Source organism: Saccharibacillus sacchari DSM 19268 (genome assembly GCF_000585395.1).
Taxonomy (GTDB): Bacteria; Bacillota; Bacilli; order Paenibacillales; family Paenibacillaceae; genus Saccharibacillus; species Saccharibacillus sacchari.
Map to the genome: position 1 here is coordinate 57,672 of NZ_KK073875.1, position 57,671 is coordinate 115,342.

Sequence of the window (57,671 nt, forward strand, 5' to 3'; positions counted from 1 at the left end):
AGCGATCGTGAACGGCTCTTGCCCCAGATTGATCAGCAGCACTTTGATCTCTCCGCGGTAATCCGCATCAATCGTTCCCGGCGAATTCAAACAAGTAATCCCATGCTTGAATGCCAGGCCGCTGCGCGGACGAATTTGGGCTTCGAGTCCGCCCGGCATGGCAATCGCGATACCGGTAGGCACGAGCGCGCGCTGCATCGGCGCCAGTACCATCGGCTCCAGAACAGCGGCTTGCAGGTCGTAACCCGCAGCAAGTTCCGTCATTTTACGCGGCAAAGCCAGATCTTCATTACCGGGAAATCGTTTAATTTGTACTAGATGGGACAAGTTCATCTCTCCTTAAAGCGTTAATCGCGCGATCGGAATTTCCGACCATGGCTACAGCGAACGGTTGGGCAAACAAATGATCAAGCGCAAGACGGACGTCTTTTTCCGTAACGGCTTCGACCTTGGCGATCGTCTCGTCGATACTCTCGTGACGTCCGAGCATCAGCTCGTTTTTGCCTAAGCGATTCATGCGGCTTCCGCTGCCTTCGAGTCCCATGATCAAGCTGCCTTTAAGCTGCTGTTTGCCTTTGAAAATCTCGGATTCGCTCAGCCCGTTACTTTGTATATCTTGCAGCACTTCACGCGTTAATTGCAGGACCTCCGCGGTTTGTTTCGGTGCGGTTCCCGCATAGATCGTGAAGTATCCGCTGTCGATATGGGCACTGTGGTACGAGTAAACGGAATACGCAAGCCCACGTTTCTCCCGAATCTCCTGGAACAGCTTCGAGCTCATGCCGCCGCCGATCGAGTTGTTAAGCAAAGCCATCGCATATTGACGCGGATCGTCATAACCGAACCCTTGGAAAGCCAAGCAAATATGATTTTGCTCGGTCTTCTTTTTCCGGTAAACAAGTCCGCCGTCGAAGGACGGAACCGTAATCGACTGCTCCTCGCCATGACGCTGAAATGATCCGAAATGCCGCTCGAGAAGCTCTCGAATATCGTCTCCGAGATTGCCTGCAATCGCTAAGATCGTATTGTTTATCGTGTAGCGCTCATTCATGAACCCCATTAAATCATCCGAAGACATAGCCTCCAGATGTTCCTGCGTACCCAGAATCGGCATCGCCAACGGATGGCCTTCGTATGCGGCTTCCACGATCAAATCATGCACCAGATCGTCAGGATCATCCAGATACATCGAGATTTCTTCGAAGATTACGTTCTTTTCGCGCGCCAGTTCTTCCGGATCGAACTTGGAATTGAAGAACATATCCGCCAATGTATCCATAGCGATCGGAAGATGCTCATCCAATACCTTGGCGTAATAGCTCGTATATTCTTTTGATGTAAAGGCATTGACATTGCCTCCGATCGCATCGAATTGCTCCGCGATCTCTCTTGCATTGTAACGGTCCGTGCCTTTGAACAACATGTGCTCGATAAAGTGCGAGATACCGTTATCGGCTTGCGTCTCGTTTCGAGATCCGTTCTTGACCCAGATGCCGAACGACACCGAGCGCGAACCCGGGATATGCTCGGCTACCACTCGCAGCCCGTTGCTCAACGTATATTTTTCCAAAGCGTTATTCCCTCCCGTACACTCGACCAATAGATATCGGTTCAAATAAACGTGCAAACTCTATCCTAGCAAATTTTCGCGTTGTACTCAACAAAGTTTGGACATCGGTATTTCCGTCGGTCGAAGTCATGTCCGCAAGACGAAGTATGCATAAAAAAAGAGCCAGAACATGATTCTGCCTCTTTTTTCGTTCATTTATAAAATGTTGTTGATTTAGGATTTAGCAGGAGCGTTGTTGCTCAGCAGAATCTTATGCGAAAGGTTAACGCGTCCTTGCGCATCGATCTCCGTAACTTTCACTTGAAGCTTGTCGCCAACGGCCACAACATCTTCGACTTTCGCTACGCGTTCCGCAGCAAGCTGCGAAATATGCACGAGGCCGTCTTTGCCAGGGATCAGTTCGACGAATGCGCCGAATTTTTCGATCCGGCGAACGGTACCTTCGTACACTTCGCCGACTACGACTTCGCGCACGATGTTCTGAATGATCTCGGAAGCTTTGTTGATCATGTCTTCGTCGTTGGAAGCAATAAATACGCGACCATCCTGCTCGATATCGATCTTGACGCCGGTTTCTTCAATGATCTTGTTGATGATCTTGCCGCCTGCACCGATTACATCGCGGATCTTATCCGGCTTGATGTTGATGATCGTGATCTTCGGTGCGTATTTCGACATTTTTTCTCTAGGCGTTTGAATGGCTTGAAGCATTTGCTCCAGGATGTGCATGCGGCCTTCGCGAGCTTGCGTCAGCGCTTCAGCCAGAATCTCGCGGCTGATGCCGTCGATTTTGATATCCATTTGGATCGCGGTTACGCCGGCTTTTGTCCCCGCAACTTTGAAGTCCATGTCGCCGAGGTGATCTTCCATGCCTTGGATGTCGGACAGGATCGACACATGGTCGCCATCCTTGATCAGACCCATCGCCACACCCGCAACCGGTGCTTTAAGCGGCACGCCTGCATCCATCATCGCCAGTGTGCTGGCACAGATGCTGGCTTGCGACGTGGAGCCGTTCGATTCCAGCACTTCGGAAACGAGACGGATTGTATATGGGAATTCGGTTTCCGAAGGAATAACTTTCATCAGTGCACGCTCGCCGAGCGCTCCGTGTCCGATTTCGCGGCGACCCGGCGCTCTGAGCGGACGAGCTTCGCCGACGCTGAACGGAGGGAAGTTGTAATGGTGCATAAAACGCTTGGTATCTTCCGGAGAAACGCCGTCAAGCGTTTGCGAATCGCCCAATACGCCCAGCGTACAGATGCTCAGCGCTTGCGTTTGTCCGCGCGTGAACAGACCCGAACCGTGAACGCGCGGCAGCAGCGCGACGTCGGAGCTGATCGGACGAATTTCGGCCAGACCGCGTCCGTCCGGGCGCACCTTGTCATGCGTAATCAGGCGGCGAACTTCTTCTTTTACGATATCGTGCAGAATTTCTTTGACGTCGTCCAATTTGTCCGGTGTTTCCAAATACAATTCGGAGAAGTGCGTGATTGCTTCTTCGCTTACCGCGTCGATCGCATCTTGACGTGCATGCTTTTCGGCAATGCGTACAGCTTCAACCAGACGCGATGCGGCAAAAGCACGTACCGCTTCGTTGACTTCAGCGTCTACGGCATGCAACTTCACTGCCATTTTCGGCTTGCCCGCTTTTTCGACGAGCTGCTCGATGCTGGCTACGATTTCTTTGACCGCGTCGTGGCCGAACATAATCGCTTCGAGCATGACTTCTTCCGGAACTTCGTTGCCTTCCGCCTCAACCATCATGATCGCGTCTTTTGTACCTGCAACCACGAGGTACAGATCGCTTGCTTCTTGCTGAGCCTGCGTCGGATTCACGACAAATTGACCGTCTACGCGTCCAACGGCTACGCCGCCGATCGGTCCGTCAAACGGAACATCGGAAATACTAAGCGCTGCGGAAGTTCCGATCATTGCCGCGATTTGCGGCTCGTTATCATGATCCACGCTCATTACGATATTTTGAATTTGCACGTCGTTACGGAAACCTTCCGGGAACAACGGACGAATCGGACGGTCAGTCAAACGGCTTGCCAAAATCGCTTTTTCGCTTGGACGTCCTTCACGTTTAATAAATCCGCCTGGAATTTTACCTACCGCGTACATTCTTTCTTCATAGTTCACGGTTAAAGGGAAAAAGTCGAGATCTTTAGGCTGGTTGGAGGCAGTCACGGTGCAGAGTACGACAGTTTCGCCGTAATGAACCATTACCGCTGCATTTGCTTGTTTGGCCAAACGACCGGTTTTCAGCGTAAGGGTACGTCCCCCAAGCTGCATTTCTACTTGCTGTTCCATGAAACTCCTCCTCGGATCGTCTTCGCTCATTCATTAAGTATAAAAAACAACCTGGCTGCTGCCGTCGGCTCCAAAAAAGACCATACGGTTCACAACCAGGCTGCTTGTGCAAAACTTTTTAATTTTAGCGACGCAGGCCGAGTTTTTCGATCAGTGCGCTATAACGTCTAACATCATTGTTTTTCAGGTAAGCCAACAGTCTGCGACGTTGTCCGACCATTTTCAGAAGACCGCGACGCGAGTGGTGATCTTTCTTGTGCGTACGCAGGTGATCCGTCAGGTTAACGATGTTTTCCGTCAGGATCGCAACTTGAACTTCAGGAGATCCTGTATCGGATTCGTGAGTTCTGTGCTCTTCGATCAGTTGGTTCTTACGTTCTTGTGTCAATGCCATCCAATTCACCTCCAAATAATTTAGAAAATCTGATCCCCAAAAGCCTCGTATCGGCCGGTGAAAGCCAGAAACCAAGCCATGGTTAAGTTACTTACGTGAACGCAAGCAACGTAAATCAGTATAACAAACGTTTACTGAAAAGTAAACCATCATGCTATAAAAATCGAACGCTTACTGGTTAAGAATGCCGCGCGCTTCATCGGCATCTTTGGCAATCTGCGCCACAAGCTCGTCAATTCCCGAAAACTTTCGTTCAGGACGGATGTACTGCACCAGGTCAATCCAAACGTCTTCACCGTAAATACTACGATCAAAGTCGAACAGATGGGTCTCGAACGTAGGCTTGATACTGCCATCCGTGAACGTCGGCTTAACACCCACGTTCATGACGCCTCCGTAGACTTCCCCCTCAAGGCCGAAACGCACCGCGTACACGCCTTTTGCAGGGGTTACATAATGTCCTGAAGGGTCGACGTTGGCTGTAGGGAAGCCAATCGTGCGACCGCGTTTATCTCCGCCTACCACAGTGCCGCGCACCCGATAAGGACGACCGAGCAAGCGATGGGCTTTCTCCGCATCACCGAGCTTCAGCGCAGCGCGAATCCCGGAACTGCCGACTTTCTCTTCCTCCAGTAAAAACGGAGCAACCGTCTCGACGTCGATCTTCCCGCCGCTAAGCGGGTGGATGGCTTCCGCAGTACCTTCACCCATAAACCCGAACCGGAAATCGAAGCCAACGACTGCCGTTGCCACTTGGAGCGGAAGAAGCACTTTGGTCACGAAATCAGACGGAGGAACTTTTGAAAATTCTGGCGTAAATTCGCCCACATACATATAATCCACGCCAAGCTCTTCCAGAATGCTTTCCTTGTCGCGCAGAGGCGTCAGGTAGCCTTCGTAATCGCCTTTGCCCATCACTTCTTTCGGATGGGGGTGGAACGTCAGTACCGCGACCGGCAATTGTAGGCTGCGTCCCAATTCCAGTGCACGTTGAATGACGCTCACATGCCCTAGATGAAGACCGTCGAATTGTCCGATTGCCAGAATCTGCCGCTGAACAGGGATGGTTTCTCCGACCCCGATTAAAGGATAAGTTAGCGTTATCGTCTTCACTTTTCGATCACCTGCATTTTCCGTCGCTTGGTCGTTCGGTCATTGTTATTCTTTGCCCAGTGCCGGACATTTAAGGCAAGAACACTTTAACCGGAACGACTTTGCCGACTTCTTCGTCCCATCTGTAAATCCCGATAAAGCGGTCATCCGGCGTGTAGAGTCTGAACTCTTTTTGCAGCCCTTCCGCGGAAGGCAGTACAGCCCAAGACGACAGCTTTTGTCCGCGCAACGCGTTCTCCAGCCTGCGCTCGTCTACCTTATGCTCAGGCATATGAACAGCCGCCTTGTCTGCCCGAACGAGCGTATCCGCGAGCGTGCCGGCTTCCATCCGCTCCGCAATCTCTTCAAAGGTCAGGCAACCATCCAGACCGATACCCGCGGACAGCGTGCGCTCCAGCTTCGCCATCGTCGACGGAACGCCCAATTTGGCGCCCAGATCGACGCAGAGCGTCCGAATATAAGTTCCTTTTGAACATAATACGCGCAAAGAAACCTCCGGCTGATCGCCTTCTTCAAAGCCCGTGACTTCGAGTTCGTGGATCACCACTTCGCGCGCTTTGCGTTCCACGGTCTTTCCTTCCCGAGCCAGCTCGTAAAGTCGTTTACCGTCAACTTTGATTGCCGAATACATAGGCGGAGTCTGCATGATCGGACCGATAAAGTCGGCCAACGCCTCTCTCACCTGCGCTTCGGTAATTCCTGTTTCGGGCAGTTCCTCAATGATGGTTCCCGTCAGGTCTTCCGTGTCCGTCGCGATGCCGAATTTCAATACCGCACGGTATTCCTTCGGCATTTCCTGCAAATATTCGACCATCCGGGTAGCGCGCCCCAAACAAAGCGGCAGCACGCCGGTAACGGACGGATCAAGCGTGCCCGTATGGCCGATTCGTTTCATTTGAAGCAACCGCCGACATTTCGCCACGACATCGTGAGACGTCATGCCTGCGGGCTTGTGTACCGGCAGTACGCCGTCAAAATCATTCATAGCGATTGTTTGATCCTCTCGATCACGAGCGCGGTCACTTGCTCAAGCGTACCTTCCAGTCGGCAACCGGCTGCGCGCACATGCCCGCCTCCGCCGAATTCGGCAGCAATCGCCGCCACATCCACTTTGCCTGCGGAACGCATGCTTGCTTTGACCGCATTCTCGTTAATGACTTTAAACAGCACGCCGACTTCGACGCCCTGGATATTGCGCGGGTAATTCACGATGCCTTCCAGATCCTCGTTGGATGCGCCTGCCTGAACCATATGTTCCGGCGTCACATGCACCCATGCAACCTTGCCGTTTTCCGACATTTGCAGCGTAGCCAGCGACAAGGTCAACACATCGAATTGCGGCTTGGTCAACTGCTCCAGCAGCGAATCGGCGAGATCCGGACCGTTGACGCCAAGCTCCAGCAAATGCGAAGCGATTCGCATCACTTTCGGGGATGTACTGGAATACCGGAAACCGCCCGTATCGGTCAAAATGCCCGTATACAGCATTTCAGCGATGTTGCGATCCCAACCCAAGTCGAACAGCTTGACCAGATCATACAAAATTTCAGCTGTTGCAGCCGCATCCGCTTTGATCAACGTCTGTGTGCCGTATTCGTCATTGGTCGGATGATGGTCGATATTGAGCATGTTCGATCCTTCTTCCATCCATTCCGAAACCAGACCCACCCGTTTGAAGTCCGCGCAATCGACACAAATGACATTTCCATAAGTCCGTGTGCGCTCCGTCAAGCTCATGTCCAGAATCTGCTCCGACCCTTCCATGTAGGTCATGCGTTGCGGGATCGGTCCTTCATTAATCATCGTGAAGGTTTTCCCCAAACGCGAGAGAAGCCAGCCCACCGCAAGGGTGGAACTGACTGCATCTCCGTCGGGCTGTACGTGCGCCACGACCAGGAAGTCATCGTGCTGTTCGATAAATTGCCGCGCACCGATTAAATCCTGCTCATACGTCCGCATCGCCGTCTCCTTTATTCTCTTGTTTGGCTTTCTCCGACCCGTCTTCCGACTTGATCTGCCCCAGCAGGCTTTCGATCTTGCTGCCGTATGCGATCGATTCGTCGAGATGGAAGAACAGCGTCGGCGTATGCCGCAAGCGAATTCGTTTGCCGATTTCGGTACGAAGGAAGCCCGTCGCTTTTTTGATACCCGTCAGCGACTGCTGCTTCTGATCTTCATCGCCGAAAATACTCAGATACACGTTAGCTTCGGACAGGTCGCCCGTCACCTCAACATCGGTGACGGTAACGAATCCGATACGCGGATCTTTCAATTCGCTCTGAATCATCTGGCTGAGTTCTTTTTTGATTTCTTCCCCGACTCGGCCTACTCTAATTTTTGCCATGTTTTTTCACCCCGCTTTTAGCGCTCGACAGCTTCCATCACGAAGGCTTCGATAATGTCGCCTTCTTGGATATCGTTGTAATCGAGCGTAATTCCGCATTCGTAGCCTTGAGCGACTTCTTTCGCGTCGTCTTTATAGCGTTTGAGCGAGTCGATCTTGCCTTCGTAGATGACGATGCCCCCACGGATCAAGCGAGCTTCCGCATTACGCGCAATCTTGCCTTGGATAACCATGGAGCCCGCGATTACGCCGACTTTGGTAACTTTGAACGTGCTGCGAACTTCGGCTTGGCCGATGACCGTTTCTTTGAAGATCGGATCGAGCATGCCTTTCATCGCTTGTTCGATTTCTTCGATCACGCTGTAAATAACGCGGTGCAAACGAATATCTACTTTTTCCTGTTCGGCAGTCAACGAAGCCTGGTTGTCCGGACGAACGTTAAAGCCGATCACGATGGCATTGGAAGCCGCCGCCAGAATAATATCGGATTCGTTAATTGCACCGGCGCCGCTATGAATGATCTTAACGCGAACGCCTTCGACTTCGATCTTCGCAAGCGAGCCTTTGAGGGCTTCGACCGAACCTTGAACGTCGCCTTTGATGATAACGTTGAGATCTTTGATTTCGCCGTCTTTGATATGCTTGAACAGATCGTCAAGGGTAACGCGAGTGTTCGCGCCCATATCCGATTCGCGTTGCGTAATCGAACGCTTGTCCGCGATGCTGCGAGCTTTACGCTCGTCTTCAAACACCATGAACGGATCGCCGGCTTGCGGCACTTCCGTCAGACCCGTAATTTCGACCGGAGTCGACGGACCCGCTTCCTTCAATCGACGACCTTTGTCATTGACCATCGCGCGCACGCGTCCGAAACAGTTACCGGCTACGAAAGCATCGCCCACTTTGAGCGTACCGTGCTGAACGAGAATGCGGGCAACCGGGCCCCGGCCTTTATCCAACTCGGCTTCGATAACCGTACCCCGAGCACGCTTGTCCGGATTTGCGCGGTAGTCGTTGACTTCGGCTACCAGCAGGATCATTTCTAGCAAGCCTTCAAGACCCATTCTTTGCTTCGCGGATACGTTAACAAAGATGGTATCGCCACCCCACTCTTCCGGCACAAGACCGTACTCCGTGAGTTCTTGTTTCACGCGGTCCGGATCCGAACCGGGCTTGTCGATTTTGTTCACTGCTACGATAATCGGCAGGTTTGCCGCTTTCGCGTGGTTGACCGCTTCAACAGTCTGCGGCATAACGCCGTCATCTGCTGCAACGACGATGATCGTCATGTCAGTTACCTGCGCACCGCGAGCACGCATCGCCGTGAAGGCTTCGTGACCCGGAGTATCCAGGAACGTGATTTTTTTGTTGTTGATTTCGACTTGGTAAGCACCGATATGCTGCGTGATACCACCAGCTTCGCCGCCTGTTACATTCGTCGAACGAATCGCATCAAGCAATGTCGTTTTACCATGGTCGACGTGACCCATGATCGTTACGACCGGAGGACGCTCTCTCAGATCAGCTTCTTCGTCGGTCTCTTCCAATGTTTCGAAACGATCGTCTTCAACCGGGATTTTGATCTCGACTTCAACGCCGAAATCGCCTGCGAGCAGTTGGATCGTTTCCAGATCCAGCTCTTGGTTGATTGTCGCCATTACGCCCAGCATAATCAGCTTCTTAATGACTTCCGAAGCATCCTTATGCAGAAGCTTTGCCGTTTCGCCAACCGTCATCGTACCGCGTACGATAATTTTCTTTGGCGTATTGTCGATTTTTTCTCTTGGTGGTTGGTTGTTGCGGTTGTTGCCGCCGCGTCCGCCTTTGCCACCACGTCCGCCTTGACCGCCGCGGAATCCGCCTCGGCTATCGTCGGAACGACGTTGGCCGCCTGGACGTCCGCCCGGACCGCCTGTGCGGTTGCCGCCTTGGCCTCCTTGTCCGCCTGTGCGGTTACCGCCCTGTCCGCCTTGGCCGCCGCTACGGTTACCACCGTAACTGCTGTTCGAGGAAGAAGGTCCGCGGCTTTGCGAAGAAGAAGCTCCGCCGCCCGTGCGGTTTTGCGAACCCGTGCTTGTGCCGCCTGGACGCGCGCCTTGACCGCCTTGACCGCCTTGACCGCCGCCCGTGCGATTACCGCCTTGGCCGCCGCCGCTGCTTGGACGCGCGCCTTGACCGCTGGATTGAGGACGGCTTGCGCCGCCGCTTTGCGGACGACTTTGACCGCCGCCTACGGAAGAAGAACTGCGGTTGCCCTGAGGACGGTTACCGCCTTGACTTTGCGACTGACTACTACTTGGGGTTTGGGGTTTATTATTCATACCTACCTGCTTTTCTTGTGAATTTTTTATTTGGCTATCACCGTTCGATTGCGGCTTGCTGCTTGGAGATGCCGGCTTGGAGGCATTCGACTTGATTTTCCGAAAAAATTGTTCCACTTTGCCGATTGCCTCAGGTTCCATCACACTCATGTGATTATTCACCGGCATTTCGAGTTTCTTCAAAATGGTAATGATTTCTTTACTGCTCATGTCGAGCGATTTGGCGTATTCATAGACCCGAACTTTGCTTTCTGGTTTACTCAATATACTCCACCTCCGACGTTGTCCCCAGTTTCCTGCGGATCATGTCGGCAAATCCCTGTTCGGTCAACGCGAGCACAAGGCGTTCCGGCTTACCGATACTGGCGCCTAGCCGCTCGCGGTCGAAACCGACAAGCAGGGGAATGCCGTATGAAGCGCATTTGTCGCGAAACTTTTTCTGGGTATTGGACGAGGCATCGCCGGCCAAGACGACCAACTTGGCTTCACGCGACCGGATAGCTTTGATCACCATTTCGTCTCCGGTAACCATCTTTCCGGCGCGCATGGCCAGCCCCAGTCCCGAAAGCTCATTATTCATCGTCTGTTTCTCTCTCCTGTAATTCACGGAATTGGTGTTCAACCCGAATGAAGTCCCGGGCAAGTTGTTCGTAGATTTCGGCCGGCACCGGCTGCTTGAGCGCGCGATCCAATGACTTATTCTTCTGGGCAAGCCGGAAGCAGTCTGCATCTGCGCGCAGATAAGCGCCTCTACCGGATTTTTTGCCTGTAAGGTCGATCTCGATCTGGCCTTCCGGCGTGCGGACGACCCGAATCAATTCCTTTTTAGGCAGCATTTCCTGGCTGGCTACGCATTTGCGCAGCGGCACCTTTTTCGTTTTCATGGTCGGAATCCCCGCTTTCGCCTATAACGTTAAAAATTCTAGTCGATAGACACGGAGTCTTGCGGCATTTCGCCGTCGTACGTGCGCTCTCTGCCGAATTCTTCTTCAGCCTGCGTTTCGCTCTTGATGTCGATCTTCCAACCGGTCAGCTTCGCCGCAAGACGCGCATTTTGGCCTTTGATCCCGATCGCAAGCGACAGCTGATAGTCCGGTACGATGACGCGGGCCATTTTTTCGGCTTCGAATACTTCGACTTCGATAACTTTGGAAGGACTTAGCGCATTCGCTACGTACTCTTCCACGCTCTCGGAGTAGTTCACGATGTCGATTTTCTCCCCGCGGAGTTCGTTCACGATCGTTTGCACGCGCACGCCTTTCGGACCTACGCAAGAACCGACCGGATCCACTTCCGCATTACGGGAATAAACGGCAATTTTCGAACGGAAACCGGCTTCGCGTGCTACCGATTTAATTTCGACGACGCCATCGAAAATCTCGGGCACTTCAAGTTCGAACAGGCGCTTCAACAGCCCGGGATGTGTCCGGGACAAGATGATTTGCGGACCCTTCGTGGTGTTTTCCACCTTTGTGATATAACCTTTGATCCGCTCGTTATGCGCGAATTTTTCACCGGGCATAAGCTCGGTGAGCGGCAAAGCCGCTTCGATCTTGCCCAGATCGACATACAAGTTGCGGGCATCCATGCGCTGCACGGTTCCCGTTACGATGTCTTCCGTTTTGTCAACGAACGCATTGTAGATCAGACCACGCTCAGCTTCGCGGATACGTTGCGTCACGACTTGTTTCGCCGTTTGCGCCGCGATGCGCCCGAAATCGCGAGGCGTCACTTCCAGCTCGGCGATATCGTCGATTTGCAGATGCGGATTAATTTCCCGCGCATTTTCGAGCGAGATTTCGGTTCTGTCATCCAGAACTTCCTCGGCTACCAACTTGCGCGCGTATACTTTAATTACCCCGGTATTGCGATTCATATCCACGCGTACGTTTTGAGCCGTGTTGAAATTGCGCTTGTAACTGGAGATCAGCGCTGCTTCGATCGCTTCGAAAAGAATCTCTTTGCTAATCCCCCGATCACGCTCCAGCTCGTTTAATGCTTCAATGAAATCCGTACTCATTTGCCCAACGCTCCCCCTTTCAGGACTATCTATATTAGAAAATAATGGCCAGTCTGGCGCTGGCGACCTTGTCGTAAGGCACAGCTGCCTGTTTCTTCCCGAACGCGATTACAAGTTCTCCGTTTTCAAACGAAAGCAGTTTGCCTTCGAATTCCTTCGACCCGTTGATCGGTTCGTAAGTCGTAACGAAAACATCTTTTCCGACTGCCTTCAGCACGTCTTCCGCTTTTTTTAGCGGACGTTCGGCTCCCGGCGACGACACTTCCAGGAAGTACGCCTCTTCGATCGGATCGTTTTCGTCCAGTTTCTGGCTCATGTACTCACTGATCTGCCCGCAGTCATCAATATCGATGCCGCCTTCCTTATCTACGTAAATACGCAAGAAATAGCTGCCGCCTTCCTTTACATACTCCACATCGACCAGTTCAAATCCCTGTTCAGTCAGGTACGGTTCGATCATCTCTTCTACGGTTGTTTTAATCTTCGGTGTGCTCAAGCATTCACCCTCCAAGCGTTTTCAAGTTCCGTCCGCAAGGGCGGCGCAGAAGATATCAGCCCAAAAGTAAAGAGTGGGTTGCCCCACTCTCTACACAAAGATCTATCTCCTACTGTGTCTAACTCCAAAATCCTACCTCCATTATACCATAAGCCCGTAATGGTGACAAGTATGAGGGCTTTACAAAGGCCGTCATTACGCCCTTCTTTAGAACAAAGAAAGCTGATTGCTTTCAGGCAGGCCGCGGAAGCAGCCCAGTTGCCCGAGCAGTTCGATAATCGTTTTCGAGGCCTTCGACTTCTGCTGGAAATCCTCAATGGAGAGGAATTCGCCATGATCACGCGCTGCGGCCACGCCTTTTGCCGCGTTGTCGCCGAGACCGGCGAGCGCCGCGAAAGGGAAGATCAGGCTTGTTCCGTCGACGATGAATTTTTGCGCGTCGGAACGGTACAGGTCGATCGTTTTGAATGTAAAACCGCGAGCGGTCATTTCAAGCGCCATCTCCAGAATCGGCAGCATGGCTTTTTCTTTCGGAAGCGCTTGGAAGCCTTTTTGTTCGATCTCGACGATTTTCCGCCCGATCGCTTCATATCCCTGGCAGAACAGCTCGATTTCGAAATCGGCCGCGCGGACCGAGAAATACGTCGCGTAATATTCGATCGGATGGTACAGCTTGAAGTAAGCCGTACGCACGGCCGAAATGACATAAGCCGCGGCGTGGGCTTTCGGGAACATGTATTGGATTTTCAGGCAGGAATCGATATACCAGTTCGGCACTTTGCAGCGTTTCATTTCGTCGATCCATTCCTGCGGCAGACCTTTACCTTTACGTACGCTTTCCGTAATTTTAAAGGCTAGGCTCGCATCCATTCCCGCTTTGTAAATCAGGAACAGCATGATATCGTCCCGACAGCCGATTACGGTTTTGATATTGCAAGTGCCGTTTTTGATCAGTTGATCGGCATTTCCCAGCCAAACGCCGGTTCCGTGCGACAGACCGGAAATTTGCAGCAAATCGGCAAAACTCGACGGTTTGGCTTCGATCAGCATCTGACGCACGAATTTGGTCCCCATCTCCGGTACGCCGTAAGTGGCAACGGGGGTCCGGATCTGCTCCGGCGTGACGCCGAGCGAATCCGTCGAGTTGAACATGCTCATCACCTTCGGGTCGTTCATCGGAATGGTTGTCGGATCGACGCCGGTCAAATCCTGAAGCATCCGCATCATGGTCGGATCATCGTGTCCCAGAATATCGAGTTTGAGCAGGTTCTCGTCGAATGCGTGATAGTCAAAATGGGTCGTTTTCCATTCCGCGTTCACGTCGTCGGCCGGGTACTGGACAGGCGTAATGTCTTCGATCTCCATATAGTCCGGCAGCACGACGATACCGCCCGGGTGCTGTCCGGTACTGCGCTTAACGCCGGTACAACCCGATGCCAAACGATTCAATTCGGCCGAGCGCCAACGCTTTTGGTGATGCTCTTCGTACTTTTTCGCAAAACCGAATGCGGTTTTTTCGGCGACTGTACCGATTGTGCCGGCGCGGAACACATTGTCCGGTCCGAACATGACTTTGGTGAAATTGTGCGCCTGCGGCTGGTATTCGCCCGAGAAGTTCAAGTCGATATCGGGAACTTTGTCGCCCTTGAAGCCCAGGAACGTCTCGAACGGGATATCGTGTCCTTCGCCAAGCATGGTGGAATCGCAGTTCGGGCATTGTTTGTTCGGCAGGTCGAATCCGCTTCGCACGCTGCCGTCCAAGAACCATTCGCTGTGTTTGCATTCCGGGTTGCGGCATATATAATGCGGCGGCAGCGGGTTAACTTCGGAAATACCGAGAAACATGGCCACGACGGACGAACCGACGGATCCCCGCGAACCGACCAGATAACCGTCGCTGTTCGATTTTTTAACCAAACGTTCGGAGATCAGATAGTTGGCCGAGAAACCGAATTTGATGATCGGGCCGAGTTCTTTTTCCAATCGCGCAATAATGACTTCCGGAAGTTCTTCGCCGTACATTTCCTTGGCTGTGTTGTAGCAGGTATCGCGGATCTCCTGATCGGCTCCTTCGATGACCGGCGTGTACAGTTCAGACGGGAACAGCTTGATTTCTTCAAAACGGTCTGCCAGTTCGGACGTGTTGGTCACGACCACTTCTCTTGCCTTTTCTTCGCCCAAAAATTTGAACTCTTCCAGCATCTCTTCGGTCGTGCGGAAATGAGCGTCCGGTTTGTTTTGGTCTTTGAGCGGGCTGAAGCCCGTGATGCCGTGGATGGTGATATCCCGGTACATTTTGTCCCGCGGATCCAGGTAATGCACGTTGCCCGTGGCCACGACCGGTTTGTTCAGCTTGTTGCCGATCTTGCATACTTTTTCGACCGCGATTTTGAGTTCTTCCGCGCTGCCGACCAAGCCTTTGTCCACCAAATGCATGTACATGGTCAGCGGCTGGATTTCCAAAATATCGTAGAAGCCTGCCACGTCTTCCGCTTCTTCGACCGTTTTGTTCAGCACGGCTTCGAAGAATTCGCCTTTTTCGCAGCCCGACAAAATCAGCAGGCCTTCGCGCATGTTTTCGAGCTTCGACTTCGGAATGCAAGGCACCCGTTTGAAATGCTCGGTATGCGACATGGAGATGAGTTTGTACAAATTCTTTTTGCCGACTTCGTTCAGCGCATAAATGCCGCAATGGAACGGACGGGCGTTGGAAAGGTCTTTGCCGACAAAATCGTTCAAGCGGCTCAGGTTGTTGAGATTGCGTTCTTTGACCGCGTCTTCGATCAGGCCCGTCAAAATGCCCGCCAGCGCGATCGTATCGTCGATGGCGCGGTGATGGCTTTCGAGCGCCACTTTGTATCGATTGGCCAATGTGTTCAATCGGTGGTTTTTCATCGTCGGATGCAGCAAGCGTGCCATTTCCAACGTGTCTAGCACCGGATTTTCCATCAGCGGCAGATCGAAGTTTTTGAGCGTCGCCTGGATAAAACCGATATCGAACCGCGCGTTGTGCGCGACCAGGATCGCGTCTCCCGCAAATTCCACGAATTCGCGAATAACGCTGTCGATCTCCGGCGCTCCGCGCACCATATCGTCGGTGATATTGGTCAGCTGCTGGATATGGTAAGGAATCCGTTCATGCGGATCGACGAACGTCGAGTAACGTCCCGTTTCCTGGCCGTCCCGCATTTTGACCGCCGCGATTTCGATAATTTTGTTCTGCGTGATCGACAAACCGGTGGTCTCGATATCGAATACGACGTATTCCGCCGACTTCAATTCGCCTTCACGGGGATTGAGCACCACCGCGACGGAATCGTTGACCACGTTCGCTTCGACGCCGTACATCATTTTAATACCGTTCTTTTTGGCCGCCTTCGCCGCGTCCGGGTAACATTGCACGCCGCCGTGGTCGGTGACCGCAATCGCTTTATGTCCCCATTTCGCGGCACGCTTCACGTATTCGTCGATTGAGCATACCGCATCCATCGTACTCATTTTGGTATGCAAATGAAATTCGACGCGCTTTTCTTCGGCATTGTCCATGCGAATCGGAGGCGACTTGATTTCCATCAGATCCGAAGGAATCATGACGAGTTCGGGAATCTGCATAAAACGGTCCATTTCGACGCGCCCGCGAGCTTTGACCCATTTGCCGTTCGCCAGCAAACTCATCACTTTCAGATCGTCTTTGTTTTTCGCAAACATCTTCATTTGGAGCGAGTCGCTGTAGTCGGTCAGATAGTACGTGAACAATGTACTACCGTTACGCAGCTCTTTGCTTTCCAAACCGAAGATTAAGCCTTGAATCGTCACTTTCTTTTCTTCGTCTTGCAGCGTCTGAAGCGAAATCGCTTCGTCGCGGATATCGTAGCCGATCTGAAGTTTGACGACTTCGCCGTCTTCGTTTTCTTCGCCCGCGCTGATCTCTGCGTCGATCTCCGCCATCATTTTCTCGATCGCGGCTTGTTCGTCCCGTCGGCGCATCTCGTCGAATTGCGCTTTGGCCTCTTTGGCCGCCGCTTCCCCCGTATCGACGTTCAATTTCACCTGAAGCTGAAGACCGAAATATTTGTCGTAAAAGTCGGTCAGCGCTTTATCGATGTTGCGTTTGCGTCCAAGCTCCAGCGACATCGGATCGGTAAACGAGACCGTCGTCACATTTCCCTCTGTCACGGCCTGCGCTCTCGCCATCCATCCGTTGACTGAAGGAATCTCGCGCTGCGCCCATTCGATAAACAACTTCCAATACTCGTTTACGATCTCGCTTTGTCGATTTTCCCCCGTATATTGAAACAAAAAGCGAATCTTCGCGATATGCTTAAGCCGCTCTTGAATCTGCAAACAAAACGTACGATAAATCTGTGCGGGTACCAACGTGTCTTTGACCAGCACGATTTTCCAATCCCGGTTCGACCGACTGATTTCGACCTGGTCGATATATCCATCATTAAAATAAGGGTCCGCCGCGCTAGCGGGCATCTCGGCCTGCTTCATCAGCAGTTCGAGGCGCTGCCTGCGCTCCGCCGTCTCACTCATCGTCTGTCCCCCTTTGTTTCGTAAAAAGCGAAGAGCTTCCGCGGCGGGCCTCGTTCTTCGCCTCGCCGCCGGAAGCTTCATTTCCGGTTTTGCTCTCTGTTTAAAAGATTAATACGCCTTCGCAAACACAACGGTATGCTTGGCTGCTTCTCCGCAAGCGACGCAAGTCGTCTTATGTTCTTGCGGGTCGAACGGGATATTGCGGCTTGTCGCGCCCGTCTCGGCGCGAACCGTATCCTCGCAAGCTTCGCTTCCGCACCATCCGGCCAAGAAGAATCCGCGCTTCTCTTCCATTTGAGCGCGCATTTCGTCCAAGTTATCCACCGAGTGGAAATGGCTGGCACGGAATTCGAGCGCACGCTCGTACATGCCTTTTTGCACGTCGTCGAGCAGCTGCTTCACGTCGTTCACCACGTTATCGAGCTGAACAGTCAGCTTGTCGCCGCCCAGACGGGAAGCCAACAGGCAGACTCCGTTTTCGATATCACGCGGTCCGATTTCGATCCGTACCGGCACGCCGCGCATTTCGTATTCGTTGAATTTCCAGCCCGGACGCACATCTGCACGATCATCCATACTCACGCGAATACCTGCTGCTTTAAGTTCAGCATACAGGGCGTCCGCACGCTCAATGACCATATCACGCATTTTCGGAGGTCCAATCGGAATCAAGATGACTTGCGTCGGCGCGACTTTCGGAGGGATAACCAGACCGCGGTCATCGCCGTGCGCCATGATCATCGAACCGATCAGACGCGTGCTTGTTCCCCACGAAGTCGTATGCGTGAACTCCAGCTCGTTATCGCGGTTGAGATATTGGATCTCGAACGCTTTCGCGAAGTTGGTACCCATATAGTGGGAAGTACCCGCTTGAACCGCTTTGCCGTCTTTCATCATCGCTTCGATCGAATACGTGTCCACCGCGCCCGCGAATTTCTCGGACGGCGTTTTTTGACCCATTATGACCGGCATAGCGAGGAAGTCTTCGACGAAATCGCGATACAACTCAAGCATGCGCATCGTTTCTTCGCGTGCATCTTTCTCGTCTTCGTGCGCCGTATGTCCTTCCTGCCAGAGGAACTCGCTTGTACGCAGGAACGGCATAGTGCGTTTTTCCCAACGCATGACGTTTGCCCATTGGTTAATCAGCACAGGAAGATCGCGGTACGATTTGATCCATTTGGAGTACATATGGCCGAACATCGTTTCCGAAGTCGGACGAACGGCAAGGCGCTCTTCCAAAATGTCGCCGCCCGCTTCGGTTACGAAAGGCAATTCCGGGTTAAAACCTTCGATATGCTCTTTTTCTTTTTGGAAGAAGCTTTCCGGAATCAGCATCGGGAAGTACGCGTTGCGGTGACCCGTTTCTTTGAAACGACGGTCCATTTCTTGCTGAATATTTTCCCAGATCGCATAACCTTCGGGACGGAATACGATACAACCGCGTACGGGTGCATAATCCATCAATTCCGCTTTTTTAATAACATCGATATACCAGCGCGAAAAGTCTTCGCTCTGCGGGGTAATCTCCGTAACGAACTGCTTATCCTGTTTATCGCTTGCCATGTATGTCCCTCCGTTTATCGAACAGGCCGCTTTGCCGCCAGATGACGGCAAAGTCGGTTTTTTACCTTTTGATGCCTAGCCTTTGATGATGCGCAAAATATCGTTGTACGTCACGGCGATCATGAGCAGGAAGATCAGCGCGAAGCCGATAAAGTGCACCATGCCTTCCTTGTTCGGATCGATCGGTCGTCTGCGCACCGCTTCGATACCCAGGAAGATCAATCGGCTTCCGTCCAACATCGGAATCGGCAGCAGATTGAAAATCCCCAAGTTGATGCTGACAAGCGCTGTCCACAGGATCATCTGATCGATGCCTTGACTTGCGATTTCTCCGGTCGCTTGCAAGGTGCCTACAGGACCTGCCAACTGATTGATGTCAAAGCGCTCGAAAACGAGTTTGCGCAAAGCGTCCAAAATGGCGGTACTGCCGTTCGCGAACGATTTCCCGGCAAATTCGAACGTTTCCGTAAAGGAAGCGCTCCGTTTGATTTTGCTTAGTTGGATACCGACTTGCAGCACTTGGCTGCCGTCCTGCGCATCAACCAGCTTCGGCGTCACCGGAACCTGAACGGTCTCGCTTCCGCGCTGCACGCTCATTTCGACTTCGCTGCCGCCCGACGCGTTAACCAATTCCGTAACTTTGGCCAAGTCGCCGTTCACGGCTTGTCCGTCGATCGACTGGATGATATCGCCTTTGACCAGATCCGACGAATCGGCAGGCGTTCCGGCCACGATATCGGCAACTTCGACACCTGTCGCCTTTTCATCCGGCACGCCCGAAACCTGCACGTAAATCAAGAACAATACGAAGGCCAATACAAAGTTCATCAGGGGTCCGGCAAAAATAGCCAAGGCGCGTTTACCTACGCTTTTGCTGCGGAACTGACGGTCTTTCGGCGCAACCTGAAGTTCTTGACCGCGCGTAACGATATCCGCTTTGCGATCCACTTCAAGATGCTGCGTCTCGCCGTCCACGTTCAAACGAATTTGCATCCGCTCTTCGATATCGATCCATTCGATTTCTCCGATCACGACATTGCGCCGATTATCCAATTGATCGAGGTAAATCTTTTTGACGACACCTTCATCCGATAAACGAACCGCGATCGTTTGTCCCGGCTGGATCGGGTCAAGCTCGGGATCTTCGCCTGCCATTCTTGCGTAACCGCCAAGCGGCAGCAGTCGCAGGGTAAACATCGTTTCGTCTCGTTTATAAGAAAACAGCTTAGGGCCGAAGCCGATCGCGAATTCCCGCACTAAGATGCCTGCGCGTTTCGCAAAGTAGTAATGCCCCCATTCGTGCACCGTAACGACGACGAAAAACATCAGTACGGTCAACACGACGATCTGAAGTGTCATCATGTCTGGTCTGATCCTCCCTGTTGGTCAAGCGATTATACTGAAATAGCATGGCAAACAGCAGAGAGCAGCCTCTCTTATTCAGATGCGACTCGGCGTGCCCACTGATCGGCTTCGCGAATCACATCCAAATCCGGATCGGCAATAGCCGTATGCTGCTGCATGACCTTTTCCAACGTCTCTTCGATCTGCAAGAATGAAATTTCCCGGCGCAAAAAGCGTGCTACCGCGACTTCATTCGCCGCATTAAAGACGGTCGGTGCGGTTCCTCCCATTCTACCACAGTCGTAGGCCATCCTTAAACAAGGGAAGCGGCCGAAATCCATTTCCCGGAAATTGAGTTTACCGATCTCGGCAAGCGACAACCGATTCGCCTTAAGCGGGATGCGATCCGGGTAAGTCAGCGCATATTGGATCGGCACCCGCATATCCGGATTGCCCAGTTGGGCAATGATACTGGTATCTTCGAATTCAACGAATGAATGGATGATGCTCTCGGGATGAAGCAGCACGTTGATTTCATCGTAAGACAAACCAAATAGCCAATGCGCCTCGATCACTTCAAGCCCTTTGTTAACCATGGTGGCCGAATCGATCGTGATTTTGGAGCCCATCGACCAGTTGGGGTGCTTGAGTGCATCTTCGACGGTGACGTTCGCAAGCTCCGCACGGCTCAAGTTACGGAACGAACCTCCCGAAGCCGTCAACGTGATGCCCGAAAGCCGTTCTCTCGGTTCACCATTCAAGCATTGAAAGATTGCAGAATGTTCACTGTCTACCGGCAGAATGGGTACGCCTTTTTCCGCCGCGCGGCGCATCACCAAATGACCAGCGGTGACCAGTGTTTCTTTATTGGCGAGAGCAATGTTTTTGCCTTCGTCAATAGCAGCCAAGGTAGCAGGAAGCCCCATGCTGCCCGTTACAGCTGTCACCACCGTATCCGCATCCGTGCCCGCAGCGATTTCAATCAGGCCTTCGTTACCAAAATAAACCTTGGTTCCAGCTGGAACTTGAGATTTTAACGACTCCGCTGCTTCTTTCGTCGCAACGGATACTTTGGCGGGCTTGAATTGCCGAATTTGTTCCAAAAGCAATCCGGTATTCCCTCCGGCAGCGAGTGCCTCAACCTGAAAGTGCTCAGGATGCTCGGCTGCGACTTGCAGAGTCTGTGTACCAATCGAACCCGTGGAGCCAAGCAAAGCAATTTTTTTCATTCGATGTTCGCTTCCCCTCTTTGTCCCTATGCGCTTTTCCTACCGCTTCACGCCGTTCAATACGGAAGCAAAAATAGAATATGTACGAAGGGGAATACGGCCAACCAACTATCGCAGCGGTCCAAAATGCCTCCGTGTCCGGGCAAAATGCTGCCGGAATCTTTGATTCCATATACGCGCTTGTACGCAGACTGAATCAAATCTCCCATTTGTCCGACAACCGAAGCAGCCAAACCGATCAACATGGCCCGAAGCGGATCCAATAGCTCAGGCGCCGCCAATGAAAATCCAAGTGCAATCACGACGGCAATCAAGATGCCTCCGACTGCACCTTCAATCGTCTTATTCGGGCTAATGGCCGGCCAAAGCTTGTTTTTACCGAAAGCTTTGCCCGTAAAGTAGGCGCCCGCGTCACTCCCCCAAATGCTTAGGAGCAGCAGGAATGTCCAAAACAAGCCATGTCCGTCCGGAGTTTCTCGCGAGATCGCAATATAATAAAAACCCAAGCCGACGTAAACTGCACCCAGGAAGAGCAGCGAAGCCTGCTTGATATTGATTTCGTTTTTGGTAAGCACTGTCGCGCAAAGAAGCAGCAGCAGCGACAGCCAGATGGCATGCTGAGGAGGGATCGGGAAATCCAAATCCCACACTTGCCAAGGAAAAGTCAAGTACGCTACAGCGAGATAACCGATCCAAGCTTCCGCACGAAACGGAGCCCCTGTGCTCATCTTTGCAAACTCATAAAAGCCGACGAGCGCCATCAGCATAATCAATGCCGGGTACCCAAAGCCGCCCAATACACACAGCCCCAAGAACAACACGCCGGCTACGACACCGGTTATAATTCGTTGTTTCACCGTTTCATCCTCCGTCCGGGCGACGCCGCTATTTCAAACCGCCGTATCTGCGAGTGCGCCGCTGGTATTCGGCTACCGCTTCTCTAAGATGCTCCCTGCCGAATTCCGGCCAATAGGCGTCCGTAAACCATAATTCGCTATACGCGATCTGCCACAGCATGAAGTTACTGATCCGCAGCTCCCCGCTGGTACGAATCAACAGATCGGGATCAGGCATATCTACGCTTTGAAGATGGGCGGAAATCATCGCTTGATCAATATCCTCTGCCCGAACTTGACCTGCTTCAACACGTTTGGCAATTTCACGTATGCCTTCCACCAACTCGCGGCGCGCTCCGTAATTCAGCGCAAAGTTCAACACCAATCCGGTATTGTCTTTTGTGCGGGCCGTCGCTTCGCGCATCGCCTTAAGCGTATGCTCCGGCAGATTTTCCATATTGCCCATCATCCGCACTTGCACGTTTTTCCGGATAAGTTCTTCAAGTTCCAATGCCAGAAACTCCTGCGGCAGCCGCATCAGAAAATCGACTTCTTCTTTGGGCCTGCTCCAATTTTCCGTGGAAAAGGCATATAACGTCAGGTAACGAACGCCTAGCTCGTCCGCAGCGATCGTAGCTCGCTTAACCGCCTTCATCCCGCTCTGATGACCGACGATCCGCGGCATGCCGAGTCTTTTGGCCCATCGTCCGTTGCCGTCCATGATGATGGCGATATGCTGCGGTACGTTATCCGCCGACGGTTCGGCCGGTCCTGAAGCCTGCTCGCGCTCCTTCGGACCAATCCACGAGCGAAACCGATTGATCATGTCTTCTCCTCCATGCTTCAGCTCCCGCAGATGTCCCGAAAAAAGACACAACCCCACCTGGAACGGAGGGGTCGCGGGGTCTTAAACTTCCATAATCTCTTTTTCTTTTGCAGCGATCACTTTGTCGACTTCCGCGATATATTTATCCGTAAGCTTCTGGATCTCTTCTTGATGGCCACGGGACTCGTCTTCGGAGATTTCGCCTTTTTCCATCTTCTTGATATCGTCATTGGCGTCACGGCGGATGTTCCGAACCGCTACTTTACCTTCTTCGCCGAACTTCTTTGTCAGCTTGACGAGCTCGGTACGACGCTCTTCCGTCAGGGCCGGAATCACCAAACGAATCGCGTTGCCGTCATTCGATGGCGTAAGACCCAAGTCCGACTTTTGAATCGCACGTTCGATCTCACCCAGCGACGACTTGTCCCAAGGCTGAATCATCAACGTCCGGGAATCCGGCGTGTTGATGTTCGCCAGTTGGTTAAGCGGCGTAGGTGCTCCGTAGTACTCAACTTGAATCCGGTCGAGCAGAGCCGGTACGGCGCGCCCGGCGCGCAGCGTGCTCAGGTCGCGTTGCAGCGCCTGAATGGCCTTGCCCATGCGATCTTCCGCGTTTTTCTTCACGGTCTGAGGCATTAATCTACACTCCCTTTAACGATCGTTCCGATTTTTTCACCGAGAACGACTCTTTTGATATTGCCTTGTTCGGTAATAGCAAATACGATAAGCGGAATATTGTTGTCCATGCACAGGGAAGAAGCGGTGGAGTCCATTACGCCCAGATTACGGCTAATCACTTCCATGTAGGTAAGTTGTTCGAACTTCTCTGCGGTAGGATCGATGAACGGGTCGGCCGAATACACGCCATCTACCTTATTCTTCGCCATCAAGATAACTTCCGCTTCGATTTCCGCAGCACGCAGTGCGGCAGTCGTATCGGTCGAGAAGAACGGATTGCCCGTACCTGCTGCAAAGATGACGACGCGGCCTTTTTCCAGGTGGCGAATCGCTCTGCGGCGAATGTACGGCTCGGCAATCTGTTGCATGGCAATCGATGTCTGTACACGAGTCGGTACATCAATCGATTCGAGCGCGTCTTGAAGGGCAAGCGAGTTCATGACTGTCGCAAGCATACCCATGTAATCCGCGGTCGAACGATCGATGCCGCTGGCGCTACCCGCGATTCCTCGCCAGATATTACCGCCGCCGCAAACGACTGCTACCTCCACGCCCAATTCCACGACTTCCTTGATTTGTTCGGCAATGTCCGAAATCATCAGTCCGTCGATTCCGTATCCGTTCTGTCCCGCAAGCGACTCGCCGCTGACTTTGAGTACCACTCGCTTAAATGCAGGCTGCATCAATTTTACCCTCCGCTTTTTTCCGCTACCTGAACACATGGGGAACCCTGGTTAAAAAAGAAGGAACACCAAGTGTTCCCCCCATGCACAGAAGCTGTGATTGATCTTTAGTTACGCGTTTTAAAAATTACTTCACTTGAGCCATAACTTCTTCTACGAAGTTATCGACTTTCTTTTCCAGACCTTCGCCAAGCTCGAAACGAGCGAAACGACGGATGGAGATGTTTTCGCCGATTGTGCTGATTTTTTCGTTCAGCAGTTGCGAAATCGTTTTGTCCGGATCTTTAACGAAGGACTGCTCAAGCAGGCAGTTTTCTTCGTAGTATTTGTTGACGCGGCCTTCGACCATTTTTTCAACGATCTTTTCAGGCTTGCCTTCGTTCAGAGCTTGAGCCTTCAGGATTTCTTTTTCTTTTTCTACAACTTCAGCCGGAACTTCTTCACGACGAACGTAAAGCGGGCTTGCTGCAGCGATATGCATCGCGATGTCGCGTGCGAAGTTTTTGAATTGGTCGGTTTTACCAACGAAGTCAGTTTCGCAGTTGATTTCAACCAGAACGCCGATACGGCCGCCTGCGTGGATGTAAGATTCAACAGTACCTTCAGTAGCTGCGCGACCTGCTTTGTTCGCTGCTGCGGACAAACCTTTTTCGCGCAGAACGTCTACCGCTTTGTCGATATCGCCGTTTGTTTCTTCCAGTGCTTTTTTGCAATCGAGCATACCTGCGCCCGTTCTTTCACGAAGTTCTTTTACTGCGCTCGCGTTTACTGCCATTGTTGATTCCCTCCAGATAAGTATTGGTATTTTACTCCTAAAAAAAGGGCGGTTAAGAGGCTATTCACCACCAACCACCCTCTTTTTTTAACTCTGCCGATCCGTATGCTAGGCGCCGATTTCAACGCCGCCGGACTTATGCAGTTGTTTGTTCGCCTTGGTTTGCTTCGATAACGGCTTCCGCAATTTTACCTGTCAGCAATTTAACGGCGCGAATTGCGTCGTCGTTGCCCGGGATTACGTAGTCGATTTCGTCCGGATCGCAGTTGGTATCCACGATACCTACGATCGGAATGTTCAGCTTGCGTGCTTCTGCAACCGCGATACGCTCTTTGCGAGGATCGATGATGAACAGCGCGCTAGGCAGTTTTTTCATGTTTTTGATTCCGCCCAGGAATTTTTCGAGGCGATCTTTCTCTTTGCGGAGCAAGATAACTTCTTTCTTAGGCAGAACTTCGAATGTACCGTCTTCTTCCCAAGCTTCAAGCTTTTTCAGACGATCGATACGCTTTTGGATCGTTTGGAAGTTAGTCAGCGTGCCGCCGAGCCAACGTTGGTTGATGAAGTACATGCCGCAACGTTCCGCTTCTTCTTTCACGGAGTCTTGAGCTTGTTTTTTCGTACCTACGAACAGGATCGTGCCGCCTTCGCCAGCCAGGTTTTTAACGAAGTTGTACGCTTCGTCAACTTTCTTGACTGTTTTTTGCAGGTCGATAATGTAGATACCGTTTCTTTCTGTGAAAATGTAACGGTCCATCTTCGGGTTCCAACGACGAGTTTGGTGACCGAAGTGTACGCCAGCTTCGAGAAGCTGTTTCATGGAGATAACTGCCATTCTCCATACACCTCCTATGGGTTTGGTTTTTTTGATGTACCTCCGCCGAAATCATTTCCTGTGGAGACTCCGCCCCGGGCGAAGCACCTTCCGCAGAATTAATCAGCGTGTGTTTTAACACCGTTGTTTAGTTTATCATAATAGACCCTACTTCGCAATCCCCGAGGATTATTATTTTGAATGTTTCACCCGTTTCTTTTTTCTGCATAACAAAAGCCGTCAATTTCTCATTGAAATTGACGGCTTGAAGGCATGCTATTCTTCTTTTGACGTAGAAATCTCGCGAATAATATCCGCATAAGAATCTCCCGATTTAAAAGAGTAATTGCCGATTTGCAGTTTGCCGGTTACTCCGGCTTCTGCTGCCTGACGTTGGAAATCAACAGCATCGTCGACAACCCCCGCATTCTCAAGCGCTTGCGAGACAGCCTTCAGATTCATGCCGCGTTCAATTTCGAATGAAACATTCGAAGATTCCACCGCACTGGACTGTTGAGGCTCCACATCTGCTGAGGCTTCCGGCTCGGTCGGCACCACCGGAGCCTGAGCAGGCTGGTCCGAACCCGTTGTAGCCGTATCTGTGGGTTCAGTCGGTGCTGTAGGCGCCTCTGTTGTCGCAGCAGCTGGTTCTTCTGGCTCTGACGATGCGGGCGCTTGACCCGTTTCCGGTGCTTCTGCCGCTTCAGAATCCGGCTCGGTTGGTGCCGCGGCTTCAGGTTCGGTTGGCTCTTCCGTGGAATCCTGAGGCTCGGACGCATCTGTTGGCGTCTCTTCGGCATCGGATGAGTCAGACGGCTGCTCTTCCGTGGGTTGTTCACCTTCACCTGCCGGAGCGTTAGTCTGCACTTCGTTCGTCGACTCTACATCGGCAGGTGTAGTCGGTCTTCCGCTTTGAGCAAGCAACATCAATTGGAGCAGCAACGCGCCCGTAATAATACCGATTCCCAATCCAAGCATAAACGAGCGATTTTTGAACACTACGCTTCCTCCCTCTTTGCCAGACGCAAAATCAGTTGAATTTCGCCGCGCTGAAGCCCTATCGCCTTGGCGATGAAATCAACTGATTTCCCCTGGTCATGCAATTCAAATAATTGAGGATAGCGATGGCGAACAGAATCTTCCGGCTCGGGCTGCGGTTCCGGTGATGGCGATAGAGTTGCAGCATTTTCCAACAATTCGTTTCTCAGTTGTATGGCCGCTTCTTGGGCAGCACGCGGATCGACAGACGACAATTGTTCAATACGGGCTTCGTGCTTACCCGCGGTACGTTCCATTTCGGCCAGACGTCCGCGCATATCGCCCAATTGTTCCTGAAGCGCCAATTGTTTAGCTCCCGTTTCCTGCCTGATCTGCACCAGCAAATTCACGAGATCGTCATTTTCTTTTTCCATTTCAACCATGTACTGTTCAAGCGTTTGCTCAACTTGCTGCACAACGCGATCACTACCGGAAGCTTGTTTGGCCGATTTTTCTTTCGGAATCAAGAAAGCATACACGACAGCCGCGGCACCGAGCAGCATTACGTAAAGCCAGGCATCGTTCATCTCAGGTTCCTTTCTTACAGCGACAAATCCAAATGTTTTCCTTTAAAAGGATGGGGAGCCGCAACCGTTCGCGCTTCGGCCTCCGGTTGATCCTGCTCATGCGCTCCCCCTCCATGCGAATCGTGCTGATTGTTTCCTTCGGCATCTTTGCGAATTTGGGCATCAGCAGCCTCTGTAGTAGGCGCGCTGCGATGCCGGGATCGCTCGATCTCCGCAGTTGCCTGCCCGGCAAGCTGAGCCTGATCGATCAAGGGGCGCTGCAATTGTTCTTGCTGCATGCGACTTGTTTCGGGAGCGCGATGTACCGACAATTGAACTTCGATCGCTTTCATGATTGAACACCCCTATTCCTAATAAACAGAATCAGCTCTTCAGCGATTGGCAGACATCACGATATCGCCTTCAAGGTATTGGAAGGATACCCGTGACGATGTTTCTTTCATGAATTTCGTGTACCGGCCGATTACAATCTTCGCACCGCCGTAAATGGTATCATTCACGACCACGCGAGCACGGCCCGTATCTTCAAGAATATGTTCGATTTCAAAAATACGTTCTTTGCAATGCGAGCGTTCCTGGTCCTGTTGGCGCTTGGTTACGCTGAGTTTGGCGCGAAGCGCAAGCTTGTCCGCGCCCAAAGTTCCCGCCAAGGCCATCTGATCGAGAAGTCCCAATGCCTGGGTCGTTTTTTGCATATTATCAGCGGTTTCCCGCATTCTTTTATGTAGGTCTGCCAATTCGTTGCGAAGATTCGGCAGAACGCCTACTTCGATTGCGGTGGCTGTCGCCATCGTATTGCCGATTGTACGTGCGATAACGCCTTCTCCGGCTTGGATATGGCCGCCGACAATCAAACCTTTCGTACCGCTGCAAATGACATTTTTACCTGCTCTGACTTCGGAATGCATGATGCTCTGCGAAACGATAATATCTTCGCCGGCTTCAACGTTACCGTCCTGGATAAACGAACTTTTAACATTCATGCCCGCTTTGACGATTCCTTTATGGTAACCGATCACGCCCCCGGTAATTTCAATCGAACCGTCCGCATACAATTCGGCTCCTTCCACGCCGCCTTGCACGCGAATATCGCCGGCCGCTTTCACGCGGAACCCCGGAAGTACGCTTCCCCGAATGACAACAGTGCCCACGAAGTCTACATTGCCGCTGCTGTAATCGACGTCGCCATGAACTTCATAAACGGTAAATACATTGATCTTCCCGTTATCGGTACGGCTGACCATGCCTTCGATCGTGGCGTACAGCGATGTATGATTTTCGTCCGTCACGACGTTTTTTCCAATTTTGAAACGTGCTTCTTTGCCGGGTTTGAACGCAATTTCTTCTCCCGTCACTCCAGTTCCCGGCGTCCCCGGCCGGGATGGGTGCCGGCGAGCCAACAGCTGCCCCTTACCCACATTTTTCAAACGAATCAGTTCTTTATAATCCACTCGACCGTCTTCGCGTTCCATGGGCCTCGCTTCATCTTCTTTTTCAAACATAAATTCGATATAACCATTTTGACCATCAACTGCGGGAATACCGCGAGCAACTTCGATTTCTTCAAAAAAGTAACTAGCTGGTGACGCGACAAACCTGCCAATGGCTTCGTCGATCAGACCGAAGCGAACGTTCTGGTCGTTCAAAAACTGTCTCAAGCTTTCTTCCGTGCATGCAAAGCCCTCTTCCGGCTTTACAAAACGCAAGTGTGCAGACATTTTGGACGCGTCGAACGAAACGGCAAGGTGACGGTCCAAAGCTAAATGCTCAACCACGGACAACCCCTCTTTTCAACATTTGCTTGTCGATGGCCAGATGCCCCCGGCCGATTCCCATCTAACACTAACGATCCTGCATAAGCAGGCTTTTTTGTTTATCCAGCGTCCCGCGCAGACGCAGTATCGCTTTGGAATGCAATTGCGAAATCCGTGAAGGCGAAAGTGACATGACTTCGGCAATTTCGCTAAGCGACAGATCTTCGTAATAGAGCAGCGAGATGACGATCCGCTCTTTTTCCGTCAGCTTTTCGATGCCTTTGCCCAACGCTTCCTTCAAGTAAAATTCATTGACTTTATGATCCGGGTTTTTGGCTTTTTCGTCGACCATAACGGATAAGCGCGTCTCCGACTCCTCTTCCCGAATCGGATCTTCCAACGAAACGAGCGACATGACGGAAACGTCTTGCAGCATCTGTTGGAATTCTTTTTCCGATATGCCTAAAAACTCGCTCATTTCCTGATCTGAAGCCCCTCGCATGTGTTCCTGCTCCAGCTTTTGGTAAGCTTCCTCGATTTTCTTCGCCTTTTCCCGAACGGAACGCGGAACCCAATCCCCCTGTCGCAGTCCATCAAGAATGGCACCGCGTACTCGCCAGGAGGCATACGTTTCGAACTGCAAGCCGCGCTTGTAGTCGAACTTTTCGATCGCGTCGATTAAGCCCATGACTCCATTGCTGGCCAAATCGTCCTTTGAAACGTTTTTCGGGAGTCCCACCGCGAGCCGCGAAGAGACGTAATCGACAATGGATAAGTGATTCTCGATCAGTTTCTTCTTGGCTTCGACATCGTTATGCTCTTTCCAGCGGATCCATAAATCCAGGTGATTCAACTGACCGGATTTGCGTTCATCCATTGCTATCTCCCTCCTTCATCCTCTGTAAGATGACGTACGGCTTTCGCCAGTTCTTCGGGATCTTTTTCTTTCGTTGATACCAACTTTGGCGGATTAAGCGGCTGAAAGTCATCCATCTGGCCCGTTCGCTCTTCGGTTACCCGAGCCTTATCCGCATCCGGCTTCAGTAAATCATTCAGCTGGTCGCTTTCATCCGGCGTGACCAGATCTAATCTAGCCCCTCGAACGTCGTCGTCCAAAGCAGCCCCCGGCTCCGAAGAGCCGCTGCCTTCCTTATCTTTGGGCAGCGGTTCAAGCGCGCCAAGCACGACGCGAAAAAGAAACGCCAAGAGAAACCAGACTGCCGCTCCGATTCCTCCCCGAATCAGACTTGTTACGGGAAGGTTGGTTCGGACCGCAAATAAAAACGTAATAACAAATCCGATCAAAGCGAATATCAGATTGACTCGTATGGTTCCCTTCATCGCTACAATTCCTTTACCCCTTTTTGAACGCTGCGTATAGTTAAAATTCCGGTTTCCGAACTGATTTCGATCGTTCGGCCATAATTAGCCCCCGTATCCTCACTGTACAAGGAAATCCCCAGCTTCTTCAGCATTTCTTTGCAAGATTCGACGTTTCGGGGCCCTATACGCATCGTATCTCCACTCCCTGCAAAAGCGAACATCTGCGCACCGCCTGCCATCTTGGCAACCAGTCTCCGCTTGGAAGCCCCAAGATCGACCAATTTATCCACCAGTACAGGAAGGGCAGTGTCTGCATATTTCGCTACATTAATCTGGCTTTCACGCGCAATATCCGATGAGGGAAGCATGACGTGAGCCATACCGGCTACTTTGATCTGCGGATCGTACAGCGTCAAACCGACGCAAGAACCGAGTCCCGTGGTGCGAAGAATTCCGGAATTCCCGACTACGTTCAGATCGGCCATGCCAACTTTGACCAGATTTTTTTCGTCAGTCATTGTCAAGCGGAACTCCGAGCGCCGTAAAGATTTTATCAAACGATTCCGGATCCGGAATGAGGAAAAACTGTCCCTCAACCTCATCGTTGCCTTGTACAAACGTCGTGTCGATCAACAATGCGGCGTCGCCCATCTCCCCAAACTGAATCATACCATAACTCAGGATTGCGCCCGCCATATCCAATGCAAGTGCGGGCACGGTAGGCGACATGGCCAGATTAGTGAAATCAGCCAGTGAGGACAAATAGGAGCCTGCCAAAATGTTGCCGATTTCGCCGAGTGCCGACTGTTCCATCTCCGTCAGCTCAAGTCCTTCTGTCGGTTCAAAGGCCCCCAAACGCTGAAGCAACGACTTGCCGGCTTCGGGTCCCATGATATAGAACAGATTGCCCGGCGCATCTCCTTCAACGCGGAAGAAAACCGTCAATACGATTTTTTCCGCGCCGCCTACCTTCTCCGCAATATCTTCGAAGGGAAGAATCTGTACTTTAGGAACGGCCATATCGATCGGTTTATTCAGAAGTTGCGATAACGCCGTGGCAGCGTGACCCGCACCGATATTGCCAACTTCCTTCAATACGTCAAGTTTAAATCCTTCCAGCTTCGAAAAGATTTCCATAACCTAGTCCTCCAGCTGCTCGAGGTGAGCCACTTCGCCCCGATTCAGCACTTCTGCCAGATTCAACATGATCAACAAACGATCTTCGCCAACCTTGGCTACGCCGTCCAGATACTTGGCTTTGACTCCTCCGACGACTTCGGGCGGCGAATCGATGTTATCCCGATCCAAATCAACCACATCGTTCGCGGCGTCGACGATAAAGCCGACTTCCATGTCCCCGACCGCAACGATGATGATTCGAGTCTGATCGGTGTATTCCGATTCTTCGAGATTAAAGCGTCCTCTCAGGTCGATAACCGGAATGACCACGCCTCTCAGGTTGATAACTCCTTTGATGAACGAGTAGGTTTTCGGCACGCGGGTGATCGGCATCATGCGTTCAATCGTACGCACTTTATCAACGTCGATACCGTACTCTTCATTACCCAATGCAAACACAATTACCTTAATTTGTTCTGCCACAAAAAAATCCCCCTTTATTGAGCCTTGGCCCCTTAAGCGCATAGAATGCTCCGCTTGGCATGCAGCTTACTTTTTCCTCCGAATACCAAGCGGTGAATCGTCTAAAACCGAAGCATTTCGCTTCAATTATTTGATGAGCGCATTTGGATCGAGAATCAGAGCGACTTGACCGTCCCCGAGTATCGTCGCGCCGGAAATCCCCTGAACCTGCGGCAGATATTTACCCAGGTTCTTGATGACGATTTCGTTTTGCCCGATAAACGAATCAATAGCCAATGCAGCCAGTCGATCTCCTTTGCGGATCACGACGATTTCCGTTTCCTCTTCATCCTCTTCGCTGTAGTCCGTAGCATCGAAGAATTTGCTTAGCGACATCAACGGGATATGCGCATCGCGATAAGGAATCAGCTTGCTTCCGTGTACATTGCGAACCTGCTCCTTGCGAATAATGCCGGTCTCGACGATCGAGGACAACGGAATCGCATATTTTTCGGAGCCAAGGCGAATCATCATGGCGGAAATAATGGACAGAGTCAGCGGCAGTTGAACAGAGAACAGCGTACCCTCGCCCAGCGTCGACGTGACAGCGACATGACCGCCGAGCGTAGCGATTTTGGACTTGACCACGTCGAGGCCCACGCCTCGGCCCGAAATGTCCGAAATGACTTCGGCCGTGCTGAATCCCGGAGCGAACAGCAATTGATAGACTTGTTCGTCGGTCATCGATCTGGACTCGTCTTCGGTTACGACGCCTTTTTTGAGCGCCGAAGCCAGAACTTTGTTTCGGTCGATGCCTTTACCGTCGTCTTGGATTTCGATAAACACGTGGTTGCCGCTGTGGAAGGCACGCAAGTTGACCGTACCTGTCTCCGGCTTGCCTGCTGCAACACGCTCTGCGATCGATTCAATGCCGTGGTCAACGGAGTTGCGCAACAAGTGGACCAGCGGATCACCGATTTCATCGATAACGGTACGATCGAGTTCAGTCTCGGCACCCGTGATTACCAGATCCAGTTTTTTGCCAAGTGACTTCGCAAGATCCCGTACCATCCGCGGGAAGCGGTTGAAGACGGTATCGATGGCGACCATCCGGAGTTTCATGACAATGTTTTGCAGGTCGCTGCTTACGCGACCCATATGCTCGACGGATTCCGTCAATTCCTGGCTTTTGATTTCCGTCGCCAATTGCTCCAGACGAACACGGTCAATCAGCAGTTCGCTGAACAGATTCATCAGTACGTCCAGACGTTCGATATCCACGCGAATCGTGCGGGAAGGCGCAGCCACAACTTTCTTGGCGGCAGGTTGCTTATCGTCAGCGGCTGCTTTTTCCGCCACGGGTTCTATCGTCGGCGGCGCTTCAACGACAACAGGAGCAGCAGGAGCTTCCTCTTCTTCCTTCTCAAGCTTTTCAGCCAGTTGAGCAAGGGTATCGGAATCGATAGAAACCAGCTTTGCATCTTCGATTTCGGACAGGTTCAGGATCATGGTACGCAGTTCTTCCGGATCCTTCTCGGTAATGAAATAGAGGGAGAAGCTGCGATCAAATTTCTCCTGCTCGATTTCCTGTACGGTCGGATGCGATTTGACGACTTCCCCGCTGCGCTCCAACAAGTCGAAGACCATGTAGGCGCGCGCTGCTTTCAGTTGGCAATCTTCCCGAATAGAAACTTCGATATAGAGCACGCGATGTCCTGCTGCCAGCGACTGTTCGAGAATCGAATGTTGGAATTCATCAAGTTGAATCTGCTCTTTGGAAATGGCAGCTTCCGTGGATGCCGCCGGCGCGTTTGAACCGGCATTACCGGATGCTCCGTCTTCGTTCGGAACTTCGCCGCGCACAATAGCTTGCAGCGATGTCACAATCGAGGATACGTCGGCTTTACCTTCGCCGCCCTGCGTAATATCCTGTACCATGGCTTCAAGCGCATCCAAGCTCTTGAACAAGGTATCAAAAATAAAGTTTTGCATTTTCAGCTTGTCATTACGAACTAAATCGAGAACATTCTCCATCTGATGAGTCAAAGCAGCCAAATCTTCGAAGCCCATCGTAGCAGCCATGCCTTTCAGCGTATGCGCCGAGCGGAAAATGACTTGTACGATACTGATGTCTTCCGGGCTTCCTTCCAATTCCAGCATTTTTTCGTTCAACGATTGCAGATGATCATTCGACTCATCAATAAACATGGATAAATACTGGTTCATGTCCATTGCGAGACACCTCCTCCATTAAAGTGCAGTTAAGATTTGACGACCTGGTTTAATTTCGTTGCAATTTGCGGCAGAGGAAGCAGGTGCATAACACAGTTTAATTCGGCGGCCGAGCGAGGCATGCCGTAAACTACGCAGGTCTCTTCGCTTTCTGCAATCGTGGTGGAAACGCCCGAGTCGTAAAGCTTCTTCATTTCTTTTGCCCCATCACTTCCCATACCCGTCATAATCACGGCATGGCGACGGATTTCGTTCATCGGTAACAATGAATCGAACATGGCACCGACGGACGGCTTATGACCATTTTGCGGCGGAGCATCAGACAACTCGATTGCATACTGGCCGCTTCCGGAACGCTTGACGATCAAATGTTGACCGCCTGGTGCAATGTAAGCCGTTCCTTTGCGAAGAGCCATGCCATGCTGGGCTTCAACCACTTCGAGCGGACTTAGCGTATTTAAACGCTGCGCCAGCGAATGCGTGAACTTTGGCGGCATATGCTGCACGATCACGATCGGAGCGGGGAATGAAGCCGGAATGTTTTCAAGCAATTCTTTAAGTGCCCGCGGGCCGCCCGTTGAACATCCGACCGCTACGATCTGGTCGATATGATCACCACCGGAGGCCCGGGTTCCAGAAACTGGAGGAACAATTTGACGTTCAGGAACCTTGCGCTCCGGCACTTGGCTTTTTGGTGCAGAGGCCGCAGGCTTTGGTGCAGGAGTCACAGATTCGACGCGTGTCTGTGGCTTATCCACTGGAGCAGGCGTTCGCGTTGCCGCAATTTTTTTGTCTTCCTTCTTATCTTCGCGTGCAATAGTGGGTCGGCTGGACGATGGCGGTACAGACGCCGGCGGCGCGACCGAAGGCTTTGGCTTGGATGCGGAAACCGCATTCCGCTGTACAGGAGCCGATGTCTCTCCAGAAGAAGCATCCTTGCGGGGACGATTTTCCGGAACTGAAGACTCGGCCTTTGGCCTCGGTATTTCAAAACCTCGTTCTTCCTGCCGCCGAGCAGGAGCCTCCCCCACCTCTTCATGCTGCTGTTCAGGCGTAATCGGAGCTTCGACGACTGCCTGAGCAACAACGATCGGAGACGGCTTGTCCTTGCGCCAGGCCGAATCGTGCACAGCCGCATGAAGTTGTCGAAGCAGCGCCTCTCCAACGCCTTCAATGTCCTGCGAATTGGATACCGAAGGTTTGCGAATAAAGTCGAACGCTCCTGCTTCCAGCGCCATGATGGTCTCTCGCATTCCTTCTTCATTAATCCCCGACAACATGATAACGGGCAGCGGGTATTCGTTCATAATATGCTGAAGCGATTCCAGTCCGTTCATCTCAGGCATTTCTACGTCCATTGTTACAATGTCCGGTTTGATTTTTCTAACTTTCTCGACGGCTTCACGCCCATTTTTGGCTGTATCCACGACCGAAAATGATACGTCCCGTTCAATCAGGTCAGATACGATCTTCCGCATGAAGGCGGAGTCGTCTACCACAAGCACGCGATAGGGTGTCATATCCTCAACTCCTGTCCTGCTCCATAATCAGTTTCACCGTTTTAATAGTTTGCGTACAAAGCTTTTGAATCCTTTCGGCGAATCGGCTCGAACCTGCAAGGATTGTTGTGCGTAACGAGATGCCAGCTCTTGGATGTCTTTCGAAGCCTGACTGTTTGGAAACCGGATAGAAAAAGGCGTCTGTTTCTTAACCGCCTGGCTCACATGCGGGTCATCGCTGACATGGCCGAGCACGGGAATGTCCAAATGAAGGAACTTTTCCGCAACAAGCCGTATCTTGTCGGCTGTCTGCTGGGCCTCGCGGCGATCTACGGCACGATTCACGACTAATCGAAACAATGCTGCATGTTCCAAATCATGAACGACCTTGACCAATGCGTAAGCGTCGGTAATAGCAGTCGGCTCGGGCGTCGTAACTACAATGCATTCGTCGGCAGCCGTGATGAAACGAATCGTTTCCTTGGACAACCCCGCACCGGTATCAAACAGGATGTAATCCATGTCGTGTGCGATTTCTTCGATCTGCCGGGTAAAATAGAGCAAGTCTTCTTCCGAAAGCGAAAATAGTTCAGTCAAACCTGAACCGCCTGCAATAAAAGGAAGCGAATTCGGACCGGATTGAATAATCTCGCTCATACTCTTTTCACGATTCAACAGATGAAACAGATTGTACTGGGAACGGACACCCATCAACACGTCAATATTGGCCATTCCGATGTCGGCATCGAACACCAACACCTTCCGCCCCAATTTCTGTAATTCCAAGGCAAAGTTTAAGGTGAAGTTCGACTTTCCGACACCTCCTTTTCCGCTGGTGACCGCAATGATGTGTGCCGTCTTTTCCTGCGTGCCGGAGGAGTCGCGTTGCCTCGAAGGGTCTGTTCCGAGCGAAGAAATCAGTTCTCTGAGCGCCGCGGCCTGATCACTCATATCGTTTGTTCTCCCAGCAGGACGTCAACGAGCAAGTTTCCGCTAGGAAGCAGCAGATCGTCAGGCACGTTTTGTCCGTTCGTGATGTAAGAATACTTGAGCGGGTAGCGATAGAGCAAGCTAAAAATACTGCCAAAGCTGCCCGTCTCGTCGGCTTTGGTAAAGATCACTTTGTCGAGCTTGTACTGGTTGAAGTTATCCGTGATTTCTGCCATGTCCTTGTATTTGGACGTGAGGCTGAGCACGAGATAAGTCTCGCTGTACTCGGCGGGAGCGATCAGCGCTTGGAGCTCGGATACCAGCATCTCGTTTCGATAATTACGTCCTGCCGTATCCATGAGAATGAGATCGCAACTTTCAAGCTTCTGAAAAGCTCTCTGCAAATCTCCCGGCGATTGCACCACTTCAAGAGGAACATTGAGAATGGACGCATAAGTTCGAAGCTGTTCAATGGCGGAGATTCGGTAGGTATCCGATGTAATAAAGCCAACTTTCCGCTTTTTCTTGAACATCTGCTCTGCAGCCAATTTCGCAATCGTCGTCGTTTTTCCGACACCGGTAGGACCGGCAATGTAGACAATGCGAGTATCGTCGCCAATTCCCCCTCCTTCACGATTCTCGGTGAAGGCACGAATCTCCTGCCGAAACTCCTCGGCTGAAGAATTTGAAAAGGCGGGACCTTCCTTGGCGCGTATCCGCTCCAACCAATCCTGGATCAAGGCTTCATCCACATGTTGCTCTCTAAGCTGCACAAGCAGTTTGTCGAGATTTTCCGGCATTGGATCGGATTCATCATGATTGCGCGAAAGCTTGTCGATTATTAGGCGCATCTGATGCAATTCTTCATAAAGCCGATCTTCCCGTGCCGGTATGCCATCTTGTTGGAACTCGCGGATGCTTCGCTCCAACTGGCGCTGCTGCTCGGCTTGCAATGTCAAATCAGGCTCTTCTTGAATCATTGGAGTCTTGGATGGAACCGCCGCCAAAACGCTCCCACTAGACAAATTATCGGAAGATTGGGCCTCAGGTTTTATACGTAGGTCCTCAAGACCCTGATTAAAAGAAGAAACTGCGACATTTTTCCCATTCAAAGGAGAAGATTCGACAGATTCAGCCTCTGGTTTTTGCGGATTTGCTACATTGCTGGCTTTCCGATAAGCCCCGGCGCCCACGCTTCGCGGAATAGCTGCCGGAACGGGGAGCGGAGCCGCTGCGGCTTTTGGCCGAGCAGGCTCCGTTTCTTTTTTATCACTTTCAAGCGCAGCCACAACTTCCAATCTTTTTTTACCGAACAGGCCGAATACTCCGCCGACTTTCGTTTCCTTGGTGCTCAGAATGACGGCGTCCGATCCGAGATCCGTTCGAATTTTTTGCATGGCTTCGATCATGGTCTCGACTACATAACGCTTTACGATCATAAGTTCACCACTCCGACACTTTGAATTTCGACACTCGGTTCAAGCTCGCTATAGGAAAGCACCGGAATGTCCTGCATTGTACGCTCGATAATTTGGCGCATGTACATGCGGATTGTCGGCGAAGCAAGCAGGATCGGCTGTTGACCGGACTGAACGGCACGGTTAACTTGCTCGGTCAACTTCTGATACACCGTTTGGGTAGATACCGGATCAAGCGCCAGATAGCTTCCCTGTTCGCTCTGCTGTACGCTTTCCGCTATCTTCTTCTCGAGATTCGGTCCGACCGTAATCACGCGCATCGTTTCCCCTTGCTGGGTAAACTGCTGCGTAATTTGACGGGACAAGGCTTGACGCACATATTCCGTCAAGATGTCCGGGTCCTTGGTGTACGTACCGTAGTCTGCCAATGTCTCGAAGATTGTAACCATGTCGCGAATCGAGATTTTTTCTTTAAGCAGCTTGATGAGCACCTTCTGAACATCGCCGATTCCCAATAGGGATGGAATAAGCTCGTCCACCAATACCGGATAGCTTTCTTTGAGATTGTCGATCAGAGCCCTTGTTTCTTGACGGCCAAGCAGTTCGTGCGCGTGACGCTTCACGAGTTCCGTCAGATGAGTCGCGACCACAGATGGTGGATCAACAACGGTATAACCGGATAACTCCGCCCGTTCCTTGGTCGCTTCATCTATCCAGAGAGCCGGGAGTCCGAAAGCAGGCTCCATCGTCTCGATCCCGCTGATGCTTTCATCGTCGAACCCTGGGCTCATTGCCAGGTAATGGTTGAGCAGCAACTCGCCCCGCCCGACGATATTTCCTTTGATCTTAATGACGTATTCATTCGGCCTCAGTTGGATATTGTCGCGAATCCGGATAACCGGAACGACAAGCCCCAGCTCAAGGGCACATTGACGCCGAATCATAATGATCCGATCCAGCAAGTCTCCGCCCTGCTGCATATCCGCGAGTGGGATCAAACCATAACCGAATTCGAATTCGATCGGATCGATCTGCAAAAGACTGACTACACTCTCCGGGCTTCGAACTTCTTCGATCTGTTGCTCTTCTTCCTGTAATTCTTCCGCGACTTGCTTTTGATTCAGGTTGCTCTGCATCCGCCTTGCCGCGAAAAACAATAGACCCGAAAGAGGCAATGTGGAGAACCAGTGAATCGGAGTCAAAATGCCGAGCAACGCGATAGCCGCAGCTACGATATAAAGCAGTTTCGGATAAGAGAAGAGCTGACCGACGACATCATCGGCCAAGTTGCCTTCCGAAGTCGCACGCGTCACGATCAGACCGGAAGCTGTAGAAATGAGCAGCGCCGGGATCTGGCTGACCAATCCGTCGCCGATCGTCAAAATCGAATACGTCGACAATGCGTCTGCGAAAGCCATGCCGTGAATGGTCATCCCGATAATAAAACCGCCGACCAAGTTGATGATCAGCAAGATGATACTCGCAATCGCATCCCCTTTAACGAATTTACTTGCACCGTCCATTGCACCGTAGAAGTCCGCTTCGCGCTCGATTTTAGAACGTCTTTCCCGCGCCTGTTGCTCATTAATCAGGCCGGCGTTCAGATCGGCGTCAATGCTCATCTGCTTGCCGGGCATCGCGTCGAGCGTAAAGCGCGCTCCTACTTCGGCTACGCGTTCAGAACCTTTGACAATAACGATAAACTGGACAGCAACCAGAATCAGGAACACGATAAATCCGATTGCAATCTCTCCGCCCGCGACGAATTCGCCGAAGGTCGCAACAACGGAACCCGCATCTGCCTGGCCCAGAATCAATTTGGTCGTCGAAATATTAAGCGACAACCGGAAAAGCGTGGTGATCAGCAGCAAAGCCGGGAAAATCGAGAACTGTAACGCTTCTTTGGTGCTCATGGCGAGCAGCATGATCAACATGGCAACGGCAATATTGATGACGATTAAAATATCGAGCAGCCAGGTGGGAATTGGCAGAATCATCATCAGAACGATTCCAAGCACACCGGCAAGAATCACTATGTCCGTTTTCTTCATCATTTTCTCCCTCCGGGCTCGATTACTTCACTTTACCTTTTAGTTTATATACATAAGCCAGCACTTCGGCCACCGCTTGGAACAGATCTGCGGGAACGGTATCCCCGATCTCGGCCTGAGCGAATAGAGCGCGTGCCAGCGGCTTATTTTCCATAATCAAGACGCCATTGTCTTTTGCGATCTCCCGAATGCGAAGTGCCACGAAATCCTGCCCTTTTGCCACGACTTCCGGAGCCTGCATTTGATCGCCGTCGTATTTGAGCGCTACCGCATAATGCGTCGGGTTGGTAATGATGACATCGGCGGTCGGAACGTCCTGCATCATCCGCTGCATTGCCATACGACGCTGCCGTTCGCGGATTTTGCCTTTGATCATCGGATCGCCTTCCGCTTTCTTGTACTCGTCTTTGATATCTTGCTTGGACATCCGGATGCTTTTCTCGAATTCGAATTTCTGGTACATAAAATCGAACACCGCTAGAATAATCAAAGCTGCACCGATTTTTATTCCCAGAGACATTGTCGTGGAAGCGGCGAAACCGAGAATATCTTCCAGAGACATCGAGTGCAGAATCGAGATAACGCCCATTTGCCCCTGAAGAGTCGTAAAAACCAGAAAGCCGATTACTGACATTTTCAAGAGAGATTTAAGCAGTTCCACGATCGAACGAAGCGAGAACAGGTTTTTGGCGCCTTTGATTGGATCAAGCTTGCTGAACTTCGGTTTCAAGCCTTCCGTTACGAACAACAGCCCGTATTGACCGAAGCTTGCGAGAATCACGATGAGAATGACGGCGATGAAAATGGGAGCCAGAAGTTTCAAGATTTCCAGCATGTATTGCATCATCATGTTCATCACATTATCGACCGTAATTTCCATCGTCATTCGATTGTTAAAAACATCCGTGAACATATGCGTGATCGATGTGCGAAAGTTACCGCCGAAGATCATCAACATTACGATACAAGTTAACAGTAAGATCGAACCCGGAAGTTCTTGGCTCTTTGCAACCTGTCCCTTTTTCCGGCTTTCGTCGCGTTTTTTGGGCGTTGCTTTCTCTGTCTTTTCACCTGCAAACATCTGGAGGTCGAGTTTGTGCCTAAGCTCCAAGCTTCCCGCCTCCTCTCGCTGTCAGTCATCATCCACCCGATCCGGGTCTCTCTCCAACTGTGCCCAAAAACCCTTGCATGGTCTCAGCCATTAGTGAAAATAAATTATCGAAAATATAAGTCAAACTTGGCATTAACAATAAAAGTAGAATAAGCCCTACTATAATTTTGATCGGAATGCCGATAACAAAGATATTAAACTGCGGAGCCGTCTTTGCTAAAAAGCCTAAACCTACGTCAGTCAAAAACAAAGCGACGACGATCGGAGCAGCCATTTGAAAAGCGATCACCATAGCAGCCGCGAAAGCTTTCAGAAAAAACTCCATCAAATTTCCGTTAGAAATCTCCGTAAACAGTCGGTTATCGATCGGAACCCAGTTGTAGCTGTAGACGATAGCGTCCAACAACCGATGGTGTCCGTTCATCGCCAAGAAAAGAAGCATCGCGATCATATACTTGAATTGACCCGTAAGCGGCGTGACCATCCCGCTCGTCGGATCGAATACGGTCGCCATGCCGAAACCCATCTGGATATCCAAAATCGCTCCGGCGATCTGAATCGAGACCAAAATCAGGTTGGCCACATACCCAAGCATTAATCCGATCAAAATTTCTCTTACGATCAGCAACACATAACTGCCGTCGAATGCCGCCGTTTGGTTCACTCCGTAGCTTAAATAAACCAAGAGTGCCACAATCGTTGCCAAACCCACTTTAAATCGAGTCGGTACGTTTCTCGAGGAAATCAGAGGCGCTACGACAAAAAATGAAGTGATCCTACAAAACATCAATAAGAAAACCGGAAAAGCCTGCATCAACGTTGTCATCATAAACCGGCCTTACCCTATATACAGATACAGGTTATTTAAAATATTGTACGTAAAATCGACGAGCGTATTCAGAATCCATGGACCGAAGATCAGAACAGAAAACATAACCGCCACGATTTTCGGCACGAATGCCAGCGTCTGTTCCTGAATCTGCGTCGTCGCTTGAAATACGCTGACGATCAAACCTACGACGAGTGCCAGAATCAACATTGGAGCACTGGCTTTCAATACCACGTATATGGCTTGACCGGCAAGACCGATAATGAAGTTTGAATCCATGTTACTCCTCCTCCCGAGTTTATCTGATCTCTACTGCGTCATCCCGAATCAAAACTGAGAAGCAGCGATTTGACGACCAGATACCACCCATCCACAAGCACGAACAGCAAAATCTTGAACGGCAGTGAAATGACAGTCGGCGGAAGCATCATCATCCCCATCGCCATAAGCGTACTGGACACAACGATATCGATGACGAGAAACGGAATGTAAATCATAAAGCCCATCTGGAATGCTGTTTTCATTTCGCTTATGGCATAAGCAGGTACCATGACGGTAAGCGGGATATCCTGGAAGCTTTCCGGTTTCTCCGCGCCCGTATAATCCATGAACAAGAGCAAGTCTTTTTCACGCGTATGTTTGAACATGAATTCCTTCATCGGAACCGACGCCTGATCCAGCGCTTCCATCTGCGTCAACTCGCCTCGTATGTAAGGCTGTAACGCCGTATCATTGATGGAAGAGAGCGTAGGCGACATGATAAAAAGCGTTAAAAAAAGTGCTAGTCCCACGAGCACCTGATTCGGCGGCATTTGCTGCGTACCGAGCGACGTTCTGACGAAACTGAGCACAATGACAATACGTGTAAAGCTGGTCATCAGAACCAAAACCGCCGGAGCGATACTGATGACGGTAATCATAAGCAGAACCGACAAGGTACTTGTCGCCGGTGTTCCGTCCGAATCTCCGCCTATCTGAAGATCGATATTCGGAATCGGGTTTTCCGTACCGGTCGCATGAGCGGTCGGCAAAACTTGAATGAACAAAGCAGCAATCAACAAGGCAAAAGTAATCGTTAATTTTTTTTTCATGGTTCCCTCGATCGGTCAACAGATTCCTCTTTTTCCAGCAAATCGTCGACCTTGCGTCGACGGTCCGAAGCTTCCCGCAAGCGGGTCTCGAACAATTGCTGGAACGAAGATGAATCGAGTTCCTCCGTCTCGGAAGGAGTATTCGATCCGTTGCGGAATCTGGATGTGAGTTTCTCCGCCCAGGCGGGCAGAGCGATGTTCGGGCCGGCAGAGTCCTGCACCAATGCCCCGATCAACATCTCGACTTCCTCGGCATCAGAAATTTTATCAATCAACGAAATGTTTTCACCAACGCCGATCAAATAAATACTGCCGCCGATTTCGACGATCTGCAACGATTTGTTTTGGCCGAGGCCGACTCCGCCGAGTGTACGGACAGAGCGGCCGCCAAACCAACCCCGATTTTTTTTGCCCAAGTAGCGGATCAAAAAAACGATGAGGGCAACGATCGCGATCAGGACGAAGATTACCCATACCAGATACGAATATACGCCGGTATCCGCCGAGAAGTTCGGCTGGCCTTCGCTCAATAACAGCATAGGCGGTGTTCCTTACGCGCCAAGCGTTTTGTTGATCGCCTCGATAACACGGTCGGATTGGAACGGTTTAACGATAAAGTCTTTTGCGCCCGCTTGAATCGCGTCAATAACCATCGCTTGTTGGCCCATGGCCGAGCACATAATAACTTTAGCTGCCGCATCCAACTTTTTGATTTCTTTCAGTGCAGCGATTCCGTCCATTTCCGGCATCGTGATGTCCATCGTGATCAGGTCCGGTTTGAGTTCCTTGAATTTTTCTACAGCTTGCGAGCCGTCTTGAGCTTCGCCCACAACCTCGAATCCATTTTTAGTCAGGATATCTCTGATCATCATGCGCATGAAAGCTGCGTCGTCCACGATAAGAATACGGTTTGCCATTGATTAAAAATCCTCCCTGTCGATTACGTTATTGTAAGTTTTGAATTCGGTCCCACTGACTAACGATATCCGTTACGCGAACGCCGAAGTTTTCGTCGATGACGACCACTTCCCCCTTGGCGATCAGCTTATTGTTCACCAGAATGTCCACCGGTTCGCCGGCAAGCTTGTCGAGCTCGACGATGGACCCCTGCGACAATTCGAGAATATCTTTAATCTGCTTTTGGGTCCTTCCTAATTCTACGGTGACTTTAAGGGGAATGTCCATCAGTAATCCTAAATTATTTTCGTCCGCTTGTCCGTAACCACCGTTCTGAAGGTTGCCGAACTGTACGGGCTGTACGTTGACGTTGCGTCCCGCATTCCCGTAGTGGTTGGGCTGAGGTGGTTGCTGCTGCATCGGCATCTGTCCATAAGCCGGATACTGCATGCCGTAGTCAGGCTGCATGCCTGGAGCTCCGTATCCCGGATAAGGCGGTTGCTGCTGCATCGGTGCGCCATAAGGCGGCATACCCGGCTGTTGTTGCTGCTGCCCAGCAGAAGCTGCATAAGGGTCCTGATAAGGCGTGTTCTGAACCTGCGGCTGTTGCTGAACCTGCGGCTCTGGAGCAGGTGTTTGAACAGGAGGCTGCGCCGCTGCAACCTGCGGTTGCGGTGCTGGCGGCTCTTCTTCCGTCATTCCTCCGCCGAGCAGCATATCCACCATATTTTTTGCAAAATCAACGGTAATCAATTGCATGAGCGTCGAATCAATCAAATCTCCGATCAGGAGACGGAACGAAACTTTGATAAGGGTCTCTTCGGCTGGAAGGTTGCTGACTCCGTCTCCGCTGCTGACATCCAGGATGTCGATAGCCGGAGGCGATATGTTGACAAAGCGGTTAAAAATCGTAGACATGGACGTCGCAGAAGAACCCATCATTTGGTTCATGGCTTCTTGTACGGCGCTGATATGGATTTCGTTCAGCTCTTCATCCTGCGGATCCCCTTCCCCGCCAAGCATGAGGTCGGCAATGATTTGGGCATCTCTTGTCTTGATAACAAGCGAATTAATTCCTTGGAACCCATCGACATAGTTAACATGAATCGCAACATGAGGCTTCGGAAACTCCGATTCGAATTGGCTTCTTGTGATAATCGAAACTTTCGGTGTCGTGATATCAACCTTGCGACCAAGCAACGTCGACAACGCGGTAGCTGCGCTACCGAATGTAATGTTACCAATTTCACCCAGTGCGTCCTGCTCAAGAGGCGTCAGAAAGTCGTCGACGGTTTCCTCGGCTCCTGCCGACGATAATCCTCCATCGTCCGATTCGGACTGTTTCAGCAAGGCATCGATCTCTTCCTGGGACAAATAATCTTTACTCGTCAAATTCCTCAACTCCTTCGTCGACGATCTCATCGATTTGCACGGCAATCCGGTCTTTGATCATGCCCGGACTTCCAATAAATTTCAGTCTTTCTCCGATACGGATAGCAAGGCCTTCTTCCGTAGCCTTATTCAGCGTAATTACGTCTCCCGGAGCCAAACTGAGGAATTCGCGAATCGTCAGTTGGGATTGTCCAAGCTCCGCGATGACCGGAAGCTCGGCGCGGGTCACGCGCTGACGCAAGGCTTCGAGTTCTTCCGGAGCGCGCGCCTTTTTTTGAGAAACGAACCAATGGTGTACGGACAGCTTCGACATGATCGGCTCAATCACAACGTGCGGGATACACAAGTTGATCATGCCGCTTGTATCCCCAATTTTTGTGCTGAGCGAAATCAATGCGATGGTTTCGTTAGGCGAAACAATCTGCATAAACTGCGGATTGGTTTCCAACGCTTCCATTCTTGGCGAAAGGTCATAAACCGTCTTCCATGCATCTTGCAGGTTTTCCAATGCCCGACTGAAGATACGCTCCATAATGATCGTTTCGATCTCGGTGAGCGCTGCTGGCTTAAGAGGGGCGGTTCCACTGCCTCCCAACATTCGATCCACCATCGCATACGCAATGTTCGGATGGACTTCCAGCACCATTCGTCCTTCCAGTGGCTCCGCTTCGAAAATGTTCAGAACGGTCATTTTCGGAATGGAGCGAATGAATTCGTCGTAAGGCAGTTGTTCAACCTGCACGACGCTGATTTGAACAAAAGTGCGGAGTTGAGCGGAAAAATAAGTAGTCAAATTTCGCGCAAAGTTCTCATGAATCCGAGTCAAACTTCGAATATGGTCCTTGGAAAAACGTACGGCTCTTTTAAAGTCATAGGAGCGGATCTTTCGTTGCGTTTCTTCTTTTTTGAGTTCTTCCGCATCCATTTCGCCCGAAGAAAGCGCGGCTAATAATGCGTCGATCTCGTTCTGGGATAATACATCAACCAAACCTTTCACCCCCCTCCCATAGACATGGCCGCCCCAGCAGGTACGGCCCTGAACTCACTCGGTAAAGCTAAAAGCAAAGCCTATTAAAGGGTTGCCAAGATAAAGTTTGTAATATTTACGCTCACGACTTCGCCTTCCGGCATTGCTTTGTTGATGAGGTTTTTAAGTTTTGTATTGAGTTGCGTCTTTCCTTTTGCCGTACTTAAAGCTTCTGGCGTTGTATCAGCGAGCGTCATCAAGATAATCGGTTTGATAGTAATTTCTTTGATTTCATCAAATTCAGCTTTGACTTTGGCATCGCTAAGCTGAACGGAGAAGTCGATCTGCACGATAAAGGAAGGGTCCGACAGGTTTGTTTTGATACCTGTGATGTCGGAGCTAACCGCTACAATTTCTTTTGCAGTAAGATGCTTTTCCTGCTTGACTTCTTCTTTTTCCCCTGCTGCATTTGCCGTATCCTTATTGTTACCCAACACTAGGAATACCGCCACTACGATTAACGTGATCGCCAGGAACATCGTAATGATCCATGGTAAAAGTTTCTTCATTATTCTTCTTCCCCCGTATTCTGCACTTTGATCGAAGCACTGTGCAGGCCGATTGTGGCATAATATTCGGTCATCAGCTTGACGACGTCGGCGGCCTTTTCCAGCACGATCATACGCTTGCCGTTAACCAGTGTGACGTAAGTATCCGGCGTTTCCTCAACTAACTCGATCTGCAGCGCGTTAAGCCACAGAGGCGAACCGTTCAAACGAGTGACTGGAATCATGGTTTTCCTCCCGTAAAGCTGGCGGGAAAGCGACTTAATTAAGCCGCCTTCCCGCCGCTAGTAATCCGGATTAACGTTTCAGGTTTACAACTTCCTGCAGCACTTCGTCAGAGGTTGTGATGATTCTGGAGTTTGCTTGGAAACCGCGCTGAGCCGTAATCATTTCAGTGAATTGATCGGTCAGATCGACGTTCGACATTTCGAGTTGGCCGGCTACGATAGCTCCTCGAGATGCATTGCCTCCTTCATCCGCGCCAAGAGGCACAGCTCCATCACCCGCGTCGTCGCCGGCCATTGCGTTTACGCCCATTCTGTACAAGTTGCCGCCTGCTTTTTCTAATCCTTCAGGATTTCTAATAACAACGACTGCCAGTTGATTATCAGCCGTTACTGCACCTTCTGCATCCCTGATCGAAATAATGCCATTGCTTCCGATCGAAAAACTCGAGCCCTGATCGATCGTTATTGTCTCTCCCTCTGTGTTCAGCACAAACATTCCGTCCGAATTGACCAGATTGCCGGCTCCATCCACATGAAAATCGCCCGCTCTTGTCAAGAAAGTCCCACCTGCAGCGTCACCGCCCAGCGAAACTGCAAAGAATCCGTCTCCGTCAATACGTAAATCTGTAGGATTGTTGGTGGTCATTGCACTGCCTGCCAAATGCAAAGTGTCAATCGATCCAATGGATACACCAAGTCCAATTTGTTTGATATTAGAGCCGCCCCGTTCATCTGTAGGAGCTGTAGCGCCCGCCGAAGTTTGACTGAGAATATCCTTGAACATCACGCGGGAAGACTTGAATCCGGTCGTGTTCACGTTGGCGATGTTGTTACCGATAACGTCCAACTTGGTTTGGAAGCCTTTCATACCCGACACGCCCGAATACATGGATCTCAACATTAAATGATTCCTCCTATGATTTCACACATTTTGATTTGGTTTGCGTTATTTACCTTAATTACATTTTACTTTCTTTGGTAGAAAAAGTCCCAGCTAAAAAGTGCTATTTTTTACCGCGTCATGCGTTCGGCGGTAATCCGGCTTCCTATCGGTCCGGCCGGTCTAACTAGGAAACAATGACGGCACTGTCGATTTGAGTGAATACATTATCTTTCATCGAACCTCCGTCGACCGCTGTAACAACCGTACGATTACGGACGTTAACGATCAAAGCCATGTCTTGCATCAGGACGAGCGATTCTTTGGAACCTTTTGCAGCAGCCTTGTCGATCGCGCTACCCAGTTTACGAAGTTGTTCGGAGTCGAACTGGATGCCTCGTTGTTCAAGTCTCTTCGAAGCATGCCCGCTAAACTTAAGAAGCTTTTCTTCAAGAACGGTCTGGAAGTTTTCCTTGCCAGCTGCCGATGCTGTTTGATTCCGCGAAGCAACCGGTGGGATTTTCGCCGGATAAAGCTGGCCTACGCGAATCGGGTCATTCATTTTACACCTCCGTCGTTGCCGGATTCACTTGTACCGGCTGCCTCCTCTGTCGAGGATTGAGAGGTTTGTGTTCCGGATGCCTGTGCTTGCTGGGCAGCAGCATCTGTGTTTGTCTCGCTCTTCGGTGTTTCCGTCGTCGTATCCGCAGCCGGTGCTGTGCCTGCTGTCGGAGTCTCGGATGTTCCTGCCGGCTCAACCATGGTGATATCCGAAGTCGGAACCAAATACTCGCCGACTGCCGCATACATCTTGCCGTCCTTTTGCAGAACAGAAGCTACATTACCCGTCAAGTAGTTAGCCGTTTCCGAATCGTACCAAGTAATTTTCTGTCCGATCAGTTGGGAAGCCGTTCCCATCGAAGAGTTCATTTGAGTCAATTGAGTCGACATATTCATCAGTTGTTCCAATGAAGAGAACTGTGCCATCTGCGCCGTAAACTGCGAATTGTCCATCGGTGCGAGCGGATCCTGATTTTTCAGTTGCGCGATCAGGATGGTCATGAACTGATCTTTGCCCATCGTTGCAGCATCGTCTGTTTTTTTTGCTGCAGCCTTCTGTACGTTTTGCGTCGAATAGTTCGGCCAAATATTCGTTGTCGAAACATTGCTGTTTGCCAAAATCGAACCTCCTGTCTGAATTAAGCTTCGGCGATAAACGAGCTTCCGGCTTGTGCGGCTGTCTTCTGTCTCAACCATTCGCCGAGTTCTTCGCCAAGCTCTGCCGTCAATCTTGCATCGTCATTGCCTTCTTCTCTGGAACGCGATCGTCTGCCTTGTTGTTGTCCATTGCCTTGCTGTCCGCCGTTCTGATCCATTTGAGATTGCAACGAGGAGCTTTGCGTGACTTCAAGTCGTTCAACGGTCAAGCCTTGTCCCTGAAGCGATCCCCTAAGTTGCACCATCTGCTGCTCCAGCATATCTTTTGCAGCGGCGTGTTCCGTCACAAAGTGGGCCATGAGCTGTCCGGCATGCATAGTGATTCGAATATCCACTTTACCCAGATGATCCGGTGTCAGAGTGATTTTCGCTTCGGTAAAGCCTTGTTTTTGCAAAATTTCCAAACGGTCCACAACCAGTTTCTCCACCTCTTGAGCCATACGGTGCATAGGTACGGCTTCAACAGGCTTTGCAGGAGTTGTTCCATTTGTTCGAAGTGCCAACTCGCCTGCCGTGATTGTTCCTTGAGTTTTGAACTCTTGCGTTGTTTCCTGGTTCCGCCCATCTTCTTGCTGCGTACCGGCCCCGCTTTGCTGCTGCGTCTGTGCTTTTGAAGATACGACGGTTTGCTCGGAACTCTTGGCTTGAGCTTCTGTTGCCGGCTTCGCATTCTGATCATTTTTGACAATCTGCTGCACGTCGTCTTGAATCCTGAAAGCCTCGGCAGCCTGCATGGAGGTCTGCTTAACACCGGATTTTGCGCTTTCTTCAACCGTTTTGACCGTCTGTTCGAGAGCGGCCAGAACCCGCTGAGCTTGTACTTTCATTTCCGGAGCCGTTTGACCGGACTTCTGCATGTCAACCAATTGCGTTACCGTATCCTGCAAAGCAAATTTGAGTGTCGCCGGATTGGAAGCCAAGGTTTCTAGCGCACTTGCAGCAGCTTCCTGTCCTTCTCCCTGCGCATTTTCACCCTGCGATTGCGCATTCAGCACAACTTGGGCCTGCTGAATCCAACTTTGAAGCATGGGCATCAATTCCGGATTTTCCGTCAACTGTTCATCCAACGCGTCTAATTGATCCAACAGTTCGTCGACTTTCGCATCCAGCTTTTCGGCTTCTTCGCCGTCGAGCGAACCTTCGTCTCCGGACGCTTCTCCCGCTGCCGCAATCAATTGTTGCAACGCAGCCAATAAAGGATTTGTCGGCGTTTCGGTTGCCTCTCCTGCATTGCCGCCTGTCATTGCGCCGCCCATCAGCTGTTGAAGCGATTGACCGAATATAGCCGCTGCCCCGGTCGTGCTTGCTGCTGTAGCTTTACCGCTTGTTACCGGTGCTGCTGATCCTACCGTCATTCCTGGAATCGTCATTCCCATTTTCTAATTGTTCACCTCCTCTCAAGTGGGCGTTAACCGCCGATCAATTTGTTAGCCAGGGAAGCTGCGGTTTCGCTATCTGTACTTGCCATCTGCGACAATATACTCGAGCGTGTCGAATCGTCTACGGATTTCAAAATGGTCAACACCTTCGCTTGATTGGTTTTTGCCATCTGGATCAACAACGTCGCTGCGCTTGAAGCATCCATTGAAGAAAACGTTTGGCTAAGTTGATCTTGATTCAGCGAGCCCGTGGTCGAAGTTGCTGCTTGAGCCGGCTGTTCGGAATTGTTCGCAGCGGCCCGCGCTTTATTAGCCGCCGTTTCCAATGCCTCAGAGGATGCTGCGGACTTCAACATGATCGATACTTTGGCTGCTTTGTCCGCCGTCATTTTTTGCATGATTCCCGATCGTTGTTCCGTACTCATTGCACCAAGGATCATGGCAATCTCTTCATCCGTCAACGTTTCCAGGATCGGCGCCGCTTTGCTTGCGCTCATGGAACCGTAAGTTTGAGCTAGCTGCTTCACCTGTTGACTCGGTCCCGGATCTTTCTCGGGCTCAGCTGCTGCTGCCGTTTGCTCCTGCTGGGCTTTCGCGTCATCCACCTGCTTTTGCAGGGCATCCACTTGAGTTTGCGTGTCGGCCTGAGCCTTTTGTGCAGTTTTCAACTCGGTGTTCTTTTGTTCGAGCTGAGTCTTCAGCTGGTTGATTGTCGCTTCGGCACTTGCAGCCTGTTTCTCTTCTTGTCTCTGTGCTTGTTGTTCCGGCGTATAGGTCGGCTTCGGAAGCATCGATCCGACAACGGGAATTTTGTTGGCGGTCTCCAGTACGGAGTTTCGCGCTGTGGGATTCAGTAAAGTCAAAAGAACTCCGACCAACACGATTGCGAACAGCACGGGAGCAGCGAACAATAAAATTCTGCCTGCTTTACTCCCCGACGGTTCTTCTTCCAGGTTGGCTTCCGCCTCCGCTCCAGTTTTTGCCATGCGTTTAACCTCCTTTTACACGTCCTGCCGCATTTCAGTATTAGCGGGCACGGGAGGCGAAACGAACGGTTGCCATCTCGTCAAGTTCGTTTTGCTCACGGAGCATTTCTTCTTTTTCAAAAGATTCCAATGCTTTGCCTCGCGCCTGCAGCCATACTTTTTCGTCCAGCATCTTTGTCGTAAGCTTCTCTTTCTTTTCTTCGACTTTTACCTGCGCAGTTTGAATATCTTGCCGTTTTTGCAGGATGCACTGATCGATATAGTTCACATAATCCTGCATTTGTTGAAGTTGGAGAGCCGATACCGCACCTACCGTCTGTTCCTGAATGGAGTCCACCAGCGAACTCTTATCCGAAAACAGCCTGCCCAGCGTTTGTTCTTCGGCATTCAGTTGACCAATCGCCGAGGAAAGGTGCATTTCTGCATGATTCTTTTCGCTGGTTTTCAAATCCACGACTTTTTGAAATGAATAATTGAATTTCAACATTTCTTAGGTCAACTCCTTGAGAATTCTTGAATTAAACGTTCAATCGTTTCATCCAGCGTGGTTTTTTCGTCCACCTTTTGTTTCGTAAAATCCCAGATGCGTTGAATATTCTCGATGGCTTCGTCGATTTCGGCACTCGATCCTCTTTGGTAGGCTCCGATATTGATCAGGTCTTCCGATTCTTTGTATACCGACAACAATCGCTTCAAGTTGTTAGCGGCGTCCGTTTGGATCTCCGGCGAAATGTCTTTCATAACCCGACTGATGCTTGCGAGAACGTCGATGGCCGGGAAGTGTCCGCGATTCGCGATTCCGCGGTTCAGTACAATGTGTCCGTCGAGAATGCCTCGGACCGCATCCGCGATCGGCTCGTTCATGTCGTCGCCGTCAACAAGTACGGTGTAAAAGGCAGTAATGGAACCCGTAGGTCCCGTTCCTGCTCGTTCAAGCAATTTGGGAAGAGTGGCGAATACGGAAGGCGTATAGCCTCTCATCGCTGGCGGTTCGCCTACAGCTAACCCGACTTCGCGCTGAGCCATGGCAAAACGCGTTACCGAGTCCATCATCATCATGACATTCATTCCGCGATCCCGGTAATATTCAGCTATACTCGTGGCGATCAATGCAGCCTTGATTCGAACCAAGGCCGGCTGATCCGATGTAGCCACAATGACGACTGACCGTGCCAATCCTTCCGGTCCCAAATCCCGTTCGATAAAGTCGAGTACCTCGCGGCCCCGTTCTCCAACGAGGGCGATTACATTGATGTCTGCGGATGTGTTTCTGGCAATCATCCCCATTAATGTACTTTTACCCACACCGGAGCCGGCGAAAATACCTACCCGTTGTCCTTTACCGATTGTAAGCAGCCCGTCAATCGCTCGAACGCCGACATTTATGGGTTCATGCACTCTCGGACGCTGTAATGGATTGCTTGGAGTGTTGAACGTAGAAGCGTGTGCCATCCTGGCGGGAAGCATCGAGCCGTCAAGCGGTCTTCCAAGGCCGTCCAGTACTTTTCCCAGAAGCTCCGAGCCGACTTGTACGGTAAGGGGTTTGCCTGTACCGACCACGTCGCACCCTGGGCCGATCGACTGCAATTCACCTAACGGCATCAGCAGAACTTTGTTTTCTCGGAACCCGACAACTTCAGCCTGCAACGGAGGAGCTGTTTTGGTCGGGTAAATGTAGCAAACTTCGCCGACGCTTGCATCGGGGCCTTCCGATTCAACCATCAGCCCGATGACCTGCGTCACTTTGCCGTTGACCCGAATCGGATCAATCTGTCTGAGTTGATCCAAATACTTGTCGACCAAAATTTCTTTCACACCGCCACCTCCATGCCGTCGTCCTCTTTACAATGATTATTCTACACGCTTATAAAACCCCCGCTAAGGCTAAAAAGTGCTATTTCCTGCTTATAAAAAAACCCGGCAACCTACCTGAATTCCTATAGGCTGCAGCTAAGACTAGGAATGTCTTCGTACTCTTTAGGAGCCGGTCGATTCGTCATGCAAAGCAAGTCTCAGCAATTCGCGTTTGATCTCCACTAATTGAGTATCAATTCGGGCATCTACGCTTCCGAAGTTCGATCGAATGACGCATCCGCGATCTTTCACTGTAGAATCAGGAAGAATTTGCAACTCCGCTTGCGAGTCGATCGACATAGCAAGCTCTTCCCGCGCGGAATTGATCAGCGAAAATTGCGAAGGGGCCACGCAGAGCGTAATCGTTCCCTGCTCCCTTTTACGCGACAGAGTTTGACGGATCAGGTTAAGCGTTAATTCCTCGTCTTCGGCCAACTTGCGATCGATGACCTTTTCCGCGATTGCCGAACTAAGTTCAACCAGGAACGGCTCAGACTCCTGAATGATTGCTTCTTTGGTTTGAATGGCTTCTTGGATCAACGCTTGGGCTTCTTCTGACGCTTCCTGCATGCGAACGGCAAGTTCTGCCTCCGCCTGTGCCTTGCCTTCCTCATAACCTTCGCGGAATGCCTGCGTCTTAACCGCTTCTACAAGGTGTTCATCCTGCTCGCGCCTCTCCTGCCACCACATTTCGATCTGCTGCTGCGCGTCGGCGAGCATCTGCTCAGCCTGCTGCGCCGCATCCCGAATCTGAAGTTCCGCGAATTCTTTTGCATCGCGGATCATTTCATCTTTCAGAATAATCGTCTGTTGATCGGCAACCGGTAAAGGGGACTTTTCGTCCTCATCGGCGTGTGGTTGCTGCGAAGCATAGTGCCGGTGCAAATCCAGTTTGACAAAGTCCTCTTTGGGCACATATTGCGAAGATTTAATGAGGTTAGACAATGATATCATCTCCTCCACCGCGTGCGATGATGATCTCGCCCGCTTCTTCCAGCTTACGGATAATCGTTACGATGCGAGTTTGAGCTTCTTCGACATCACGCAACCGAACCGGTCCCATGAATTCCATTTCTTCGCGGAAGGTATCCGCCATGCGTTTGGACATATTTTTGAATACCACTTCGCGAACTTCTTCGCTGGCCACTTTGAGCGCAAGCTGAAGATCGGCATTTTCGACGTCGCGGATAATCCGCTGAATCGAACGATCGTCGATATTGACGATGTCTTCGAACACGAACATTCTTTTTTTGATTTCCTCTGCCAACTCCGGGTCCTGAATTTCGAGCGAGTCCAGAATCGTCCGTTCCGTTCCGCGGTCTACGCCGTTCAGGATGGATACGATCGACTCGATGCCGCCTGCCGTTGCAAAATCTTGAGTGACCGTTGACGAAAGTTTCTGTTCCAGCACACGCTCGACTTGAGCAATAACTTCAGGCGAAGTGCTGTCCATCATGGCGATCCGTCTGGCAACCTCGGCTTGTTTCTCCTGAGGAAGCGAAGAAAGAATGATCGATGCCTGCTCGAATTGTAAGTAAGAAAGGACAAGCGCGATCGTTTGCGCGTTTTCGTTCTGAATAAAGTTCAGAATTTGACTTGGGTCAGCTTTGCGCGCAAAGTCGAACGGACGTACTTGAAGCGTAGCAGTCAAGCGATTGATAACTTCCAACGCTTTTTGCTCGCCGAGCGCTTTTTGCAGGATATCTTTAGCATAGTTGATACCGCCCTGCGAGATGTATTCTTGTGCCAAACAAATTTGATGGAATTCGGCAAGTACCGAATCTTTTTCCGAACTATCCACTTTTCTTACATTTGCTATTTCGAGCGTAAGTTGTTCGATTTCTTCGTCCCGCAAATGTTTGAAAATTTGAGCCGAAACTTCCGGCCCGAGCGAGATTAGCAGGATCGCCGCTTTCTGTCTTCCGCTCAGTGTTTGCGCGCTTGCTTTAGCCACACTTCTTCACTCCTATTCATCGGCTAACCATGTGCGCAGCAGATTGACGAACTCATCCGGTTTCTTTTTGGCGAGCGATTCAAGCTGTTTTCGCATTTGGCTCTCCCCGCTGACCGTATCGAGGTTGATGGACGGCATCTCCGCCGGTGTCGGCAGCTCCATTTCTTCGAGCAATTCTTCTTCGCGATTTTTTCTTCTGCGGCGTACGACCAGGAAAATGGCAACGGCCAGCAAAGCAGCCAGTCCGCCGATGATGCTCCATAACAGGACTCTGGAAATTCCGGTATCGGTTGAAGCGGTTTCCGTGGAAGGTGCCGTAGACATCACAAGAACTTTTGCAGTCAGTTCTGCGTCGTTATAAGTAATGCCTGAATCTGCCAGAGAAGCCGAGACAATATTTTTCAGAATATCAGTGATGTCATCTGTTGTTTGTTCTGCCAATGTTCCGGTTGCAGGTGGTTCAATGGCCACATTTATGGTTAAGTCTTTTACAATATAAGGGCTTTGCACGATTTGCTTGGTAATTTGGTTGACTTGATAGTTGACGATCTTATTCGAGTTTTCCGAAGTGGTCTGACCCGCGGTAGTGTCTCCCGGATAGGTGGGAACGGCTTCCGTACCTGTTCCGGCTACTCCGCTAGTAGGATCGCCTGCACCCGTATAACTCTCCTGAATATCCTGCACGCTGATTTCGATCCCCCGCATATTGTCCACATCGACCGGCGAATACGTGGTTTCATTCGCATTGACCTGATCGAAATTAAGTTTGGAAGCAACGAGGACATTTACTTTGTCCGCGCCCACGATCGTACCGAGGAACATCTTCACGCTTTTTTCGATATCGCTCTCATATTTCCGTTGAATCGCAAGATTATCCTGAATGGAACTTGCGGCCCCCGCACCGAATCCGCTGCCTGCATTGGAAGCATATAAGAGGGTATTATCGCTGGTAATCGTGATGTTTTCGATCGGAAGGTTGGGCACCGAACTTTTCACAATGTTAAAATAGCCATCAATGACGTCCTGACTCGGTCTGAAACCCGGTTTGAATGTCATGACGACCGAAGCGGAAGCCAGTTCTTGATCTTCGCTGTTGGCGAACAAGCTTTCTTCAGGGAGATTGACAAGTACTCTTGCGCTTTCCACGTTGTTCATTAATTTCAGCAAAGACTCGATTTCGCCATTCAAAGCGCTTTTGTATTTAACGTTGAATTCATTTTCGGTCATTCCGAGTGCCGATGTCGTCGTGCCGAACATTTTGTTGAACCCGATCGACCCGCTTTGAATGATCCCCTGCGAGGCTACATCTACGCGTGCTCTCGCCGCATTCGTGCTTGGTACGGAGATACTTTTCCCATCATCGCTCAACTTATACGGAATTCCGGCCCCATCCAGATACGTCATGGTAGCCGCAGCATCTTCCCCGTTCAAATCCTGAAAAGCCACTTCATATTCCGTCTTGGAAAACTGCATGGTCAGAATTACGATCGTCAGCAGCGTAATCGCAACAGTCGATACCAGCAGGGCCTTTTGAGTTTTGCTAAGCCGATTCCAGTAACCCAAGAGCGAATCCTTTATTCGGGTTAGTCTTTCATTCACAGTTTCACCCCACTACGCAGCATTATACTTAAGGTTATTGAAGATTACAGTTGTGTACGCATGATCTCCTGATAAGCTTCGATGACTTTGTTTCTGACTTGCGAAGTCAATTGAAGACCCAACAAGGCTTGCTCGGATGTAATCATGACCTGGTCTACACTCGCTTGTCCAAGCATGAATTGTTTCCCGGTTTGATCGGCTGTCTTCTCCATGTCCGATACTCCTTGAAGTGCATCTTGCAAGTATTGACCAAAACCCTGCATAGCCTCATGCGGAGTCGTAGAAGCTGTTTCCTGCGTAGAAGAAACGGCACGATTAGCGAGTTGAACCGGGTTGAACATGTGGTTTTGAATCATTTCAATCTCCCTTTCTATTATCGCTTATGCTTATTTGCCAATCTGCAACGCTTTTGTAATCATCGCCTTCGTGGCATTCAACGCGGTTACGTTAGCTTCGTAGGAACGCGTCGCCGAAATCATGTCCACCATTTCTTTTGCGATATCG

The 57,671-nt window shown here is 51.0% G+C and carries 59 protein-coding genes (2 of these 59 cut by a window edge); all 59 read right to left on the reverse strand.

The genetic code is table 11. The features are described 5' to 3' along the window. Window positions 1-327, reverse strand: partial view of a dUTP diphosphatase gene (dut, locus tag SACSAC_RS00225; RefSeq protein ID WP_211251325.1) — the 5' portion only. It extends 120 nt beyond the left edge of the window; only the first 327 of its 447 coding nucleotides appear in the window; the start codon lies at window positions 325-327; the stop codon falls past the left edge of the window. Further along, on the reverse strand, window positions 305-1,570 hold the full coding sequence (locus tag SACSAC_RS00230; protein ID WP_037282256.1) for a M16 family metallopeptidase: 1,266 nt from the start codon (window positions 1,568-1,570) through the stop codon (window positions 305-307). Before SACSAC_RS00230 ends, dut begins: the two co-directional genes overlap by 23 nt. Window positions 1,571-1,783: 213 nt before the next feature. Continuing rightward, on the reverse strand, window positions 1,784-3,886 hold the full coding sequence (locus tag SACSAC_RS00235; RefSeq protein WP_037282258.1) for a polyribonucleotide nucleotidyltransferase: 2,103 nt from the start codon (window positions 3,884-3,886) through the stop codon (window positions 1,784-1,786). A 124-nt stretch (window positions 3,887-4,010) separates the two neighbouring features. Next, the gene (rpsO, locus tag SACSAC_RS00240) at window positions 4,011-4,280 is read right to left on the reverse strand and encodes a 30S ribosomal protein S15 (protein ID WP_037282261.1); all 270 of its coding nucleotides are present in this window, start codon (window positions 4,278-4,280) and stop codon (window positions 4,011-4,013) included. A gap of 171 nt (window positions 4,281-4,451) precedes the next feature. Then, complete coding sequence (locus SACSAC_RS00245) at window positions 4,452-5,393, reverse strand: bifunctional riboflavin kinase/FAD synthetase (protein ID WP_037282262.1); 942 nt, start codon at window positions 5,391-5,393, stop codon at window positions 4,452-4,454. Between the two features lie 70 nt (window positions 5,394-5,463). Next, the gene (gene truB, locus SACSAC_RS00250) at window positions 5,464-6,378 is read right to left on the reverse strand and encodes a tRNA pseudouridine(55) synthase TruB (protein ID WP_037282264.1); all 915 of its coding nucleotides are present in this window, start codon (window positions 6,376-6,378) and stop codon (window positions 5,464-5,466) included. Beyond that, complete coding sequence (locus SACSAC_RS00255) at window positions 6,375-7,352, reverse strand: DHH family phosphoesterase (RefSeq protein ID WP_037282266.1); 978 nt, start codon at window positions 7,350-7,352, stop codon at window positions 6,375-6,377. Before SACSAC_RS00255 ends, truB begins: the two co-directional genes overlap by 4 nt. Then, entirely contained in the window at window positions 7,339-7,737 is a 399-nt protein-coding gene (gene rbfA, locus SACSAC_RS00260) for a 30S ribosome-binding factor RbfA (protein WP_037282268.1), read from the reverse strand. The genes SACSAC_RS00255 and rbfA overlap by 14 nt, the downstream gene beginning before the upstream one ends. 17 nt (window positions 7,738-7,754) lie before the next feature. Next, entirely contained in the window at window positions 7,755-10,322 is a 2,568-nt protein-coding gene (gene infB / locus SACSAC_RS00265) for a translation initiation factor IF-2 (RefSeq protein ID WP_037282270.1), read from the reverse strand. Further along, the gene (locus SACSAC_RS00270) at window positions 10,315-10,638 is read right to left on the reverse strand and encodes a L7Ae/L30e/S12e/Gadd45 family ribosomal protein (RefSeq protein WP_037282273.1); all 324 of its coding nucleotides are present in this window, start codon (window positions 10,636-10,638) and stop codon (window positions 10,315-10,317) included. Before SACSAC_RS00270 ends, infB begins: the two co-directional genes overlap by 8 nt. Beyond that, a complete protein-coding gene (rnpM, locus tag SACSAC_RS00275) occupies window positions 10,631-10,942 on the reverse strand; it encodes an RNase P modulator RnpM (protein ID WP_037282275.1) in 312 nt (103 codons plus the stop codon). The genes SACSAC_RS00270 and rnpM overlap by 8 nt, the downstream gene beginning before the upstream one ends. A gap of 38 nt (window positions 10,943-10,980) precedes the next feature. Beyond that, entirely contained in the window at window positions 10,981-12,078 is a 1,098-nt protein-coding gene (gene nusA, locus SACSAC_RS00280; RefSeq protein ID WP_037282278.1) for a transcription termination factor NusA, read from the reverse strand. Between the two features lie 34 nt (window positions 12,079-12,112). Next, window positions 12,113-12,574, reverse strand: a complete 462-nt coding sequence (gene rimP / locus SACSAC_RS00285; protein ID WP_037282280.1) for a ribosome maturation factor RimP — start codon at window positions 12,572-12,574, stop codon at window positions 12,113-12,115. A gap of 207 nt (window positions 12,575-12,781) precedes the next feature. Beyond that, complete coding sequence (locus tag SACSAC_RS00290) at window positions 12,782-17,113, reverse strand: PolC-type DNA polymerase III (protein ID WP_037282284.1); 4,332 nt, start codon at window positions 17,111-17,113, stop codon at window positions 12,782-12,784. Between the two features lie 108 nt (window positions 17,114-17,221). Beyond that, a complete protein-coding gene (gene proS / locus SACSAC_RS00295) occupies window positions 17,222-18,679 on the reverse strand; it encodes a proline--tRNA ligase (RefSeq protein WP_037282287.1) in 1,458 nt (485 codons plus the stop codon). 75 nt (window positions 18,680-18,754) lie between these two features. Then, window positions 18,755-20,041 carry an RIP metalloprotease RseP gene (rseP, locus tag SACSAC_RS00300; protein WP_037282290.1) on the reverse strand — a complete coding sequence of 429 codons (1,287 nt, stop codon included), beginning with the start codon at window positions 20,039-20,041 and terminating at the stop codon, window positions 18,755-18,757. A gap of 74 nt (window positions 20,042-20,115) precedes the next feature. After that, window positions 20,116-21,252 carry a 1-deoxy-D-xylulose-5-phosphate reductoisomerase gene (locus tag SACSAC_RS00305; protein WP_037282292.1) on the reverse strand — a complete coding sequence of 379 codons (1,137 nt, stop codon included), beginning with the start codon at window positions 21,250-21,252 and terminating at the stop codon, window positions 20,116-20,118. A 56-nt stretch (window positions 21,253-21,308) separates the two neighbouring features. Then, window positions 21,309-22,109: a phosphatidate cytidylyltransferase gene (locus SACSAC_RS00310; RefSeq protein ID WP_037282294.1), complete on the reverse strand. Its 801-nt coding sequence runs from the start codon at window positions 22,107-22,109 to the stop codon at window positions 21,309-21,311. A gap of 28 nt (window positions 22,110-22,137) precedes the next feature. Beyond that, a complete protein-coding gene (locus tag SACSAC_RS00315) occupies window positions 22,138-22,914 on the reverse strand; it encodes an undecaprenyl pyrophosphate synthase (protein WP_037282296.1) in 777 nt (258 codons plus the stop codon). A gap of 81 nt (window positions 22,915-22,995) precedes the next feature. Continuing rightward, window positions 22,996-23,550, reverse strand: a complete 555-nt coding sequence (gene frr / locus SACSAC_RS00320; RefSeq protein WP_037282299.1) for a ribosome recycling factor — start codon at window positions 23,548-23,550, stop codon at window positions 22,996-22,998. Next, complete coding sequence (pyrH, locus tag SACSAC_RS00325) at window positions 23,550-24,278, reverse strand: UMP kinase (RefSeq protein ID WP_037282302.1); 729 nt, start codon at window positions 24,276-24,278, stop codon at window positions 23,550-23,552. Before pyrH ends, frr begins: the two co-directional genes overlap by 1 nt. A gap of 124 nt (window positions 24,279-24,402) precedes the next feature. Continuing rightward, window positions 24,403-25,050: a translation elongation factor Ts gene (tsf, locus tag SACSAC_RS00330; RefSeq protein ID WP_037282305.1), complete on the reverse strand. Its 648-nt coding sequence runs from the start codon at window positions 25,048-25,050 to the stop codon at window positions 24,403-24,405. Between the two features lie 136 nt (window positions 25,051-25,186). Then, the gene (rpsB, locus tag SACSAC_RS00335) at window positions 25,187-25,885 is read right to left on the reverse strand and encodes a 30S ribosomal protein S2 (protein ID WP_037282308.1); all 699 of its coding nucleotides are present in this window, start codon (window positions 25,883-25,885) and stop codon (window positions 25,187-25,189) included. 255 nt (window positions 25,886-26,140) lie between these two features. Then, window positions 26,141-26,863: an endolytic transglycosylase MltG gene (locus SACSAC_RS00340; RefSeq protein WP_037282311.1), complete on the reverse strand. Its 723-nt coding sequence runs from the start codon at window positions 26,861-26,863 to the stop codon at window positions 26,141-26,143. After that, window positions 26,863-27,429 (reverse strand): DUF2802 domain-containing protein, encoded by a 567-nt coding sequence (locus SACSAC_RS00345; RefSeq protein ID WP_037282314.1) that lies wholly within the window; start codon window positions 27,427-27,429, stop codon window positions 26,863-26,865. Before SACSAC_RS00345 ends, SACSAC_RS00340 begins: the two co-directional genes overlap by 1 nt. 14 nt (window positions 27,430-27,443) lie before the next feature. After that, a complete protein-coding gene (locus SACSAC_RS00350) occupies window positions 27,444-27,761 on the reverse strand; it encodes a hypothetical protein (RefSeq protein ID WP_037282318.1) in 318 nt (105 codons plus the stop codon). 39 nt (window positions 27,762-27,800) lie between these two features. Next, a complete protein-coding gene (locus SACSAC_RS00355) occupies window positions 27,801-29,204 on the reverse strand; it encodes a flagellar assembly protein A (RefSeq protein ID WP_051506752.1) in 1,404 nt (467 codons plus the stop codon). A gap of 67 nt (window positions 29,205-29,271) precedes the next feature. Then, window positions 29,272-30,060, reverse strand: a complete 789-nt coding sequence (locus SACSAC_RS00360; RefSeq protein ID WP_037282322.1) for a FliA/WhiG family RNA polymerase sigma factor — start codon at window positions 30,058-30,060, stop codon at window positions 29,272-29,274. Window positions 30,061-30,062: 2 nt separating this feature from the next. After that, a complete protein-coding gene (locus SACSAC_RS00365; RefSeq protein WP_037282324.1) occupies window positions 30,063-30,524 on the reverse strand; it encodes a hypothetical protein in 462 nt (153 codons plus the stop codon). Window positions 30,525-30,526: 2 nt separating this feature from the next. Further along, the gene (locus tag SACSAC_RS00370) at window positions 30,527-31,024 is read right to left on the reverse strand and encodes a chemotaxis protein CheD (protein WP_037282326.1); all 498 of its coding nucleotides are present in this window, start codon (window positions 31,022-31,024) and stop codon (window positions 30,527-30,529) included. Further along, complete coding sequence (locus SACSAC_RS00375) at window positions 31,017-31,643, reverse strand: chemotaxis protein CheC (RefSeq protein WP_037282329.1); 627 nt, start codon at window positions 31,641-31,643, stop codon at window positions 31,017-31,019. Before SACSAC_RS00375 ends, SACSAC_RS00370 begins: the two co-directional genes overlap by 8 nt. A 3-nt stretch (window positions 31,644-31,646) precedes the next feature. Next, window positions 31,647-32,108: a chemotaxis protein CheW gene (locus SACSAC_RS00380; protein WP_037282331.1), complete on the reverse strand. Its 462-nt coding sequence runs from the start codon at window positions 32,106-32,108 to the stop codon at window positions 31,647-31,649. A 126-nt stretch (window positions 32,109-32,234) separates the two neighbouring features. Next, entirely contained in the window at window positions 32,235-34,319 is a 2,085-nt protein-coding gene (locus SACSAC_RS00385; protein WP_037282332.1) for a chemotaxis protein CheA, read from the reverse strand. Between the two features lie 29 nt (window positions 34,320-34,348). Beyond that, the gene (locus SACSAC_RS00390; RefSeq protein ID WP_037282334.1) at window positions 34,349-35,839 is read right to left on the reverse strand and encodes a chemotaxis protein CheB; all 1,491 of its coding nucleotides are present in this window, start codon (window positions 35,837-35,839) and stop codon (window positions 34,349-34,351) included. 33 nt (window positions 35,840-35,872) lie between these two features. Further along, a complete protein-coding gene (locus tag SACSAC_RS00395) occupies window positions 35,873-36,769 on the reverse strand; it encodes a MinD/ParA family protein (protein ID WP_037282337.1) in 897 nt (298 codons plus the stop codon). Beyond that, the gene (gene flhF, locus SACSAC_RS00400; RefSeq protein ID WP_342666436.1) at window positions 36,766-38,157 is read right to left on the reverse strand and encodes a flagellar biosynthesis GTPase FlhF; all 1,392 of its coding nucleotides are present in this window, start codon (window positions 38,155-38,157) and stop codon (window positions 36,766-36,768) included. The genes SACSAC_RS00395 and flhF overlap by 4 nt, the downstream gene beginning before the upstream one ends. A 26-nt stretch (window positions 38,158-38,183) precedes the next feature. After that, window positions 38,184-40,217 (reverse strand): flagellar biosynthesis protein FlhA, encoded by a 2,034-nt coding sequence (flhA, locus tag SACSAC_RS00405; protein WP_037282344.1) that lies wholly within the window; start codon window positions 40,215-40,217, stop codon window positions 38,184-38,186. Between the two features lie 22 nt (window positions 40,218-40,239). Continuing rightward, complete coding sequence (flhB, locus tag SACSAC_RS00410) at window positions 40,240-41,298, reverse strand: flagellar biosynthesis protein FlhB (protein WP_051507436.1); 1,059 nt, start codon at window positions 41,296-41,298, stop codon at window positions 40,240-40,242. A 58-nt stretch (window positions 41,299-41,356) separates the two neighbouring features. Then, the gene (gene fliR / locus SACSAC_RS00415) at window positions 41,357-42,154 is read right to left on the reverse strand and encodes a flagellar biosynthetic protein FliR (protein WP_037291666.1); all 798 of its coding nucleotides are present in this window, start codon (window positions 42,152-42,154) and stop codon (window positions 41,357-41,359) included. A 12-nt stretch (window positions 42,155-42,166) separates the two neighbouring features. Beyond that, on the reverse strand, window positions 42,167-42,436 hold the full coding sequence (fliQ, locus tag SACSAC_RS00420) for a flagellar biosynthesis protein FliQ (protein ID WP_037282349.1): 270 nt from the start codon (window positions 42,434-42,436) through the stop codon (window positions 42,167-42,169). A gap of 38 nt (window positions 42,437-42,474) precedes the next feature. Then, the gene (fliP, locus tag SACSAC_RS00425) at window positions 42,475-43,248 is read right to left on the reverse strand and encodes a flagellar type III secretion system pore protein FliP (RefSeq protein WP_037282351.1); all 774 of its coding nucleotides are present in this window, start codon (window positions 43,246-43,248) and stop codon (window positions 42,475-42,477) included. Further along, window positions 43,245-43,787, reverse strand: a complete 543-nt coding sequence (locus SACSAC_RS00430) for a flagellar biosynthetic protein FliO (RefSeq protein ID WP_037282353.1) — start codon at window positions 43,785-43,787, stop codon at window positions 43,245-43,247. The genes fliP and SACSAC_RS00430 overlap by 4 nt, the downstream gene beginning before the upstream one ends. Before the next feature lie 12 nt (window positions 43,788-43,799). Continuing rightward, the gene (locus SACSAC_RS00435; RefSeq protein WP_037282355.1) at window positions 43,800-44,165 is read right to left on the reverse strand and encodes a response regulator; all 366 of its coding nucleotides are present in this window, start codon (window positions 44,163-44,165) and stop codon (window positions 43,800-43,802) included. 28 nt (window positions 44,166-44,193) lie between these two features. Next, window positions 44,194-45,537, reverse strand: a complete 1,344-nt coding sequence (fliY, locus tag SACSAC_RS00440) for a flagellar motor switch phosphatase FliY (RefSeq protein ID WP_037282357.1) — start codon at window positions 45,535-45,537, stop codon at window positions 44,194-44,196. Beyond that, entirely contained in the window at window positions 45,527-46,525 is a 999-nt protein-coding gene (gene fliM / locus SACSAC_RS00445; protein ID WP_037282359.1) for a flagellar motor switch protein FliM, read from the reverse strand. The genes fliY and fliM overlap by 11 nt, the downstream gene beginning before the upstream one ends. An 83-nt stretch (window positions 46,526-46,608) precedes the next feature. Further along, entirely contained in the window at window positions 46,609-47,073 is a 465-nt protein-coding gene (locus SACSAC_RS00450; RefSeq protein WP_037282361.1) for a flagellar basal body-associated FliL family protein, read from the reverse strand. Continuing rightward, window positions 47,073-47,297, reverse strand: a complete 225-nt coding sequence (locus tag SACSAC_RS00455) for a flagellar FlbD family protein (RefSeq protein ID WP_037282365.1) — start codon at window positions 47,295-47,297, stop codon at window positions 47,073-47,075. The genes SACSAC_RS00450 and SACSAC_RS00455 overlap by 1 nt, the downstream gene beginning before the upstream one ends. 70 nt (window positions 47,298-47,367) lie before the next feature. After that, window positions 47,368-48,198: a flagellar hook-basal body complex protein gene (locus SACSAC_RS00460; protein WP_037282368.1), complete on the reverse strand. Its 831-nt coding sequence runs from the start codon at window positions 48,196-48,198 to the stop codon at window positions 47,368-47,370. Window positions 48,199-48,364: 166 nt separating this feature from the next. After that, window positions 48,365-48,739 carry a TIGR02530 family flagellar biosynthesis protein gene (locus SACSAC_RS00465; protein WP_037282372.1) on the reverse strand — a complete coding sequence of 125 codons (375 nt, stop codon included), beginning with the start codon at window positions 48,737-48,739 and terminating at the stop codon, window positions 48,365-48,367. Continuing rightward, window positions 48,736-49,356, reverse strand: coding sequence for a flagellar hook capping FlgD N-terminal domain-containing protein (locus SACSAC_RS00470; RefSeq protein WP_051506753.1), 621 nt, complete (start codon window positions 49,354-49,356; stop codon window positions 48,736-48,738). Before SACSAC_RS00470 ends, SACSAC_RS00465 begins: the two co-directional genes overlap by 4 nt. A gap of 20 nt (window positions 49,357-49,376) precedes the next feature. After that, a complete protein-coding gene (locus SACSAC_RS00475) occupies window positions 49,377-50,771 on the reverse strand; it encodes a flagellar hook-length control protein FliK (protein WP_037282374.1) in 1,395 nt (464 codons plus the stop codon). 32 nt (window positions 50,772-50,803) lie between these two features. Then, window positions 50,804-51,760 carry a MotE family protein gene (locus SACSAC_RS00480; protein ID WP_037282375.1) on the reverse strand — a complete coding sequence of 319 codons (957 nt, stop codon included), beginning with the start codon at window positions 51,758-51,760 and terminating at the stop codon, window positions 50,804-50,806. A gap of 40 nt (window positions 51,761-51,800) precedes the next feature. Then, window positions 51,801-52,244: a flagellar export protein FliJ gene (gene fliJ / locus SACSAC_RS00485; protein WP_037291670.1), complete on the reverse strand. Its 444-nt coding sequence runs from the start codon at window positions 52,242-52,244 to the stop codon at window positions 51,801-51,803. An 11-nt stretch (window positions 52,245-52,255) separates the two neighbouring features. Further along, window positions 52,256-53,575: a flagellar protein export ATPase FliI gene (gene fliI, locus SACSAC_RS00490; RefSeq protein WP_037282377.1), complete on the reverse strand. Its 1,320-nt coding sequence runs from the start codon at window positions 53,573-53,575 to the stop codon at window positions 52,256-52,258. Between the two features lie 162 nt (window positions 53,576-53,737). Beyond that, a complete protein-coding gene (locus SACSAC_RS00495) occupies window positions 53,738-54,559 on the reverse strand; it encodes a FliH/SctL family protein (protein ID WP_037282379.1) in 822 nt (273 codons plus the stop codon). Then, the gene (gene fliG, locus SACSAC_RS00500) at window positions 54,552-55,568 is read right to left on the reverse strand and encodes a flagellar motor switch protein FliG (protein ID WP_037282380.1); all 1,017 of its coding nucleotides are present in this window, start codon (window positions 55,566-55,568) and stop codon (window positions 54,552-54,554) included. The genes SACSAC_RS00495 and fliG overlap by 8 nt, the downstream gene beginning before the upstream one ends. 12 nt (window positions 55,569-55,580) lie before the next feature. Further along, window positions 55,581-57,167: a flagellar basal-body MS-ring/collar protein FliF gene (gene fliF, locus SACSAC_RS00505; protein ID WP_037282382.1), complete on the reverse strand. Its 1,587-nt coding sequence runs from the start codon at window positions 57,165-57,167 to the stop codon at window positions 55,581-55,583. A gap of 44 nt (window positions 57,168-57,211) precedes the next feature. Beyond that, window positions 57,212-57,523, reverse strand: a complete 312-nt coding sequence (gene fliE / locus SACSAC_RS00510; protein WP_037282384.1) for a flagellar hook-basal body complex protein FliE — start codon at window positions 57,521-57,523, stop codon at window positions 57,212-57,214. A 30-nt stretch (window positions 57,524-57,553) separates the two neighbouring features. Then, window positions 57,554-57,671: the 3' portion of a flagellar basal body rod protein FlgC gene (gene flgC, locus SACSAC_RS00515; RefSeq protein ID WP_037282389.1), read on the reverse strand. It continues 335 nt past the right edge of the window; the window shows 118 of its 453 coding nt (coding positions 336-453); its start codon lies beyond the right edge, outside the window; it ends in the stop codon at window positions 57,554-57,556.

What these genes read in the sequence shown, in the direction of transcription:
- SACSAC_RS00475 (WP_037282374.1), bottom strand. Translation starts at nt 50,771, where the DNA reads ATGGGAATGACGATTCCAGGAATGACGGTAGGATCAGCAGCACCGGTA.
- rseP (WP_037282290.1), bottom strand. Translation starts at nt 20,041, where the DNA reads ATGATGACACTTCAGATCGTCGTGTTGACCGTACTGATGTTTTTCGTC.
- fliP (WP_037282351.1), bottom strand. Translation starts at nt 43,248, where the DNA reads ATGAAAAAAAAATTAACGATTACTTTTGCCTTGTTGATTGCTGCTTTG.
- SACSAC_RS00235 (WP_037282258.1), bottom strand. Translation starts at nt 3,886, where the DNA reads ATGGAACAGCAAGTAGAAATGCAGCTTGGGGGACGTACCCTTACGCTG.
- SACSAC_RS00360 (WP_037282322.1), bottom strand. Translation starts at nt 30,060, where the DNA reads ATGGATGAACGCAAATCCGGTCAGTTGAATCACCTGGATTTATGGATC.
- fliR (WP_037291666.1), bottom strand. Translation starts at nt 42,154, where the DNA reads ATGACAACGTTGATGCAGGCTTTTCCGGTTTTCTTATTGATGTTTTGT.
- SACSAC_RS00255 (WP_037282266.1), bottom strand. Translation starts at nt 7,352, where the DNA reads ATGCGGACGTATGAGCAGGATTTAATCGGTGCGCGGCAATTTATCGAA.
- SACSAC_RS00305 (WP_037282292.1), bottom strand. Translation starts at nt 21,252, where the DNA reads ATGAAAAAAATTGCTTTGCTTGGCTCCACGGGTTCGATTGGTACACAG.
- SACSAC_RS00270 (WP_037282273.1), bottom strand. Translation starts at nt 10,638, where the DNA reads ATGAATAATGAGCTTTCGGGACTGGGGCTGGCCATGCGCGCCGGAAAG.
- SACSAC_RS00455 (WP_037282365.1), bottom strand. Translation starts at nt 47,297, where the DNA reads ATGATTCCAGTCACTCGTTTGAACGGTTCGCCTCTGTGGCTTAACGCG.
- SACSAC_RS00395 (WP_037282337.1), bottom strand. Translation starts at nt 36,769, where the DNA reads ATGAGTGATCAGGCCGCGGCGCTCAGAGAACTGATTTCTTCGCTCGGA.
- SACSAC_RS00315 (WP_037282296.1), bottom strand. Translation starts at nt 22,914, where the DNA reads ATGATCAATCGGTTTCGCTCGTGGATTGGTCCGAAGGAGCGCGAGCAG.
- SACSAC_RS00370 (WP_037282326.1), bottom strand. Translation starts at nt 31,024, where the DNA reads ATGACTGACGAAAAAAATCTGGTCAAAGTTGGCATGGCCGATCTGAAC.
- fliE (WP_037282384.1), bottom strand. Translation starts at nt 57,523, where the DNA reads ATGATTCAAAACCACATGTTCAACCCGGTTCAACTCGCTAATCGTGCC.
- flhA (WP_037282344.1), bottom strand. Translation starts at nt 40,217, where the DNA reads ATGAAGAAAACGGACATAGTGATTCTTGCCGGTGTGCTTGGAATCGTT.
- SACSAC_RS00375 (WP_037282329.1), bottom strand. Translation starts at nt 31,643, where the DNA reads ATGGAAATCTTTTCGAAGCTGGAAGGATTTAAACTTGACGTATTGAAG.
- rbfA (WP_037282268.1), bottom strand. Translation starts at nt 7,737, where the DNA reads ATGGCAAAAATTAGAGTAGGCCGAGTCGGGGAAGAAATCAAAAAAGAA.
- SACSAC_RS00435 (WP_037282355.1), bottom strand. Translation starts at nt 44,165, where the DNA reads ATGGCAAACCGTATTCTTATCGTGGACGACGCAGCTTTCATGCGCATG.
- fliQ (WP_037282349.1), bottom strand. Translation starts at nt 42,436, where the DNA reads ATGGATTCAAACTTCATTATCGGTCTTGCCGGTCAAGCCATATACGTG.
- SACSAC_RS00460 (WP_037282368.1), bottom strand. Translation starts at nt 48,198, where the DNA reads ATGTTGAGATCCATGTATTCGGGCGTGTCGGGTATGAAAGGCTTCCAA.
- proS (WP_037282287.1), bottom strand. Translation starts at nt 18,679, where the DNA reads ATGGCAAGCGATAAACAGGATAAGCAGTTCGTTACGGAGATTACCCCG.
- SACSAC_RS00390 (WP_037282334.1), bottom strand. Translation starts at nt 35,839, where the DNA reads ATGACACCCTATCGCGTGCTTGTGGTAGACGACTCCGCCTTCATGCGG.
- rpsB (WP_037282308.1), bottom strand. Translation starts at nt 25,885, where the DNA reads ATGGCAGTTATCTCCATGAAACAGCTTCTCGAAGCTGGCGTACACTTC.
- tsf (WP_037282305.1), bottom strand. Translation starts at nt 25,050, where the DNA reads ATGGCAGTAAACGCGAGCGCAGTAAAAGAACTTCGTGAAAGAACGGGC.
- SACSAC_RS00290 (WP_037282284.1), bottom strand. Translation starts at nt 17,113, where the DNA reads ATGAGTGAGACGGCGGAGCGCAGGCAGCGCCTCGAACTGCTGATGAAG.
- SACSAC_RS00480 (WP_037282375.1), bottom strand. Translation starts at nt 51,760, where the DNA reads ATGGCAAAAACTGGAGCGGAGGCGGAAGCCAACCTGGAAGAAGAACCG.
- SACSAC_RS00385 (WP_037282332.1), bottom strand. Translation starts at nt 34,319, where the DNA reads ATGGACATGAACCAGTATTTATCCATGTTTATTGATGAGTCGAATGAT.
- SACSAC_RS00450 (WP_037282361.1), bottom strand. Translation starts at nt 47,073, where the DNA reads ATGAAGAAACTTTTACCATGGATCATTACGATGTTCCTGGCGATCACG.
- rpsO (WP_037282261.1), bottom strand. Translation starts at nt 4,280, where the DNA reads ATGGCATTGACACAAGAACGTAAGAACCAACTGATCGAAGAGCACAGA.
- truB (WP_037282264.1), bottom strand. Translation starts at nt 6,378, where the DNA reads ATGAATGATTTTGACGGCGTACTGCCGGTACACAAGCCCGCAGGCATG.
- SACSAC_RS00365 (WP_037282324.1), bottom strand. Translation starts at nt 30,524, where the DNA reads ATGAAGGGAACCATACGAGTCAATCTGATATTCGCTTTGATCGGATTT.
- flhB (WP_051507436.1), bottom strand. Translation starts at nt 41,298, where the DNA reads ATGTTTGCAGGTGAAAAGACAGAGAAAGCAACGCCCAAAAAACGCGAC.
- SACSAC_RS00350 (WP_037282318.1), bottom strand. Translation starts at nt 27,761, where the DNA reads ATGAAAGCGATCGAAGTTCAATTGTCGGTACATCGCGCTCCCGAAACA.
- frr (WP_037282299.1), bottom strand. Translation starts at nt 23,550, where the DNA reads ATGCCTCAGACCGTGAAGAAAAACGCGGAAGATCGCATGGGCAAGGCC.
- SACSAC_RS00345 (WP_037282314.1), bottom strand. Translation starts at nt 27,429, where the DNA reads ATGAACGATGCCTGGCTTTACGTAATGCTGCTCGGTGCCGCGGCTGTC.
- SACSAC_RS00465 (WP_037282372.1), bottom strand. Translation starts at nt 48,739, where the DNA reads ATGAATGACCCGATTCGCGTAGGCCAGCTTTATCCGGCGAAAATCCCA.
- nusA (WP_037282278.1), bottom strand. Translation starts at nt 12,078, where the DNA reads ATGAGTACGGATTTCATTGAAGCATTAAACGAGCTGGAGCGTGATCGG.
- SACSAC_RS00430 (WP_037282353.1), bottom strand. Translation starts at nt 43,787, where the DNA reads ATGCTGTTATTGAGCGAAGGCCAGCCGAACTTCTCGGCGGATACCGGC.
- rnpM (WP_037282275.1), bottom strand. Translation starts at nt 10,942, where the DNA reads ATGAAAACGAAAAAGGTGCCGCTGCGCAAATGCGTAGCCAGCCAGGAA.
- flhF (WP_342666436.1), bottom strand. Translation starts at nt 38,157, where the DNA reads ATGATCGAAGCCATGCAAAAAATTCGAACGGATCTCGGATCGGACGCC.